The 56,095-nt window shown below is 62.4% G+C and carries 51 protein-coding genes (2 of these 51 running past the window's edge); 26 read left to right on the forward strand and 25 right to left on the reverse strand.

Annotated elements, in window-relative coordinates; translation table 11 throughout:
* Positions 1-217, reverse strand: partial view of an argininosuccinate lyase gene (gene argH, locus AC07RZ_RS06300; RefSeq protein WP_494667315.1) — the 5' portion only. Its footprint begins 1,178 nt before the window's first position; 217 of the gene's 1,395 nt are visible here — the first part of the coding sequence; it begins with the start codon at positions 215-217; its stop codon lies off the left edge, out of view.
* Positions 218-404: 187 nt separating this feature from the next.
* Between argH and AC07RZ_RS06305 the strand changes: the two genes are divergently transcribed.
* Positions 405-1,511 carry a sensor histidine kinase gene (locus AC07RZ_RS06305; protein ID WP_494667316.1) on the forward strand — a complete coding sequence of 369 codons (1,107 nt, stop codon included), beginning with the start codon at positions 405-407 and terminating at the stop codon, positions 1,509-1,511.
* 21 nt (positions 1,512-1,532) lie between these two features.
* Entirely contained in the window at positions 1,533-2,327 is a 795-nt protein-coding gene (locus AC07RZ_RS06310) for a LytR/AlgR family response regulator transcription factor (RefSeq protein ID WP_494667317.1), read from the forward strand.
* Between the two features lie 10 nt (positions 2,328-2,337).
* Here AC07RZ_RS06310 and AC07RZ_RS06315 read toward each other — a convergent pair whose 3' ends face one another.
* Positions 2,338-3,312: a response regulator gene (locus AC07RZ_RS06315; protein WP_494667318.1), complete on the reverse strand. Its 975-nt coding sequence runs from the start codon at positions 3,310-3,312 to the stop codon at positions 2,338-2,340.
* Between the two features lie 18 nt (positions 3,313-3,330).
* Complete coding sequence (locus AC07RZ_RS06320) at positions 3,331-6,753, reverse strand: ATP-binding protein (RefSeq protein ID WP_494667319.1); 3,423 nt, start codon at positions 6,751-6,753, stop codon at positions 3,331-3,333.
* Positions 6,754-7,181: 428 nt separating this feature from the next.
* On the opposite strand from AC07RZ_RS06320, the gene urtA reads away from it, so the two are divergent.
* From urtA to AC07RZ_RS06360, 8 genes are all read left to right on the forward strand, one after another.
* On the forward strand, positions 7,182-8,435 hold the full coding sequence (gene urtA / locus AC07RZ_RS06325) for an urea ABC transporter substrate-binding protein (RefSeq protein WP_092392827.1): 1,254 nt from the start codon (positions 7,182-7,184) through the stop codon (positions 8,433-8,435).
* Positions 8,436-8,515: 80 nt separating this feature from the next.
* Complete coding sequence (gene urtB, locus AC07RZ_RS06330; RefSeq protein WP_144738601.1) at positions 8,516-9,433, forward strand: urea ABC transporter permease subunit UrtB; 918 nt, start codon at positions 8,516-8,518, stop codon at positions 9,431-9,433.
* Between the two features lie 23 nt (positions 9,434-9,456).
* The gene (gene urtC / locus AC07RZ_RS06335; protein WP_494667320.1) at positions 9,457-10,662 is read left to right on the forward strand and encodes an urea ABC transporter permease subunit UrtC; all 1,206 of its coding nucleotides are present in this window, start codon (positions 9,457-9,459) and stop codon (positions 10,660-10,662) included.
* Positions 10,659-11,426 carry an urea ABC transporter ATP-binding protein UrtD gene (gene urtD, locus AC07RZ_RS06340; protein ID WP_061540912.1) on the forward strand — a complete coding sequence of 256 codons (768 nt, stop codon included), beginning with the start codon at positions 10,659-10,661 and terminating at the stop codon, positions 11,424-11,426. The genes urtC and urtD overlap by 4 nt, the downstream gene beginning before the upstream one ends.
* Before the next feature lie 16 nt (positions 11,427-11,442).
* On the forward strand, positions 11,443-12,132 hold the full coding sequence (gene urtE, locus AC07RZ_RS06345; RefSeq protein WP_144738599.1) for an urea ABC transporter ATP-binding subunit UrtE: 690 nt from the start codon (positions 11,443-11,445) through the stop codon (positions 12,130-12,132).
* A 41-nt stretch (positions 12,133-12,173) separates the two neighbouring features.
* The gene (locus AC07RZ_RS06350; RefSeq protein WP_144738598.1) at positions 12,174-13,196 is read left to right on the forward strand and encodes an aliphatic amidase; all 1,023 of its coding nucleotides are present in this window, start codon (positions 12,174-12,176) and stop codon (positions 13,194-13,196) included.
* 35 nt (positions 13,197-13,231) lie between these two features.
* Entirely contained in the window at positions 13,232-14,410 is a 1,179-nt protein-coding gene (fmdA, locus tag AC07RZ_RS06355; protein ID WP_342830339.1) for a formamidase, read from the forward strand.
* A gap of 64 nt (positions 14,411-14,474) precedes the next feature.
* The gene (locus tag AC07RZ_RS06360; RefSeq protein WP_144738597.1) at positions 14,475-14,771 is read left to right on the forward strand and encodes an FmdB family zinc ribbon protein; all 297 of its coding nucleotides are present in this window, start codon (positions 14,475-14,477) and stop codon (positions 14,769-14,771) included.
* A gap of 47 nt (positions 14,772-14,818) precedes the next feature.
* On the opposite strand, the gene AC07RZ_RS06365 is transcribed toward AC07RZ_RS06360, so the two are convergent.
* The 5 genes from AC07RZ_RS06365 to wrbA all read right to left on the reverse strand — a co-directional run bounded on the left by AC07RZ_RS06365 (position 14,819) and on the right by wrbA (position 20,452).
* Entirely contained in the window at positions 14,819-16,159 is a 1,341-nt protein-coding gene (locus AC07RZ_RS06365) for a DUF1501 domain-containing protein (RefSeq protein WP_494667321.1), read from the reverse strand.
* 17 nt (positions 16,160-16,176) lie between these two features.
* Positions 16,177-17,718: a DUF1800 domain-containing protein gene (locus AC07RZ_RS06370; RefSeq protein WP_494667322.1), complete on the reverse strand. Its 1,542-nt coding sequence runs from the start codon at positions 17,716-17,718 to the stop codon at positions 16,177-16,179.
* Between the two features lie 123 nt (positions 17,719-17,841).
* Positions 17,842-19,254, reverse strand: a complete 1,413-nt coding sequence (locus tag AC07RZ_RS06375) for an FAD-binding oxidoreductase (protein WP_494667323.1) — start codon at positions 19,252-19,254, stop codon at positions 17,842-17,844.
* A 119-nt stretch (positions 19,255-19,373) separates the two neighbouring features.
* Positions 19,374-19,817 carry a DUF2069 domain-containing protein gene (locus AC07RZ_RS06380; protein WP_254784880.1) on the reverse strand — a complete coding sequence of 148 codons (444 nt, stop codon included), beginning with the start codon at positions 19,815-19,817 and terminating at the stop codon, positions 19,374-19,376.
* Complete coding sequence (gene wrbA, locus AC07RZ_RS06385) at positions 19,814-20,452, reverse strand: NAD(P)H:quinone oxidoreductase (protein WP_144738594.1); 639 nt, start codon at positions 20,450-20,452, stop codon at positions 19,814-19,816. Before wrbA ends, AC07RZ_RS06380 begins: the two co-directional genes overlap by 4 nt.
* An 87-nt stretch (positions 20,453-20,539) precedes the next feature.
* Here wrbA and AC07RZ_RS06390 point away from each other — a divergent pair, with 87 nt between their 5' ends.
* Positions 20,540-21,844, forward strand: a complete 1,305-nt coding sequence (locus AC07RZ_RS06390) for a YihY family inner membrane protein (protein WP_494667324.1) — start codon at positions 20,540-20,542, stop codon at positions 21,842-21,844.
* On the opposite strand, the gene AC07RZ_RS06395 is transcribed toward AC07RZ_RS06390, so the two are convergent.
* The 4 genes from AC07RZ_RS06395 to AC07RZ_RS06410 all read right to left on the reverse strand — a co-directional run bounded on the left by AC07RZ_RS06395 (position 21,806) and on the right by AC07RZ_RS06410 (position 24,681).
* The gene (locus AC07RZ_RS06395) at positions 21,806-22,003 is read right to left on the reverse strand and encodes a hypothetical protein (RefSeq protein WP_494667325.1); all 198 of its coding nucleotides are present in this window, start codon (positions 22,001-22,003) and stop codon (positions 21,806-21,808) included. The two genes, AC07RZ_RS06390 and AC07RZ_RS06395, sit on opposite strands and share 39 nt — an antisense overlap.
* A gap of 138 nt (positions 22,004-22,141) precedes the next feature.
* Positions 22,142-22,459 (reverse strand): DUF962 domain-containing protein, encoded by a 318-nt coding sequence (locus AC07RZ_RS06400; RefSeq protein ID WP_144738592.1) that lies wholly within the window; start codon positions 22,457-22,459, stop codon positions 22,142-22,144.
* Positions 22,460-22,490: 31 nt separating this feature from the next.
* A complete protein-coding gene (locus tag AC07RZ_RS06405) occupies positions 22,491-23,357 on the reverse strand; it encodes an alpha/beta fold hydrolase (RefSeq protein ID WP_144738591.1) in 867 nt (288 codons plus the stop codon).
* Between the two features lies 1 nt (position 23,358).
* Entirely contained in the window at positions 23,359-24,681 is a 1,323-nt protein-coding gene (locus AC07RZ_RS06410; RefSeq protein ID WP_092392851.1) for an O-acetylhomoserine aminocarboxypropyltransferase, read from the reverse strand.
* A gap of 162 nt (positions 24,682-24,843) precedes the next feature.
* On the opposite strand from AC07RZ_RS06410, the gene AC07RZ_RS06415 reads away from it, so the two are divergent.
* The 8 genes from AC07RZ_RS06415 to AC07RZ_RS06450 all read left to right on the forward strand — a co-directional run bounded on the left by AC07RZ_RS06415 (position 24,844) and on the right by AC07RZ_RS06450 (position 34,921).
* Positions 24,844-25,290, forward strand: coding sequence for a CBS domain-containing protein (locus AC07RZ_RS06415; protein WP_144738590.1), 447 nt, complete (start codon positions 24,844-24,846; stop codon positions 25,288-25,290).
* A 133-nt stretch (positions 25,291-25,423) separates the two neighbouring features.
* On the forward strand, positions 25,424-27,310 hold the full coding sequence (locus tag AC07RZ_RS06420) for an MFS transporter (protein ID WP_494667326.1): 1,887 nt from the start codon (positions 25,424-25,426) through the stop codon (positions 27,308-27,310).
* Positions 27,311-27,366: 56 nt separating this feature from the next.
* On the forward strand, positions 27,367-28,437 hold the full coding sequence (locus tag AC07RZ_RS06425) for a nucleoside hydrolase (RefSeq protein ID WP_494667327.1): 1,071 nt from the start codon (positions 27,367-27,369) through the stop codon (positions 28,435-28,437).
* Between the two features lie 101 nt (positions 28,438-28,538).
* Positions 28,539-29,630, forward strand: coding sequence for a chorismate synthase (aroC, locus tag AC07RZ_RS06430; RefSeq protein WP_092392859.1), 1,092 nt, complete (start codon positions 28,539-28,541; stop codon positions 29,628-29,630).
* A 169-nt stretch (positions 29,631-29,799) separates the two neighbouring features.
* Positions 29,800-30,384, forward strand: coding sequence for a DUF4126 domain-containing protein (locus AC07RZ_RS06435; protein WP_144738587.1), 585 nt, complete (start codon positions 29,800-29,802; stop codon positions 30,382-30,384).
* Complete coding sequence (locus AC07RZ_RS06440; RefSeq protein ID WP_494667503.1) at positions 30,384-32,885, forward strand: ABC transporter permease; 2,502 nt, start codon at positions 30,384-30,386, stop codon at positions 32,883-32,885. The genes AC07RZ_RS06435 and AC07RZ_RS06440 overlap by 1 nt, the downstream gene beginning before the upstream one ends.
* 139 nt (positions 32,886-33,024) lie before the next feature.
* Positions 33,025-33,420, forward strand: a complete 396-nt coding sequence (locus AC07RZ_RS06445; protein WP_425458295.1) for a group II truncated hemoglobin — start codon at positions 33,025-33,027, stop codon at positions 33,418-33,420.
* Positions 33,421-33,457: 37 nt separating this feature from the next.
* On the forward strand, positions 33,458-34,921 hold the full coding sequence (locus AC07RZ_RS06450) for a DNA recombination protein RmuC (protein ID WP_186450512.1): 1,464 nt from the start codon (positions 33,458-33,460) through the stop codon (positions 34,919-34,921).
* 48 nt (positions 34,922-34,969) lie between these two features.
* On the opposite strand, the gene AC07RZ_RS06455 is transcribed toward AC07RZ_RS06450, so the two are convergent.
* The 5 genes from AC07RZ_RS06455 to AC07RZ_RS06475 form a co-directional block, all read right to left on the reverse strand.
* Positions 34,970-35,785 (reverse strand): heme ABC transporter ATP-binding protein, encoded by an 816-nt coding sequence (locus tag AC07RZ_RS06455; RefSeq protein ID WP_494667328.1) that lies wholly within the window; start codon positions 35,783-35,785, stop codon positions 34,970-34,972.
* Positions 35,786-35,810: 25 nt separating this feature from the next.
* A complete protein-coding gene (locus AC07RZ_RS06460) occupies positions 35,811-36,923 on the reverse strand; it encodes a FecCD family ABC transporter permease (protein ID WP_494667504.1) in 1,113 nt (370 codons plus the stop codon).
* Between the two features lie 18 nt (positions 36,924-36,941).
* The gene (locus AC07RZ_RS06465; protein WP_494667505.1) at positions 36,942-37,766 is read right to left on the reverse strand and encodes a heme/hemin ABC transporter substrate-binding protein; all 825 of its coding nucleotides are present in this window, start codon (positions 37,764-37,766) and stop codon (positions 36,942-36,944) included.
* Between the two features lie 68 nt (positions 37,767-37,834).
* On the reverse strand, positions 37,835-38,929 hold the full coding sequence (locus tag AC07RZ_RS06470; RefSeq protein WP_494667329.1) for a hemin-degrading factor: 1,095 nt from the start codon (positions 38,927-38,929) through the stop codon (positions 37,835-37,837).
* Positions 38,930-38,968: 39 nt separating this feature from the next.
* Positions 38,969-41,218 carry a TonB-dependent hemoglobin/transferrin/lactoferrin family receptor gene (locus AC07RZ_RS06475; protein WP_494667330.1) on the reverse strand — a complete coding sequence of 750 codons (2,250 nt, stop codon included), beginning with the start codon at positions 41,216-41,218 and terminating at the stop codon, positions 38,969-38,971.
* Between the two features lie 366 nt (positions 41,219-41,584).
* Between AC07RZ_RS06475 and AC07RZ_RS06480 the strand changes: the two genes are divergently transcribed.
* On the forward strand, positions 41,585-41,848 hold the full coding sequence (locus tag AC07RZ_RS06480) for a hypothetical protein (protein WP_144738583.1): 264 nt from the start codon (positions 41,585-41,587) through the stop codon (positions 41,846-41,848).
* Positions 41,849-41,947: 99 nt separating this feature from the next.
* Here AC07RZ_RS06480 and AC07RZ_RS06485 read toward each other — a convergent pair whose 3' ends face one another.
* On the reverse strand, positions 41,948-42,343 hold the full coding sequence (locus tag AC07RZ_RS06485; RefSeq protein WP_494667331.1) for a VOC family protein: 396 nt from the start codon (positions 42,341-42,343) through the stop codon (positions 41,948-41,950).
* A gap of 26 nt (positions 42,344-42,369) precedes the next feature.
* Between AC07RZ_RS06485 and AC07RZ_RS06490 the strand changes: the two genes are divergently transcribed.
* On the forward strand, positions 42,370-42,789 hold the full coding sequence (locus AC07RZ_RS06490; protein ID WP_494667332.1) for a DUF1810 domain-containing protein: 420 nt from the start codon (positions 42,370-42,372) through the stop codon (positions 42,787-42,789).
* A gap of 49 nt (positions 42,790-42,838) precedes the next feature.
* On the opposite strand, the gene AC07RZ_RS06495 is transcribed toward AC07RZ_RS06490, so the two are convergent.
* The 5 genes from AC07RZ_RS06495 to AC07RZ_RS06515 all read right to left on the reverse strand — a co-directional run bounded on the left by AC07RZ_RS06495 (position 42,839) and on the right by AC07RZ_RS06515 (position 49,729).
* Entirely contained in the window at positions 42,839-43,309 is a 471-nt protein-coding gene (locus tag AC07RZ_RS06495; RefSeq protein ID WP_494667333.1) for a GNAT family N-acetyltransferase, read from the reverse strand.
* 11 nt (positions 43,310-43,320) lie between these two features.
* Positions 43,321-44,628: a molybdopterin molybdotransferase MoeA gene (moeA, locus tag AC07RZ_RS06500; RefSeq protein WP_494667334.1), complete on the reverse strand. Its 1,308-nt coding sequence runs from the start codon at positions 44,626-44,628 to the stop codon at positions 43,321-43,323.
* 10 nt (positions 44,629-44,638) lie between these two features.
* Entirely contained in the window at positions 44,639-45,247 is a 609-nt protein-coding gene (gene mobA, locus AC07RZ_RS06505) for a molybdenum cofactor guanylyltransferase MobA (RefSeq protein ID WP_494667335.1), read from the reverse strand.
* Positions 45,248-45,259: 12 nt separating this feature from the next.
* A complete protein-coding gene (gene moaA / locus AC07RZ_RS06510; RefSeq protein ID WP_494667336.1) occupies positions 45,260-46,372 on the reverse strand; it encodes a GTP 3',8-cyclase MoaA in 1,113 nt (370 codons plus the stop codon).
* A 228-nt stretch (positions 46,373-46,600) separates the two neighbouring features.
* Positions 46,601-49,729: an Rne/Rng family ribonuclease gene (locus AC07RZ_RS06515; RefSeq protein WP_494667337.1), complete on the reverse strand. Its 3,129-nt coding sequence runs from the start codon at positions 49,727-49,729 to the stop codon at positions 46,601-46,603.
* A 713-nt stretch (positions 49,730-50,442) separates the two neighbouring features.
* Here AC07RZ_RS06515 and rluC point away from each other — a divergent pair.
* The 4 genes from rluC (at position 50,443) to AC07RZ_RS06535 (ending at position 53,728) form a co-directional block, all read left to right on the forward strand.
* Positions 50,443-51,546, forward strand: a complete 1,104-nt coding sequence (gene rluC / locus AC07RZ_RS06520) for a 23S rRNA pseudouridine(955/2504/2580) synthase RluC (protein ID WP_494667338.1) — start codon at positions 50,443-50,445, stop codon at positions 51,544-51,546.
* A 90-nt stretch (positions 51,547-51,636) separates the two neighbouring features.
* Entirely contained in the window at positions 51,637-52,296 is a 660-nt protein-coding gene (locus AC07RZ_RS06525; RefSeq protein WP_092392884.1) for an HAD-IIIA family hydrolase, read from the forward strand.
* 25 nt (positions 52,297-52,321) lie between these two features.
* Complete coding sequence (locus AC07RZ_RS06530) at positions 52,322-52,693, forward strand: Rieske 2Fe-2S domain-containing protein (RefSeq protein WP_144738573.1); 372 nt, start codon at positions 52,322-52,324, stop codon at positions 52,691-52,693.
* 51 nt (positions 52,694-52,744) lie between these two features.
* Positions 52,745-53,728 carry a S49 family peptidase gene (locus tag AC07RZ_RS06535; protein WP_144738572.1) on the forward strand — a complete coding sequence of 328 codons (984 nt, stop codon included), beginning with the start codon at positions 52,745-52,747 and terminating at the stop codon, positions 53,726-53,728.
* A 373-nt stretch (positions 53,729-54,101) separates the two neighbouring features.
* Here the strand turns inward: AC07RZ_RS06535 and AC07RZ_RS06540 are convergent, their stop codons facing one another.
* Both AC07RZ_RS06540 and AC07RZ_RS06545 read right to left on the reverse strand, forming a co-directional pair.
* Positions 54,102-54,857 carry an SAM-dependent methyltransferase gene (locus AC07RZ_RS06540; RefSeq protein WP_494667339.1) on the reverse strand — a complete coding sequence of 252 codons (756 nt, stop codon included), beginning with the start codon at positions 54,855-54,857 and terminating at the stop codon, positions 54,102-54,104.
* 6 nt (positions 54,858-54,863) lie between these two features.
* Entirely contained in the window at positions 54,864-55,514 is a 651-nt protein-coding gene (locus AC07RZ_RS06545; protein WP_494667506.1) for a Maf-like protein, read from the reverse strand.
* A gap of 136 nt (positions 55,515-55,650) precedes the next feature.
* Here AC07RZ_RS06545 and AC07RZ_RS06550 point away from each other — a divergent pair, with 136 nt between their 5' ends.
* Positions 55,651-56,095, forward strand: the 5' portion of a protein-coding gene (locus tag AC07RZ_RS06550; protein ID WP_494667340.1) for a YceD family protein. It continues 56 nt past the right edge of the window; only the first 445 of its 501 coding nucleotides appear in the window; its start codon is at positions 55,651-55,653; its stop codon lies off the right edge, out of view.

Consider the following 56,095-nt stretch of genomic DNA (forward strand, 5'->3'; position numbering starts at 1 on the left):
TCTGGGCCATGCCCTTCTGGATCGCGGCGTAGTCGTCGGCGCTGATGATTTTTTGATATGCCAGCATCTCGGCATGGGCCAGCGAACCCTGGATGTCGACTTGCGCCAGGCGCTTGTCGAAAAATACCGAGGCGGTGTAGCGTTTGACCAGGTCGGAGACCGGTTCGGAGAAACGAGCCGACCAGGCTTCGCCTTTTTTGGAGAGTTGTGCTGTCATAATTGTATATTGAACCGTGCGTAGGGAATGGCAATGAATTATGCGATTATAAATCACTGCCCCCGGAAACCGGCTTTATGCTTGCAGCGCGATGCGTACCGGCCATGCCGCGCCGGGCGCCGGCAGCATCTCCGGGCCGCCCGGCAACAACCATTAAATTGCTCTTCAATTAACTAACTTCACCTTCATGGCATCTGACCAGATCGCAGACAGCACCCTAGCGCAACAGCCGAATGCGGTGCTGATTCCCGACGGCTGCAACCTGGGCGTCGTGTTTCGCACCCTGATCGCGGTCAACCTGGCGGTGATGGCAGCGCTGCTGCTGCACAGCGATGGCCTGATGGCGGCACTCAACAGCTTTGTCGAGTCGGCGATGCTGATCGAGCCGGCCTGTTTCCTGTCATTGGTCATATTGTGCGGTTTGCACCGGGTCGCCCACCGCTTGCCTTCGTTGGCCCAGCGCCTGGCCTGCGTGCTGGTGCCGGTGCTGGTGACTGTGGGAGTGATCCGGCTGCTGTCCGGTTTCGACTGGTTCTTCAGCGGCTTTTCCCATCTCAGCGCCAGCGGCGGCATGCCGCTTGCGGCATTGGTGGCGGCGCTGTTCGGCGGCGCCCTGCAGCACTATTTCGAACTGCGCGCCCGCGCTTTTTCCCCGGTGCTGGTGGAAGCCCGGCTGCAAGCCTTGCAGGCGCGGATCCGGCCGCATTTCCTGTTCAACAGCCTGAACGCCGTGCTGTCGCTGATCCGCAACGAGCCGCGCCGCGCCGAAGCTGCGCTGGAAGACCTGGCCGACCTGATCCGGGTGCTGATGCGCGACGGCCGCGCCATGACCACGCTGGAAAAGGAAATCCGCCTGTGCCGGCAATACCTGTCGATAGAAAAAATCCGCCTGGGCGAACGCCTGAAAGTGCAATGGGAGCGGACCGGCATCAGCGACGAGGTGATTTTCCGGGCGCAGATCCCGACCTTGCTGCTGCAGCCCCTGATAGAAAACGCGGTCCACTACGGTGTCGAGCCGAGCACCGAGCCGGCCCTGATCCGGATCCAGCTGAGCCATACGCTGGAACGGATTGAAATCGTCATCACCAATCCTTACAATCCGTACAGCGGCAAGGGCGTGGCCGCGCTGCCGGAAGGTAACCAGATGGCGCTGGAGAATATCCGCGAACGGCTGGCGCTGCTGTACGATGTCGAAGGACAATTGACGACCGCCACCAGCCTCGGCCAGTTTGAAGTGCGCGCCAGTTTTCCGTATGTCAAGGCGGCCTTGGCCAAGCCGCAGGGAAGCAGATAAAAACCTACAACATCTTATTTCATGATCCCTCGTATCTATATCGTTGACGATGAAGCGCCGGCGCGCGCCAGGCTGAGCACGCTGCTGTCCGACATCGTGGCCGAATGCCCGCATTACCTGGTGGGCGAAGCCGGCCATGCGCAGGCGGCGCTGGAAGGCATCCGGGCCACGGCGCCGGACCTGGTCTTGCTGGATGTGCAGATGCCGGGCATGAGCGGCCTGCAGCTGGCCGAGCAGCTGTTGCACAACACCGGCGCGGCCGAACCGCCCTTGATCATTTTCGTGACTGCCTATGACGACTATGCGCTGAGCGCATTCGACGTCCAGGCTTTCGACTACCTGGTCAAGCCGGTGCGCGCCACGCGGCTGGCGCAAGCCATCGCCCGCGCCAGCCGCGTGCGGCAGCATGCACAAGCGGCTTCGGCGGCCGGGCCGGTTACTGCCACCGGCTTGCCGCGCCAGCATTTCGCGGTGCAGGAGCGCGGCCGCATGTCGCTGGTGCCGATGGCCGAGGTGCTGTACCTGAAGGCGGAACTGAAATACGTGACGTTGCGCACCAAAACCAAAGAATATTTGATCGAAGATTCGCTGGTCTCGATCGAGGAAGAACTGGCGCTCCACTTCGTGCGCGTGCACCGCAATGCGCTGGTGGCGCGCAACGCCATCAGCGGCGTCGAACGCGTCATGCAGGCAGCGGACGGCGACGGCGATGGCGACAAGCCGCAGGAAATCTGGCAAGTCATCCTGCGCGACATCGATCACCGCCTGCCGATTTCACGGCGCCAGCTGGCAGAGATCAAAGCGCTGGTGCGCTAAGCCGCCGGCTCTACTGCAAGGTATGGCCGGGATCGTATAACCGGCTGATCGCCAGCGCCGCCGCAGCGGCGCGCGTCTCCACTCCCAGCTTGATATAGATGTGCTCCAGGTGCTTGTTGACCGTGCGCGGACTCATGCCGAGGATATCGGCGATGTCGCGGTTGGTCTTGCCTTTCGAGACCCAGGCCAGGACGTCGGTTTCGCGCGGCGTCAGGCGATAGGCTTCGAGCTGGGCCGGATTCGGCAGCGACAGGGATTTTTCCTCCAGCAGCAAGGTCAGTTCGGCGCTCTGGGCGTTTTTGGAAAGATGGATGGTCAGCTCGCCGTCGTCGCCGTTCACCACCAGCGGCTGCAGCGGCTGCTGCGTCTGCCGCAGCAGCACCAGGTTTTCATTCAGCCAGAACTGCAGCTGCGGCGGCAGCTTGCGCTGTTCGCTGCGCGGGAAATATTTTTCCAGCCAGAACGAAGCCTTGCCGGTTTGCCACAAGGGCGCGCCGTCGGTGCCGAGCACGATCACCGCATGGGCGGCGGCGTCGATCACGTCCCTGGCTTGCGACATCATGCGCGCCGTCTTGATATGGGCGGCGACGCGGGCGACGATTTCCAGCGGCTGGATCGGCTTGGTGACGTAGTCTATGCCGCCCACCTGGAAGCCGCGCACCACATGTTCGGTTTCGGTGAGGCCGGTCATGAACACCACCGGCACATGGGCGGCGCTGGCCAGCAGCTTGATGCGGCGGCAGGTTTCAAAACCGTCCAGCCCCGGCATGACCGCATCCAGCAGGATCAGGTCGGGCGTGATGTAGCTCAGCCGCTGGATGGCGCTGGCGCCGTCGGTCGCCACCAGCACGATATGGCCGCTTTCGTCCAGCGCATCCGACAGCAGCGCCAGGTTGTCCGGCATGTCGTCGACGATCAGCACCACCGGGCGGCTGGCCAGCGGCCTTGGCGGCGGATCGGCTGAGAGGGTGAGGTGATCGTCCAAGGTATTCCTCGTTATTCGCTATGCGCTGTCGATGCGCTGCGCAGGCTGCTCGCCGGCGTGATGCAGCAGCGCCTGCAGGCGTGCGCTGTAGTCGTTCAGGCGAAAGCGCTTCACCAGTTCGCGCAGTTCGCCGGTAAACGGCAGGTAGAGCTGGTCCTGCTGTTCTATTTCATCGAGCTTGGCACCGATGCCCTTGATATAGCCGATAGCGCCCAGTTCCAGCAGCGCCTGCAGTTTTTCGCGGGACGGGATCACCATGACGGCGCTGCACGCCGCACTGTCGCTTGCCGCCTGCGGCGCCGGATCGGAAATCCAGTCGACTTTCAGGTGCAGCCGGATTTTCGACAGCAGGTCGTTGAAAGACACCGGCTTGACCACGAAATCGTTATAGCTGAGCGGATCGATCTGTTGCGGCGTGCTCTCGAAGGCATTGGCGGAGACGATGATGATCGGCAGGCTGGCATGGCCCTGGGCCCGTATCGCGCGGCACACGGCGCCGCCGTCCATGGCCGGCATGGCGATGTCGAGCAGCACCAGGTCCGGCATGGCGCGGGCGATTTCCGCCAGGCAGGCGGCGCCGCTGGCCACCTCGCTGATGTCGAATCCCAACGGCGCCAGCATGGCGCTCAGCACGGCGCGCTGCGAGGCCTGGTCGTCCACTACCAGTATCCGCTTCCTGGGCCCGAGATAACCCGACATCTGGTCTTCCAGCTTGATGCGGCGGCGCGGCGCGCGCACCTCCGACAGGTAGATCTTCAGCTGGAAAGTGCTGCCCATGCCGATATTGCTGCTGACCGACAGCGCGCCACCCATGATGTGGGTCAGCATGCTGCTGATGGCCAGGCCGAGCCCGGTGCCGATGTCTTCGCGCAGGTTGGCGGCGTTGCTGCGTTCGAATGGCAGGAACACGCGCGCGATGTCTTCCGCGGCGATGCCGATGCCGCTGTCCTCGACTTCGAAATAAGTGATCTCGCGCGCGTGCCGGACCCGCAGCGTGACATGGCCGGTATCGGTGAACTTGACTGCGTTGCCGAGCAGGTTGATGAGTATCTGGCGCAGCCGTTTCTGGTCGACCTGGACCACTTCGGGAATCCGGCCCAGCTTTTCAAAGCGGAACGCCAGGCCCTTTTGCTCGGCCTGCGGCGCGAACATCTGCACGATCTGGTCGAGGAACTCGTGCAGCGGCAGTTCGTCCGCCGCCAGACGCATCTTGCCGGCCTCGATCTTGGCGATATCCAGCAAGCCGTCGATCAGGCTCAGCAGGTGCTCGCCGCTGCGGCGGATGACGCCGATGGCGTCCCTGCGGCCTTGCGGTATGGCGTGGTCGACCTGCAGGATCTGGGCGTAGCCGAGGATGCTGTTGAGCGGCGTGCGCAATTCGTGGCTCATGCCGGTGACGAAGCGGCTCTTGGCCAGGTTGGCGGCCTCTGCCGCTTCCTTGGCGCGCTGCAAGGCGGCGTCGGTCTGGTTATGGGCGTCGATTTCCTGCAGCAGCAGGTTGGTCTGCCGCTCCGATTCTTCATGGGCGACGCTGCGGCTCTCGCTGGTCAGCACCAGCCACCAGGAGCCGACGCCGATGAACACCAGCAGCGACGCAAACAGCTTGATGAAAATGCCCGCCATCGAATCGGGGCCGCTGCCGGAAAGGCCGGACATGCCGGCCAGCTGCTGGTAATACAGCAGCCACAGCACCACCGCCAGGCCGCCCGAGACCAGGCCGAACACGATCAGGTAGTGGCCGATGCGGGTGTTGAGCTTGAGCGTGAAACGCTCCGGCAGGAAACCGCGCAGGGTGTTGAAGATCTGGTCCGGCATGCGCGAGGATTCCTTGCAGCGGTCGTTGCAGCGGGCATCCAGCGAACAGCACAAGGAACAGATGGCGCCTTGGTAAGCCGGGCAATGCGCCATGTCGGGCGTCTCGAAATGGTTGCCGCAGATGACGCATTCCAGCTGGCCGCGGTGGCTGTCGGCCAGCTGGTCGTGGCGGGCGATATAGTATTTTCCCTTGGTCGCATAGGCGATCACCGGCGCGGTCAGCAGCGCGCTGCCGAGGGCGATGAAGGGCGCCAGCGCGCGCGCCACGCTGCCGAACATGCCGGACAAGGCGAGCGCCGACAGCGCCGAGGCGATCAGCATGGCGCCGACCCCGACCGGATTGATGTCGTACAGGTGGGCGCGCTTGAATTCGATATGCGGCGGGCTCAGGCCGAGCGGCTTGTTGATGACCAGGTCCGAGACCACTGCGCCGATCCAGGAAATCGCCACCAGCGCGTACAGGGCCAGCACATGTTCGAGCGCGTTGAAGACGCCGATCTCCATCAGCAGCAAGGCGATCAGTACATTGAACACCAGCCACACCACGCGGCCCGGATGGCTGTGGGTCAGGCGCGCAAAGAAATTCGACCAGGCCAGCGAACCGGCATAGGCGTTGGTGACGTTGATCTTGATCTGCGACACCACCACCAGCAAGGTGACTGCCGCCAGCACCCAGGCCGGATCGGAAAACACATAACGGTAAGCGACCAGGTACATCTGGGTCGGCTCGACCGCCTTGCCGATCGGCACCTCGTGCTGGATCGCCAGGAACGCCAGCAGTGCGCCGCCCAGCATTTTTGCCGCGCCCAGCAAGATCCAGCCCGGCCCGGCCAGCAGCAGCGCGCTCCACCAGCGGTAGCGGTTGGCGGCGGTTTTTTCAGGCAGGAAGCGCAGGAAATCGACTTGCTCGCCGATCTGCGCAATCAATGAAAAGGCGACCGTGGCGGCCGAGCCGAACAGCACCAGGTCGAAGCTGTTGCCGTTTTCGGCGCGGCCGGCGAACGTCATCAGGCTGGCTAGCGCATCGGGTTCCTTGTGCAGCACGCAGACATACGGCAGCACCAGCAGCACCAGCCACAGCGGCTGGGTCCACATCTGCAGGCGGTTGATCAGCGTGATGCCGTAGGTCACCAGCGGGATGACCACCAGGGCGCAGATGATATAGCCGAGCGCCAGCGGCAAGCCGAAATAAAGCTCGATCGCTTGCGCCATGATCGACGCTTCTACCGCAAAAAAGATGAAGGTGAAGGTGGCGTAGATCAGCGAAGTGATGGTCGAGCCGATATAGCCGAAGCCGGCGCCGCGCGTCAGCAGGTCCATGTCGACGCCGTATTTGGCGGCATAGTAGCTGATCGGCAGGCCGGTCAGGAAGAACAGGATGCTGACGCAGACAATTGCCCAGAATGCATTGGTGAAGCCGTAGCTGAGCGTGATCGTGCCGCTGATGGCTTCCAGCGCCAGGAACGAGATGGCGCCGAGCGCGGTGTTGGCCAGGCGGAATTCCGACCATTTGCGGAACGAGCGCGGCGTAAAGCGCAGGGCGTAGTCTTCCAGCGTCTCGTTGCCGACCCAGGTGTTGTAGTCGCGGCGGACCTTGACGATGCGTTGGGTGGCGGTGATTTTCACGTTAGACGGGCGACCTTGGGCGTGGAGGATAAAACAGCGGGCAATTCAGCTTAAGCAATTTTCGAACCAATCCGGGCTGTGTTGGATACGTCATTTGACGTATATAAAAAATTCCAAAGGGCAACTTTGTGCCAAAGCAGGGCGCGCCAGGTTGCCGATCCGACATCGGCGCCGCGCCGCGCATGGCCGCTGCTCCGGCCGGCGCACCAAGCTGATGCGCCGGCGCTGCAAGGCCGTGCGCGCCGCCGCCCGGTCGCCTGCCGCAGGGCTTACGTCAAACGACGTATTGCTGCACCGCACCGCGAATCCTAATCTGCTTCCCGGAGCGCACAGATCCAGACGCCGGTTTTACCGGGCTGCGAGGTCCTGGACGTTGACCTTATCCCTCGTTTTCGTTCGTCACATAACCGCCCCGAAAGGAGTACTGCATGTCGCATCGTTCTGTATCCGATAAGCCATCGTTCCAGCGCCGCAAGGTGCTGCTGGGCCTGGCCGCCAGCGCCGCGCTGGCTTTGCCGGCCATGGGTTTCGCCCAGTCGCCGGCCACCGCGAAAATCAATACCACCAAGCTGGCCGTCACCGATACCGAAGTCACCGTCGGCCAGCTGCACTCGGCCACCGGCACCATGGCGATCAGCGAAACCGGTTCGATCCAGGCCGAGCGGCTGGCGATCGACCAGATCAATTCGATGGGCGGCATCCTCGGACGCAAGATCAAGATCATCCAGGAAGACGGCGCCAGCGATTGGCCGACGTTTGCCGAAAAAGCCAGGAAACTGCTGGAGAGCGATCACGTCGCCGCGGTGTTCGGCTGCTGGACCTCGGCTTCGCGCAAGGCGGTGCTGCCGGTGTTCGAGAAAGATAACGGCTTGCTGTATTACCCGACCTTCTATGAAGGCCTGGAGCAGTCCAAGAACGTTTTCTACACCGGCCAGGAAGCCACCCAGCAAGTGCTGGCCGGACTCAACTGGGTCGCCAAGGAAAAGAAAGCCAAGACCTTTTTCCTGGTCGGTTCCGATTACATCTGGCCGCGCACCTCCAACAAGATCGCCCGCAAGCACATCGAGAATGTCTTGAAAGGTTCGGTGGTCGGCGAAGAGTACTACCCGCTCGGCAATACCCAGTTCGGCTCCCTGATCAACAAGATCAAGCTGAAAAAGCCGGACGTGATTTTCGCCGATGTGGTGGGCGGCAGCAATGTCGCTTTCTATAAGCAGCTCAAGGCCGCCGGCGTCACCGCCAAGACCCAGAACCTGCTGACGATCTCGGTGACGGAAGATGAAATGCTGGGCATCGGCGGCGAGAACGTTGAAGGCTTCTATTCGTCGATGAAATATTTCCAGAGCCTGGACAATCCGAACAACAAGAAATTCGTGGCCGAATTCAAGGCCAAGTTCGGCCCCAATGCGGTCATCGGCGACGTTACCCAGGCAGCTTACCTGGGGCCATGGCTGTGGAAGGCCGCAGTCGAGAAGGCAGGCAGTTTCGATGTCGACAAGGTGGTAGCGGCATCGCCTGGGTTTGAATTGAAGAGCGCGCCGGAAGGTTACGTCAAGGTCCACGCCAATCATCACTTGTGGAGCAAGACCCGCATCGGCGAAGCGCAGAAAGACGGCCAGTTCAAGGTGATCTATGAATCCGACCTGATCGAACCGAATCCTTTCCCCAAGGGTTACCAGTAAGTTTTTCAGCCACGGTCCGGCAGCCCCTGTGCCGGACCGTTCAGCCCAGCAAACCAGCTGCAACATTGCAAGGAGCCACCGTGCCTTCACTCTCCGAATTCGGCGCCATTTTCGCCATGCAGGGCTTCAACGGCCTGTCGGTCTTCTGCGTCCTGCTGCTGATGGCGCTGGGCCTGGCCATCATCTTCGGCCAGATGGGCGTGATCAACATGGCGCATGGCGAGTTCCTCACCATCGGCGCCTACATTACCTACCTGCTGTCCAAGCTGACCACGCTGTATGCGCCCAGCCTGCAGCCTTATTATTTCTTTGCCGCGATCGCGCTGTCTTTCGTGACGGCCTACATCGTCGGCTATATCACCGAGTGGCTGATGATCAGCCGCCTCTACAAGCGGCCGCTGGATACCTTGCTGGCCACCTGGGGCCTGAGCCTGGCCATGCAGCAGACATTCCGCTCGATCTTCGGCGCCAAGGAAGTCAGCGCCACCTTGCCGGACTGGCTGATGGGTTCGTTCAAGCCTACCGACAGCATCGACATTCCCATCAACGGCCTGTTCATGATGGGGCTGACGGCGGTGCTGACCGGCGTCATTTTCCTGCTGCTGTTCCGCTCGCGCTGGGGCTTGCAGGTGCGCGCCACCATGCAGAACCGCCTGATGAGCGGTGCGGTCGGCATCAATACCCGCAAGGTCGACCGCAGCACCTTTGCACTCGGCTGCGGCGTTGCCGGCATCGCCGGGGCGGCGTTCACCACCATCGGCTCCACCGGACCGACCAGCGGCTCGCTGTATATCGTCGATACCTTCCTGGTGGTGGTGTTCGGCGGCGCGCAAAGCTTGCTGGGCACCATCGCCTCGGCGTTCTCCATCGCCCAGACCCAGTCCACGGCGGAATTCTTCCTGACCGGATCGATGGCCAAGGTGCTGACGCTGTCGGCGGTGATCCTGATTTTGCTGATGCGGCCGCAAGGCTTGTTTGCCGCAAAGATCCGTAAATAACCGCTGCCATCGAAAGGCGCTTCATGAATGCTGCATACGAAAAAATCCTGGGCGGAAAGTCTGGCCTGCTCGGCCTGCTGATCCTGGCCGGCCTGCTGCTGGTGGTGTTTCCGCTGGCTTTCGATATCTTCCGCCTGAACCTGGTCGGCAAATACCTGGCATACGCCTTTGTCGCCGTCGGCCTGGTGCTGTGCTGGGGTTACGGCGGCATCCTCAGCCTCGGGCAAGGCGTGTTCTTCGGCCTGGGCGGTTATTGCATGGCGATGTTCCTCAAGCTGGAGGCATCCGATCCGGTCAGCACCAAGATCCAGTCGACCCCCGGCATTCCCGATTTCATGGACTGGAACCAGATCACCGAATTGCCGCTGCTGTGGCAGCCGTTCCATTCTTTCGGATTTACCCTGCTGGCGGTGCTGCTGGTGCCGACCGTGCTGGCGCTGGTGATCGGCGCGGCGATGTTCAAGCGGCGCGTCGGCGACGTGTATTTTTCCATCGTCACCCAGGCGATTGCCGCCATCCTGTCGATCCTGATCATCGGCCAGCAAGGGCTGACCGGCGGCGTCAACGGCATCACCGACCTGAAAACCCTGATGGGCTGGGACATCCGCACCGATTCGGCCAAACTGGTCCTGTATTTCGTCAACGCCGGCCTGCTGATCGGCTGCATCCTGGCCGGGCGCTTCATCCTCGGCTCGAAACTGGGACGCTTGCTGGTGGCGATGCGCGACAAGGAGGAGCGGGTGCGTTTCTCCGGCTACGACGTCGCCAGCTTCAAGGTCTTCGTGTTCTGCGTCGCCGCCGTGTTTTCGGCGATCGGCGGCGCCATGTTCACCTTGCAGGTCGGCTTCATGTCGCCGTCGTTCGTCGGCATCGTGCCCTCCATCGAAATGGTGATCTATGCCGCGGTCGGCGGCCGCATGTCCCTGCTGGGCGCGGTGTACGGCACCTTGCTGGTGAATTTCGGCAAGACCTATTTTTCCGAATCGTTTCCTGAACTCTGGCTGTTCCTGATGGGCGGCCTGTTCATCGCGGTGGTCATGTATTTCCCGAACGGCCTGGCCGGCCTGTACCAGAGCCACGGCAAGCTGTTGCTGTCGAAACTGGCCGGGCGCAAGCGCGGCCCGGTGCGCAACGCTGCGCCGCCGGCCGGCGCCAAACCGCCTGCGACAGTGGCGGCGGCCGAGACGAATATCGAACTGCCGCACGGCAGCCTGGAGGCATCGAAATGAGCGGCAATCCTATCGGTTTCGAATCGAGCGACCGGCCAGTGCTGGCGATCGAAGACCTGACTGTGTCTTTCGATGGCTTCAAGGCGGTGGACGGCTTGAATTTCTACGTCGAACGCAATGAAGTGCGGGTGGTGATCGGCCCCAACGGCGCCGGCAAGACCACGGTGCTAGACCTGATTTGCGGCAAGACCCAGGCCACCGCCGGCAGCATCCAGTTCAAGAACCGCGAGCTGACCAAGATGCGCGAGCACGAAATTGTCCAGGCCGGGGTCGGCCGCAAGTTCCAGACGCCGTCCATCTACGAAAACCTGAGCGTGTTCGAGAACCTGGAAATGTCGTTTCCGCGCGGCCGCAAGGTGTTCGGCGCGCTGGTGTTCAAGCGCACGGCGGAAGTGGTGGAGCGGGTCGAAGCGGTGGCCAGGGAAATTTTCCTCGATGCGCAGCTGTACCAGCAAGCCGACCTGCTGTCGCACGGCCAGAAGCAGTGGCTGGAGATCGGCATGCTGCTGATGCAGGAGCCGGAGCTGCTGATGCTGGACGAGCCGGTGGCCGGCATGAGCGTTTCCGAACGCGAGAAAACCGCCGAGCTGCTGGGACGCATCAGCAAGGGCCGTTCGGTGCTGGTGATCGAGCATGACATGGAGTTTGTCAAAAGCATCGCCCACAAGGTCACCGTGCTGCACCAGGGAAAGATACTGGCCGAAGGCAGCATGGAATCGGTGCAAGCCAATCCCAAGGTGATCGAAGTCTACCTGGGTCATTAATCCATTCGGAGCGCTTATGTTCAATGTTTCGCATCTTGCCTCGGGCTATGGCCAGAGCCAGGTCATCCACGATGTCAGCCTGGCCGTCGGCAAACAGGAAATCGTCGCCGTCATGGGCCGCAACGGCATGGGCAAAACCACCTTGTTCAAGACCTTGATGGGAATACTGCCGCTGCGCGAGGGCAGCATCCAGATCGACGGCCAGGAGCTGGGCCATCTCGAAAGCTACCAGCGGGTCGCCAGCGGCGTTGCCTATGTGCCGCAGGGAAGGATGATCTTCCCCGGCATGACCGTGCTGGAAAACATCCAGACCGGCTTGCCAGCCGGCGCGCTCGGCAAGGTGCCGGACGAGCTGTACGCCTTGTTTCCGGTGCTGCACGAAATGCGCGGCCGCAAGGGCGGCAACCTGTCCGGCGGCCAGCAGCAGCAGCTGGCGATTGCGCGCGCGCTGGCCACCAACCCCAAGGTGCTGCTGCTGGACGAGCCGACCGAAGGCATCCAGCCGTCGATCATCAAGGACATCGCGCGCAGCCTGAAAGAGATCCGCAAGATCCGGCAGCTGACCATCATCGTCTCGGAACAGGTGCTCAGCTTTACGCTGGAAATCGCCGACCGTTTCCTGGTGATCGACAAGGGCCGTTTCGTCTACGAAGACACCAGCGACAAGGTCGACGCCGCAACCATCAGCCGTTACCTGTCCGTATAGCGGGCAGCTTATTCGATTCAGCCAGACTACAGGAGCGATACATGAGGCACGGAGATATTTCCAGCAGCAAGGATGCAGTCGGGGTTGCGGTCGTCAACTACAAGATGCCACGCCTGCACAACAAGGCGGAAGTGATGGCCAACGTCCGCAACATCGCGGCGATGGTGGTGGGGATGAAGCAGGGCTTGCCGGGACTGGACCTGGTGGTTTTCCCGGAGTATTCGACCCACGGCATCATGTACGACCGCGAAGAGATGTTCGATACCGCCGCCGCCATCCCCGGCGAAGAAACCGCGGTTTTCGCCGAGGCCTGCCGCCAGGCCAATGTCTGGGGCGTGTTCTCGCTGACCGGCGAGCGGCACGAAGAACATCCGCACAAGGTGCCTTACAACACGTTGATCCTGATGAACAACCAAGGCGAGATCGTCCAGAAATACCGCAAGATCATGCCGTGGACGCCGATCGAAGGCTGGTATCCGGGCGATGCTACCTATGTCTCGGACGGCCCGAAAGGCTTGAAGATCAGCCTGATCATCTGCGACGACGGCAACTACCCGGAAATCTGGCGCGACTGCGCGATGAAAGGCGCCGAGCTGATCGTGCGCTGCCAGGGCTACATGTACCCGGCCAAGGAGCAGCAGGTGCTGGTATCGAAGGCGATGGCGTGGATGAACAACGTCTATGTGGCGGTGGCCAACGCCAGCGGCTTCGACGGCGTGTATTCCTATTTCGGCCACTCGGCCATCGTCGGTTTCGACGGCCGCACCCTGGGCGAATGCGGAACCGAGGAAATGGGCATCCAGTATGCCGAGCTGTCGCTCGGCATGATCCGCGACGCGCGCCGCAACTGGCAATCGCAGAACCATCTCTACAAGCTGCTGCACCGCGGGTATACCGGCAAGATCAATTCCGGCGAAAGTGCCGCCGGCGTGGCCGACTGCCCCTTCGATTTTTACAAGACCTGGGTCAACGATCCGCAGCAGGCGCGGCGCCAGGTAGAAGCGCTGACGCGCAGCACGGCCGGCGCCCCGGAATGTCCGATGCCCGGCATTCCTTCTGAATGAACCACCCTGATTGAGCCACCCAAGAGGAGAGTCGCATGCAACATTTCAAGATCAAACCCGGTGTGCCGCTGGCGCAGCAAGCCGAGCTGGGACATAACCGCTGGCATCCGGACCTGCCGTTCCTGTCGTCGGTCAAGCCGGGCGAGGCGATCCTGATCGAATCGCTGGATTTCCTGGATGCGCAAATCCAGGACAACGATGACGTTTCCGATGTCAGGAACGTCGACCTGACCCGCGCCCATCCGCTGACCGGGCCGTTCCATGTGGAAGGCGCGGAACCGGGCGACCTGCTGGTGATCGACCTGCTCGACATCAAGCCGGTGACGCCGGTCGGTTTTTCCGGCGTGTTTTCGAAGGAGAACGGCGGCGGTTTCCTGGCCGATACGTTTCCCGATGCCGACAAGGCGATCTGGGACTTGAAAGGCTTGTACGCTACCTCGCGCCATATTCCCGGCGTGCGCATCGCCGGCCTGACCCATCCGGGCCTGATGGGTTGCCTGCCGTCGCACGACTTGCTGGCGGAGTGGAACCGGCGCGAGGCGCCGCTGGCGGCCAAAGGACTGGCCAAGCCGCCCGATCCGAGCACGGCGGTGCTGCGCGGCCTGAGCGGGGCCAAGTTCGACAGCATGGCGAAGGAAGCGGCGCGCACCGTGCCGCCGCGCGAACACGGCGGCAACACCGATATCAAGGACCTGTCCGCTGGCACCCGGATTTTTTTCCCGGTGTATGTGAAGGGCGCCGGCTTTTCCATGGGCGACCTGCATTTTTCCCAGGGCGACGGCGAAATCGGCTTTTGCGGCGCCATCGAAATGGACGGCGTCAGCCACGTCGGTTTCGACCTGATCAAGGGCGGCATGGCGAAATACAACATCAGTTCGCCGATCTTCATGCCCAGCATCGTCAAGCCGCATTACGAGCAATGGCTGACCTTTGAAGGCATCAGCGTCGAGAACGGCGTCAACTATTACCTGGACGCTACCGTGGCTTACCGCCAGGCCTGCCTGAAAGCCATCGATTACCTGACCCACTTCGGCTATACCGGCAGCCAGGCCTACATGCTGCTGACCGCGGCGCCGGTGGAAGGGCGCATCGGCGGCATTGTCGATATTCCGAACTGCGCGTGCACGGTGTCCTTGCCGACCTCGATTTTCGACCAGGACATCACGCCCAAGGGGATGCTGAACGATAACGCGCACTGGGGCAGGAAACCTTAGTTCCGGCGGCGGCAGGGCCTGGCCCTGCCTGGTGCCCCGTCCAATTCAAGCAAAGGATAAAACGATGCCGCTGTACGACATCCGCTGCAGCCATTGCGATGGCATTTTTGAAAAGCTGTTGCCGCTGCAAGCACTGGAAAAACCGTTGGCCTGTCCCTACTGCGCCGAGGCGACCCTTGCCGTTCCTTTATTTACCGGCGGCCACGTCAAGCTGCGCGTGGCGGAACGCTGGCAGGCGCGCAATGGCGCCGAACAGCTGGCCGGCCGCGGCGCCGCCGGTCCCGGCACGCAAGCGCGCGCCGGCAGGAGCAGCGTGCTGCACAATTGCAAAGGACATAGCTGCAGTATCTGCGATACCTGAGCTAGGGCCTGTTCGCACTCCCAAATCAAGTGTGAACAGGCCCTAGGTTACACCAGCAGGTTCAGGGCATGCGGATTGCCGGCGCCATATTGCGGAAACAGTTTCTGCATGGCCGGGTCGCCGATCCGCATGTGTTTTTCCGCCAGCGTCGCCAGCACCGAGCGGAAATCGGTGGTGATGGCCAGGTCGCGCCCTTCGTTGAGCGACTTGTCGTCGATGCCCGGCCATGCGCCGTGGATGGTGCGGCCGCGGACGTTGCCGCCCAGCAGCCACATGACGTTGCCGTGGCCGTGGTCGGTGCCGCCGTTGCCGTTTTCGCGGAAGGTGCGGCCGAATTCCGACATCACCACAATCACCGTATCGTTGAACGCCGGTCCCAGCTCGCGCGCCAGCGTGGTCAAGCCGTCGGCCAGCGGCCGCAGGCGGTTGGCCAGCTGGCCGTTGCCGTTGCCCTGGTTGGTATGGGTGTCCCAGCCGCCGACGGCGACGAAACCGAGCCGGATGTCGGGATTGCTGCGCATCAGCCGTCCCAGGCGAGCGGTGTCGATCGACAGGCCGTTCGGCAAGGGTGCGCCGTTGTTCGCCATCTTTTGTTCGGAGCTGCTGGCGTCGGCCATCAGTTCCTTGCGCGCCGAAATGCCGTCGCGGTAGCTTTTGCCAAGCACGGCGTCTTGCGCATAAAGCTCGGCGTACGCCTGGCTGACATCGGCGCGGTCGATCAGGGTCGGCCGGGTAGCGTCGCGCCCGGTCGGCATGTTGGCGACTACCGCGCGTCCGGTCAGGATGCGCGGCACCGATTCACCCAGCGTCAGGGCTTGCATAGGCGACGACGATGCGGGCATCACGCCCAGCATGCGGTTCATCCAGCCGTCGCGGGTGTTGTGCTGGCCCGGCGTGCCGGTCTCCATGTAATCCTGTGCTTCGAAATGCGAGCGCGACATGTCCGGCGAACCTGAGGCGTGCACGAACGCCAGCCGGCCATCGTCCCAGTACGGCTGCAGCGCTTGCAGCGCCGGGTGCAGGCCGAAGTAGCCGGTCAGGTCGATCGCGCCGTTCTGGGTACCGGGGCGCGATACCGCTATGCCTGGCCGCGCCTTGTAGTAATTGTGGTCGCCATGCGGCACCACGACATTCAAGCCGTCCACGGCGCCGCGCAGGAATACCACGATCATGCGCGGCGTGCCGTCGCCTGCGGCATGCGGACGCTGCAAGGGATTGCCGTACGACAGCGGGCTGTCCACCATGGCGACCGGGGCTGCCGGGACAGGTTTTGCCTTGGCCTGCGGCTTGCTGGCAGGCGCCACCACGCAGCCGGACAGGCCGACCGGGATCAGGATGGCGCCGCCGGCGGTCAAGCCCAGCTGGCGGATGAAATCACGACGCTTCATGGCATGGCTCCCGTGGATTATCTTTTCATGAAATCAGGACTGCCGAGTATCAGGCCGACCTGCAGGTTGGCAGGCGCGGCGCCGATGGTGCCGAGGCTGTGCGGCGTCAGCGCCGGCGCCAGGGTTTGCAGCAGTTGTTGCGGATCGATGGGGACGGCGGTATTCGGTGCAGCAGCCACCGGCGGCGATCCGGGCGTAGCGGGCGGCGGGTCGCTGCGGGCGATCGGCGATTTGCCGTTGCTGAGGCCGTTGACGAAATTGATGCGGCGGAGCAGGGCGTCAGGGTTGAGCCAGGCTTCTTCCGAAAACTTGTAGCCCTCCGGCGTCAGCCAGCCGTACAGCGGCTGGCCCAGCTGGTTGAGCACGCCGTCGATCGGCCTGACATTGAGCACCGGCGTCGCGGTTGCGCGCAGCGACGATACTACGTATTGATAGGGCGTCTTGAACTGGGCCTGGTAATTGCCGCGGTCCCAGAATTCGGGGCTCTCGAACAAGGCATGGAGCACCGCCTTGATGTCGCCGTTGCTGCTCAGGAAGCGGCGCGCCAGTTTTTCCGTCAGCGCCGGTTCGGGTTTGTCGGAAACGAAATACTGGACCAGCTTGGTCGCCACGAAGTGGGCCGTGGCCGGATGGCGCGCCAGGATATCGAGCGCCTGTTCGCCTTCCTGGTAGCCGCTGCCCTTGATGGTCTGGCCGAGGAAAACCTTGTCGCCGGCATCGTGGCGGCGCGGGTTGAAGCTGAAAGCCGGCTGGCCATCCTTCATGCCTTTTTCATCGATGGTCCAGCCGCTGAGGATGCGCGCCAGGGAAATCACGTCGGCCTGGGTATAGCCGCTGTCGACGCCCATGGTGTGCAGTTCCAGCAGCTCGCGGCCGTAATTTTCGTTGAGTCCTTTGAAGCGGCCTTTGGCTTCTGGCGTGTTGACGCCGCTGCTGAGCCAGTTGTCGAGGTAATACAGCATGGCCGGATGATGGGCCACCGCGCCCAGCAGCTGGCGGAAATTGCCGAGCGCGTTGGGCCGCAGCACGTCTTTTTCATATTCGCCGTTCCAGTAGCGCACCCATTCCTTGCCCTCGAAGACGTTGAAATGGTTGAACCAGAATTCGGTCATCACTTCCTGCAGCTGGCGCGGGCTCTCGGTGGCCAGCCACAGCCGGGAAAAATGGGTCTGCGGCGTGATGTCCTTGTTGGCGCGCTGGCGCGCCATGTTCTTTTCTTCGGGAGTGGCGGTATTGGGGGGGAAGGAGGGTGGACCGTACTGCTGGTAGAGCTGGGTTGCGCTTAGTTGATAAGTCGTCAAGGAGGACAGCTTGCCTGCCAGCTCGGGCGGCAGCGGCAGGCTGTCGGGATTGAGCTGCTGCTCGATGTAGCGCTTGACGCCGAGGCGCCTGACGGCGTCGACGTCGCCGGGACGCGGACCGTAGGCCAGCCGGTTCAGCACATGCAGCGCTTTTTCCGAATCGTTCAGGGGCGGCTGGGCGGTCTGGGCGCCGGCATTGAGCGCGGCCAGCGAACCCAGCAGCAATGCGGTCGACAGGTAACGAGGAAGGGTCGGCATGTTCCACCTTATGTAGTTTTTCGGCTTACACCCCCGATTAACGCGCCGCCGGCGGCATGCGCATACAAGACCGGTGTAACAGATTGTAAGGCGGCAACATTGGCCGGGAATCCGCTTCTTGCGCTAAACGACTTTGCCCGGATTCATCAGGCCCAGGGGATCCAGCGCCTGTTTGATGGTTTTCATCAGCGCAATTTCCACCGGAGATTTGTAGCGCAGGATTTCTTCGCGCTTGAGGGCGCCCAGGCCGTGCTCGGCCGAGATCGAGCCCTGCATGCGGTCGACGCTGTCGTGCACGACGCGGTTGATGTCGGCCTGCCGTTCTATGAACTGTTCGGCAGAGAAGCCGATCGGCGGCGAGACGTTGTAGTGCAGGTTGCCGTCGCCCAGGTGGCCGAAGGTGACATTGCGGCAACCGGGGAAATGCTGTTGCAGCAGGGCGTCGGTGACGCTGATGAATTCGGCGATGCGGGAAATCGGCAGCGAGATGTCGTGCTTGATGTTCTTGCCTTCCATGGCTTGCGCCGAGGAGATGCTTTCGCGCAGCTGCCACAGGGCGCGCGACTGGGTGCTCGAGCTGGCCAGCACCGCATCCTGGCAGGTGTCCTGTTCCAGCGCATCGCCGATGACGGCTTCCAGCAAAGCGCTGGCATGGTCCGCGGATTCGCTGTCGGACAGCTCCAGCAGCACATAATGCGGATGGCGCTGGCTGAAAGGGAACTGCAGTTGCGGGAAGTGCTTGGCCACCAGCTGCAGGCACAGGTCGGACATCAGTTCGAAGCCGGTCAGGGTGGCGCCGCAGCGGCCTTGCGCCAGGCTCAGCAGGCGCAGCGCGGCAGCCGGCGTCTGTACTGCCGCCAGCGCGGTGAGCTGGGCTTTGGGCTGCGGGAATAGCTTCAGCACGGCAGCTGTAATGATGCCCAGCGTACCTTCAGCGCCGATGAACAGGTCGCGCAAATCGTAGCCGGTATTGTCTTTGCGCAGGCCGCGCAGTCCGTGCAGGATGTCGCCCTGGGCGGTCACGACTTCCAGCCCGAGGCAGAGTTCGCGTGTGTTGCCGTAGCGGAGCACCGCGGTGCCGCCGGCGTTGGTCGACAGGTTGCCGCCGATGGTGCAGCTGCCTTCGGCCGCTAGCGACAGCGGAAACAGGCTTTGTCCGGCGGCGGCGGCTTCCTGGATGTGCTGCAGGATGCAGCCGGCTTCGACGGTGATGGTGTGGTTGACGGCATCGACCGCGCGGATGCGGTTCAGGCGCTTGAGCGACAGCACGATGGCCTGGCCGCTCTGGTCGGGCACGCTGCCCAGCACCAGGCCGGTGTTGCCGCCCTGGGGCACGATCGGAACCTGGAATTGCGCGCAGAGTTTCACGACGGCAGCCACTTCGTCGGTGTCAGCCGGTTTGACGACAGCCAACGCCGCGCCGGTAAAGCGCTGGCGCTGGTCAGTCAGGTAACCGGCTTTGTCGGCGTCATCGGTCAGCACATGGGCAACGCCGATAGCGCTGCGGCAAGCATCAAGGAATTCAGTATTTTTCATGTCCAGGTTTCGACAAAAATAGTTAAATGGGGTCAGAGTTTTTTTTCGCGCCCTTTGCGAAAATTACTCTGACCCCATTTAACGGCCCACGGAGTACATACCGTTGCATTGTTGCGATGCTACTGCGACGCCTTCTTGATAGCCTGCTTAGCTACTTCCTTGGCCGCCTTTTTATAAGGCCGCAGATAAAGGATAGTGCAAAAGAAAAAGATGACGCTGAGCGCAACTTCCACCCAGCCCAGCCTGCTGGACAGGAAACTGCTGTCGCTGGTGGCGCGCACGATGCCTTCCGTGAAATAGAGCAGGATCAGCATGGACGCCCACTGCATCGTATACACGTCGCGCTTGAGCACGCCGCGCAACGGGAACAGCAGCGGCAGCACCTTCAGCACCATCCAGGAGCCGCCCGGGCGCAGCGGCGCCAGCGCCAGTTCCCAGGCCAGGCCCAGCGCGATCAGGCCGAGCAGGCTGCCGACCGCGCCGAAATAGAAGAAGCGCGGCTGGCGCGCCGCATGCGGCAGCGGATGGGTCGATACGCCCGGTTTCAGTTTGGTGGTCATCATGTCCCCGCGATGTCGAGTCTTGTTTTCAACTTCAAGGCGGTTTCCGCCAGCCGCCGGCCTTGGGCGATCGCCAAGGTGCGGCTCTCGGCCGAAATCGGATGCGTGCCGTTCATGCCGGACCAGTGGCTGGCGCCATACGGCGTGCCGCCGCTGGCGGTTGTCATCAGTTCCGGCAACGTGTAGGGTAAGCCCATCACCAGCATGCCATGGTGCAATAAAGGCGTCATCATCGACATCAGGGTCGATTCCTGGCCGCCGTGCAGGCTGCCGGTAGAGGTGAATACGCAAGCCGGCTTGCCGGCCAGGGTGCCGGCCAGCCAGTCGGTGCTGGTGCCGTCCCAGAAATATTTCATGGCCGCTGCCATGTTGCCGAAGCGGGTCGGCGATCCCAGCGCCAGGCCGGAGCATTCCTGCAGGTCGGCCAGTTCGACGTAAGGCGCGCCTTCGGCCGGGATATCCGGCGCGCTGGCTTCGACCACGGTCGATACCGCCGGCACCGTGCGCAAGCGCGCTTCGCAGCCGGCGACGGAGTCGATGCCCTGGCCGATCAGTTCGGCCAGCTTGCGCGTCGACCCATGGCGCGAGTAGTACAGGACCAGGAGTGGTGTGTTAACAGTAATATTGGATGAGCTCATTTTGGTATTATAGGGCGCTTTAGCGCTGGTTCATGGTGCAAAACGCGCCTTTAATCACCCGCTCCGGAAGGCAAAATCAGGGAAAGCATGAAGTCATTGAAATTTTCCAGGCTGCGCGGCCTGTCCTGGCCGCAACTGCGCGATCTGTTTCGTTTTGCGGCGCGCCGCCTGGATGAAGAACGCTTGCCGCAAGTGGCCGGCAGCCTGACCTTCACCACCATCCTGGCGCTGGTGCCGATGCTGACTATCGCCTTGGCGATTTTCACCGTATTCCCGCTGTTCAGCACCTTCCGCGCTTCGCTGGAACACTACTTTGTGCAAAACCTGATGCCCAGGGGCGTCGCCAACGTCATCCTCGATTACCTCAACCAGTTCGCCACCAAGTCGGCGCGCCTGTCGGCAGTCGGCGGGGTGGCGCTGATCGTCACGTCCGTGCTGACGATGTCGACGGTGGACCATGTGTTCAACCGCATCTGGCGCGTCAAGAAGCAGCGGCCGTGGATCCACCGGGTGCTGGTGTACTGGGCCATCATTACGCTGGGACCTTTGCTGATCGGCATCTCGATCACCGTCACTTCCTATTTGTCGGATGCCGCCAACGGCCTGGTGGTGAGCTGGGCCGGCAGATGGTTCTATACGCTGCTGTCGGTTGCGCTGACTACCGGCGCCTTCACCCTGCTGTACGTGGCGGTGCCGAACCAGCGGGTGGATTGGCGCGACGCCGTCTGGGGCGGCCTGCTGGCGGGCATCGTGTTTGAAATCGCCAAACGCTTTTTTGCCGCCTACGTGATCAAGTTCCCGACCTACACCATGGTCTACGGTGCGCTGGCGGCCTTGCCGATTTTCCTGCTGTGGATCTACATGCTGTGGATGATCACGCTGGTCGGCGCCTTGCTGGTGGCCGCCTTGCCGGTGGTGAAATACGAACGCTGGTGGCATGTGCCGGCTCCGGGCAGCGCTTTTGTCGATGCGATGGCGGTGTTGGGTGTGCTGCACCAGGCCAGGACCGGGGCCAGTTCGGCCGCGGTGGATGCGGACCAGATACGGCGCGCAACCAGGCTCGGTTTTGACGAATCGGAAAGCTTGTTGCAACAAATGCAGGAGATCGGCTGGGTCGGTTCGGTGCAGGCCGACAAGCTGGTCAGGACACAGTGGGGGCGCAAAGCGCGCATCAGCGTCGACGGCTGGATTTTGCTGGCCAATCCGGAACGGCTGAAACTGAGCGACATCTATCGTCTGTTCGTGTGCAACCTGGTGGCGGGCAAGGTGGCTGACGAGGCGCTGGCGTGGCAGGTGGAAGCGGCTATCGAACGCGGCCTGGAACAGACGCTGGCAGCGTATTTTGCCGAAGGACTAGTACATCCGGAACTTGAGGCCGCCGCCGCGCAGTAATCCCGGGGTCCAGAAATAGCTGACCTGCACCGTGCCGTTATAGGTCGGCCTTGTATAGTTCATCAGGAACAATGGCCGTTTTGCCGTGGCGGCGGGCGTGTCCTGCCCCGCGGCCTGGCCCGGTTCCTTCTGCGTCAGCGCGGCATCCCTTGTGTGCATGAATTTCCCGTTTCCTAACTGGCGGCCAGCCGCACCGGGCTTCCGGTCGACGGTTGCCGCCATGTCTAAATGTAAAGTAGACGTTATTCTAAGGGACAAACGGTTCACATTGCCGTGAACCGTTTTTTACATAGTTAATTAAAAAGAAACCTGGCCGGTCAGCATCTGCCAGTACATGACCCAGTCGCCGAGCAGGGAATAAAGCGGCTGCCTGAAGGTGGCGGGGCGGTTTTTCTCGAACGCGAAATGGCCGATCCAGGCAAAACCGTAGCCGCACGCCAGCGCCACCGGCAGCCAGTACAGGGCGCCGGTCAGCACCAGCGCGACCAGCGCCAGCAAGGCCAGGGTCGAGCCGACGAAGTGCAGTTGGCGGCAGGTGCGGTTGCTGTGCTGGCTCAGGTAGCTCGGATAGAACTCGGCGAAGGTCTCGTATTTCTTTTCAAGCACGGTAGGCATGGCGTCTCCTTGCTGTTGCTGTCCTTTAAGCTTAATCCCCGGCGGCGGCAGGCGCAACCGCCCTGGAGCGCAGCGCTTCAGTTGCAAACTTGTACAGATGGTCCAGCACCGCATCCGGCTGCTCCGCCATCAAGGCGTGGCCGCTGGCTTCAACCTGCACCACCTTGGCGTGCTTGATCGCGGCAACCAGGCCGGCGGCGGCCTTGGGCGGCGTCATGACGTCGCGCTGGCCGAGCAGGAACAGGGTAGGGCAAGCCACCGCCTGCGCCGCCTGTTCGCCGTTTGCATAGCTGTTGCAGGCGGCGAAGTCGGTATAGAACACGGTCGGCTTGCTGTCCGACTGCCGCGCGATGCGCTGCATCAGGCGCTGGCTGGCGCCTTGCACGTAGAAGCCCGGGCCCGGCGCCGAAGGTTTGGGCGAGATGGTCGAATGCGACCAGATGTTCACCATGTCGATCGCGCTTTGCTGTGCATTGTTGGCGGCGTCGAGCAGCGCATCGGCGACTTTCATCGGATAGGCGGTGCCGACCAGCGCGATGCCGGCGATACGCGTCGAACCGGCGGCGCGGCCGGCGCTTTCCAGTGCGACCAGCGAACCCATGCTGTGGCCGATCAGGATGGCTTTGGCGACGCCGGCGGCATCCAGCAAGGCATCCAGCCAGTCCGACAATTCCTCGATGCTGGCCAGGGCCGGCCCCTGGCTGCGGCCGTGCCCCGGCAAGTCCGGCGCCAGCACGCCGAAACCGTGGTGGGCGAAGTAGCGGGTTTGCAGGATCCAGACCGAGTGATCGTTCTGGCCGCCGTGGATGAATACCGCGGTCGGCAGTTCCGGATTGAAGGTTTTGCCGCCGGTATAACAATAGCTGTCGCAATTTGCGCCCTGTGTTTTCAGCAGCATCTCATTTCCCCTTGCGCTCAGCGCGCTGCGACATCTTCAGGCCGTAAGCCAGGTCTTCGATCAGGTCTTCCACATTTTCCAGGCCAACCGACAGCCGCAGCGTGCCTTCGGTGATGCCAGAGGCTGCCAGCTGCTCGCTCGGCACCCGGAAATGGGTGGTCGAGGCCGGATGGATGACTAGCGACTTGGCGTCGCCGACATTGGCCAGGTGGGAAAATATCTTGAGCGATTCCACCATGCGCTGGCCGGCGGCGCGGTCGCCCTTGAGGTTGAACGAGAATACGGCGCCGCAGCCTTTGGGCAGCAGCGTCTTGCTCAATGCGTGGCCGGGATGCGAAGGCAGTTCAGGGTACGCCACCGATTCGACCGCGGCATGCGCCGCCAGGAATTCGACCACCTTGCGGGTGTTGGCGACATGTTTTTCCATGCGCAGCGCCAGCGTCTCTATCCCTTGCAGGATGGCGAAGGCATTGTGCGGACTCATCACCGCGCCGAAATCGCGCAATCCTTCGCGTCGCGCGCGCAAGGAAAACGGCGCCACCGTCGATTCTTCGGAAAACACCATGCCGTGGAAACCCTCGTACGGTTCGCACAATTCGCCGAAGCGGCCGGTTTTGTCATACGCCTGCTGCCAGTCGAAAGTGCCGCCGTCCACCAGCAGGCCGCCGACCGCGGTGCCGTGGCCGCACAGGAATTTGGTGGCGGAATGGAACACCAGGTCGGCGCCGTGCTCGAAAGGTTTCAGCAGGTACGGCGTGGTGAACGTGGCGTCGACCATCAGCGGCAGGTAGTGCTCGTGGGCCAGGGCCGAGATGCGCGGGATGTCCAGCACATCCAGCCCTGGATTGCCGAGGGTTTCGCCGAACAGGGCTTTGGTGTTGGGCCGGATTGCGGCGCGCCAGGCGTCGAGGTCGCTCGGGTCGACGAAGGTGGTTTCGATGCCGAAGCGCTTCATGGTGTACGACAGCAAGTTGTGCGAACCGCCGTACAGCGCGCGCGACGCCACGATATGCGAACCGGCGCCGGCGATGGTGGCCAGCCCCAGGTGCATGGCGGCCTGGCCGCTGGCGACGGCAATCCCGGCGACGCCGCCTTCCAGCGCGGCGATGCGTTCTTCCAGCACCGCGTTGGTAGGATTGGAAATGCGCGAATACACGTGGCCGGCGCGCTCCATGTTGAACAGCGAGGCGGCGTGGTCGGAATCCTTGAAGACAAACGCGGAGGTCAGGTAAATCGGCGTGGCGCGTGCGCCGGTGGCGGGGTCGGGTACGCTGCCGGCATGCAGCGACAAGGTGTCGAAGCCGGGATAATGGGGGATGCTCATGGTGCTGGCTGTCTCCTTTGATTCTTGAAATATGAGAACTCACTCTATTCATGCTGCGCTGCGCGGTAGATTTTTGGCTCCGCTTAAGCTACATTCTGGATACAAGCGATGCAAGAGATGAGATACGAGCAAGCATAACCCAAGCAAAGGCAGGATGGCCCCATGAAAGTTTCTGAAATCCTCAAAGTCAAAGGCAATATTCTTTACACCGTGACGCCGGAAACGCCGTTGATCGAGGCTGTCAACACGATGGCGGAAAAAGATATCGGTTCGCTGGTGGTGATGGAATTCGGGACGCTGGTGGGAATGCTGACCTTCCGCGAAGTGATGAATGCGATCCACCAGAACGGCGGCGCGGTCGGCAGCAACACGGTGCGCAAGCACATGGACGACAGCCCGATCACCGTCACGCCCGATACCGAAGTCAACGAGGTGCGCCGCATCATGCTGGAGCGCCACGCGCGTTACGTGCCGATCATGGATGCCCGCACCTTGCTGGGCGTGATGTCGTTCTACGACGTGGCGAAAGCAGTGCTGGACGCCCAGGGTTTTGAAAACAAGATGCTGAAAGCGTATATCCGCGACTGGCCGTCCAACGTCGACGAATAGGATTTAGTTATAGATTGCCAGGAACCGTTTGCGGCAGAATGATGCCGCAAGCGGTTTTTTTGTGTAAGCTGCCCGAAAAATATTAAAACAATAATCACTTGCCATAACACGGATCCATCTCGTTAGCTTACCTATGTCCAAATCCAGTCAATTTTCCCTGCTGCGCCAGCGCCGTTTCGCTCCTTTCTTCTGGACCCAGTTTTTCGGCGCCTTCAACGACAACGTGTTCAAGACCGCCTTGCTGACGATCCTGACCTACGAAGCGCTGAGCTGGACCAGCATGGACGTCAACCTGCTCAACAACCTGATCCCGGGCCTGTTCATCCTGCCGTTCGTGGTGTTTTCGGCGACCGCCGGCCAGCTCGCCGACAAGTTCGAGAAATCGCGCCTGGCGCGCTACGTCAAGGTGCTGGAAATCATCATCATGGCGGTCGCCGCCGCCGGCTGGATGACGCATACCTTGTGGCTGCTGGTCCTGGCGGTGGTCGGCATGGGCATCCATTCGACCATCTTCGGGCCGGTCAAGTACGCCTACCTGCCGCAGCAGCTGCGCCAGGATGAGCTGGTCGGCGGCAACGGCATCATCGAAATGGGAACCTTCGTCGGCATCCTGCTGGGCGAAGTGCTGGGCGCGGTGCTGGTGGTCCACAAGCCGTGGGGCATTGAGCTGGTGGCGGGCGGCACGGTGGCGATCGCGGTTATCGGCTGGCTGTTCAGCCGCGGCATCCCGCTGACGCCGGCCGCCGAACCCGAGCTGAAGATCAACTGGAATCCGATCACCGAAACCGTGCGCAACCTGGGCTTTTCCCGCAAGAACCGGCCGGTGTTCCTGGCCATGCTGGCCAATTCCTGGTTCTGGTTCTACGGCGCCATCATGCTGGCGCAGTTTCCCTTGTACGCGAAAAACTACCTGCACGGCGACCATAGCGTTTTTGTGCTGCTGCTGACGGTGTTCTCGCTCGGCGTCGGCGCCGGTTCGCTGCTGTGCGAACGCCTGTCGGGCCACAAGGTGGAAATCGGCCTGGTGCCGTTTGGCGCGATCGGCCTGTCGGTGTTCGGCCTCGACCTGTTCCTTGCCAGCGTCGGCTATGCCAACACGACGGCGGTCGACATGGCCGGTTTCGTGCAGCAGCACGGCAGCTGGCGCATCCTGTTCGACTGCGTGATGATCGGCCTGTTCGGCGGCCTGTACATCGTGCCGCTGTTCGCTGTGATCCAGACCCGCTGCGACCGCCGGCACCTGTCGCGCACCATTGCCGGCATGAATATCATGAACGCCTTGTTCATGGTGGTGGCGGCGCTGGTGGCGATGGTGCTGCTGCAATCCGGCTTCACCATCCCGCAGATTTTCCTGGTGACGGCGATCCTGAATGCACTGGTGGCGCTGTACATCTTCACCGTGGTGCCGGAATACCTGGTGCGTTTCGCGGCCTGGATACTGATCCATACCGTCCACCGCGTGCATACCGTCAACCGCGACCGCATCCCGGACGAGGGCGCCGCGGTGCTGGTCTGCAACCACGTCAGCTATGTCGATGCGATCGTGATCATGGCGGCCAGCCCGCGGCCTATCCGCTTCGTCATGGATCACCGGATTTTCAAGATCCCGGTGCTGGCCTGGCTGTTCAAGACCGCCAAGGCGATCCCGATTGCGCCGGCCAAGGAGAATCCGCAGCTGATGGAGCGCGCCTTCGACCAGATCGCCGCAGCGCTGGAAGACGGCGACCTGGTCTGCATTTTCCCCGAGGGCAAGCTGACCAGCACCGGCGAAATGAACGAATTCCGCGGCGGCATCAGTAAAATCGTCGCGCGCACGCCGGTGCCGGTGATCCCGATGGCCCTGAGCGGCTTGTGGGGCAGCATGTGGACCCGGAGTGCGGGCAATCCTTTCCAGCGCTCGTTCAAGCGCGGTCCGTTGTCGGCCTTGCAGCTGGCGGTCGGCGATGTGGTCGCGCCGGAGCAGGCCACCCCGGAATATCTGCAGCAGCAGGTCCAGACTCTGCGCGGCGCCTGGCTGTAAGTCCGGCAGCCGCGGCTGCGGACCCTGGTCACGGACGCTTGATGAAAGGACCGAGAATGACAAGACACTCACTGGAGGATGCCGCCATGGCTCGCCGTAATTTCCTGGCCCAGGGCAGCAGGCTGCTGACCGGCGGCCTGTTGCTAAGCGCCATGCCGATGGGTTCGGCGCTGGCGGCGACGGCTGGTCCCGTGCCGTTGATCATCGACACCGACCCCGGCGCCGACGACGTGATCGCCTTGCTGCTGGCCTTGTCGGCCCGCGACAAGCTGGACGTGCGGGCGCTGACCACGGTCGCCGGCAACGTGCAGCTGAACTACACCTCGCGCAATGCACGCATGGTGCGCGAATGGACCAACCGCCCGGATGTGCCGGTATATGCCGGCTGCGCCCGTCCGATGCTGAGGACGCCGATCTATGCCGCCGAAGTGCATGGCACGGAAGGCGTCACCGGCGTCAAGGTGTTCGAGCCGAAACAGCCGCTGGCCAAAGGCAATGCGGTGCAATACCTGGTCGATGCGCTGCTGGCCGCGCAACCGCAAAGCATGACGATCGTGACGCTCGGGCCGCAAACCAACCTGGCCATGGCGCTGATCGAAAACCCCGGGATCAGGCAGGGCGTCAAGGAAATCGTGATGATGGGCGGCGCCCATTTCAACGGCGGCAATATCACGCCGGCGGCGGAATTCAACGTGTTCGCCGATCCGCACGCCAGCGACGTGGTGTTCAAAAGCGGCTTGCCGATCACCGTGATCCCGCTGGACGTGACGCACAAGATGCTGACCAGCCCGGAGCGCATAGACCGCCTGCGCAAGATCGGCAACCAGGCCGGCAAGATCGCCGCCGACATCCTCGACGCCTATGTCGAGCACGACATCAAGCAGTACGGCTTGCCGGGCGGCCCGGTGCATGACGCCACCACCATCGGCTACCTGCTGCGGCCGGAGCTGTTCAAGGGCCGGATGGCCAATGTCGAGGTCGATACCCGGGAAGGGCTGACGTTCGGCGCCACCGTGGTCGACTATTACCGTTCGACCAAGCGTCCCGAGAATGCGCGCTGGATCACGGAAGGCGACGCCCAGGGCTTTTTCGACCTGCTGACGCTGCAGCTGGCGAAACTGCCCTGACCAGGTGATATTGAAAAGGCAATGATTTTGCCAGCCGGGTAGCCCCTGAGGGGCGGCGCTGGTAAAATCATGTCTTTCAGCCTCCTTTTATCTGGATCATCATGCCCGGCAATACCTTCGGCAGTCTGTTTAGCGTCACCAATTTCGGCGAATCCCACGGCCCGGCCATCGGCTGCGTGGTGGATGGCTGCCCGCCGGGCCTGGAGCTGTCCGAAGCCGATATCCAGCCTGACCTGGACCGCCGCAAGCCCGGCACTTCGCGCCACGTGACGCAGCGCCAGGAGCCGGATACGGTCGAGATCCTGTCCGGCGTCTACGAAGGCAAGACCACCGGCACCCCGATCATGCTGCTGATCCGCAACCAGGACCAGCGCAGCAAGGATTACGGCAATATCGTCGATACTTTCCGTCCCGGCCACGCCGACTTCACCTACTGGCAGAAATACGGCATCCGCGATCCGCGCGGCGGCGGCCGGTCGTCGGCGCGCCTGACGGCGCCCATGGTCGGCGCCGCGGCGATCGCCAAGAAGTGGCTGCTGCAGCAGTATGGGACCACCTTCAAGGGCTGCATGAGCCAGCTGGGTGAAATCCCGGTGGCTTTCGAGTCCTGGGACCATGTCCCCAACAACCCGTTTTTTGCCGCCAACGTCAGCCAGATCGCTGAACTTGAGGCGTATATGGACGCCTTGCGCAAGGATGGCGATTCCTGCGGCGCGCGCATCGATATCGTCGCTTCCAAGGTGCCGGTCGGCCTGGGCGAGCCTTTGTACGACAAGCTGGACGCCGAAATCGGCTACGCCATGATGGGCATCAACGCCGTCAAGGGCGTGGAAATCGGCGCCGGTTTTGCCTCGGTGGCGCAACGGGGATCGCAGCACGGCGATGAAATTACCCGCCACGGCTTCCTGACCAACAACGCCGGCGGCATCCTGGGCGGCATTTCCAGCGGCCAGGACATCACCGTGTCGATCGCCATCAAGCCGACTTCCAGCATCCGCACCCCGCGCCAGTCGATCGACAAGCAGGGCAACCCGGCCACGGTCGAAACCTTCGGCCGCCACGATCCTTGCGTCGGCATCCGCGCCACACCCATCGCCGAGGCGATGCTGGCCCTGGTGCTGATGGACCATGCCTTGCGCCACCGCGCCCAGTGCGGCGACGTGCAGGTCGCGCCGCTGGTCGATTCCAGGTAATCCGTCAGCGCGCCGCCGTGTTCCGGCGGCGGCTTTTCTTCCCTCTTTTCCTGTGATCCTGTGGCAGATTTTGCCGGCGGGATGGCTATTCTTGCGCGGCTGGCGTAGATTTAAGTTACGCTAGGCGCTAGCGTGCTAAAACGGAACCAGACCGCGGAGAGGGGACATCATGATCGACACACTATCTAGCGCTGCGCTTGCCGGCGGCTTGTCCTGGGCCAGCGGCCTCCGCCTGTACATGGCGCTGTTCATCGCCGGCTGGTTCGGCCGCATGGGCTGGATCGACCTGCCGCAGGCGCTGCAGGTGCTGGAATCGCCATGGGTGATCGGCGTGACCGGCCTGCTGGGCGCCATCGAATTCCTGGTCGACAAGATTCCCGGCCTCGATTCGGTCTGGGACGCGGTCCACACCTTCATCCGGATTCCGGCCGGCGCCATCCTGGCGGTGGCCGCCATGGGCCACATGGACCCGGCCTGGACCACGATCGCGGCGCTGGTAGGCGGCACGTTTGCGCTGGGCGCCCATGCCACCAAGGCCGGCAGCCGGGCCATGATCAACACCACGCCCGAACCGCTGAGCAACTGGACCGCCTCGTTTGCTGAAGACGCGACCGTGATGGGCGGCTTGTGGGCAGCGTTTTTCCATCCCTGGCTGCTGTTTGCCTTCCTGTTCCTGTTTTTCCTGTTTGCGATCTGGCTGCTGCCTAAATTGTGGCGCGGCTTACGCTGGGTATTCCAAAGGCTCGCCACATGATTTTTTTGCAGTCCCTACGCATGACCCGCCGCGACTGGCGCGCGGGCGAATTACGCTTCTTGCTGATAGCACTGATCGTGGCCGTTGCCTCTTTGTCGGCAGTCGGCTTTTTTGTAGACAGGATGCGCGCCGGCCTGAGCCGCGATGCGCACCAGCTGCTGGGCGCCGACCTGCTGATTTCCGGCGACCAGCGCATCAGCCCCGGCTGGCGCAGCGAGGCGCAACGGCGCCGGCTGACCTTGGCCGACACGGTGGTATTCCCCAGCATGGCCATCGCCGGCGAGGGCGACAGCGCCAGGTCGCAGCTGGCTTCGCTCAAAGCCGTCAGCGCCGGCTATCCGCTGCGCGGCAGCCTGGTGGTCGCCGACAAGCTGGGCGGGGCCGATACGGTCACCCGGCAGGTTCCCGCTGAAGGCACGGTATGGCTGGACGCTAACATGCTGAGCGCGCTCAACCTGGCGGTGGGCGATCCGCTCAAGCTGGGCGACCGTACTTTCAAGATAGCCAAAGTGCTGGTGGTCGAACCCGACCGCGGCAGCGGCTTCATCAATTTTGCGCCGCGCGTGATGCTGTCCATGGCCGACCTGGCTTCCACCAACCTGGTGCAGGACGGTTCGCGCGTGACCTACCGCCTGCTGCTGGCCGGCGCGCCGCAGCAGGTGCAGGATTTCCAGCAATGGGTGGAAAGCGACATCAGCCGCGAAAACCTCAAGGGCGTACGCATCGAGGGCCTGGAAAACGGCCGTCCTGAAATGCGCGCGACGCTTGATCGCGGCCAGCAGTTCCTGTCGCTGGTCGGTTTGCTGTCGGCCCTGCTGGCGGCGGTGGCGGTGGCGATGGCGGCGCGTCGTTTCATGCTGCGCCACCTGGACGCTTGCGCCATGCTGCGTTGCCTGGGGTTGACGCAGAACCAGGTGACGCAGCTGTATTTGCTGGAATTCCTGCTGGTCGGCCTGGCCGGCAGCCTGATCGGCGTCGTGCTGGGTTTCGGCGCGCATTTCATGCTGCTCGATTTGCTGGGCAAGTTTGTCGCCAGCGACTTGCCGCCCGCCAGCGTGTTGCCGGCGGTGCAGGGCCTGGTCACCGGCTTGCTGCTGCTGGTCGGATTTGCCTTGCCGCCTATCCTGCAACTGCGCAACGTGCCGCACAACCGCGTGATCCGGCGCGAGCAGGATGCGCCGCAAGCGCTGGTGCTGGCGACTTACCTGCTCGGCACGCTGACATTTGTCGGCTTGCTGCTGTGGCAGGCAGGCGATATCAAACTGGGCCTGTTGACGGCGCTCGGATTCTTGGGCGGTTTCGGCTTGTTCGCCTTGCTCGGCTGGCTGGCGTTGAAAGGTTCGCGCCATGTGCGTAGCCTGTCGCGCCATCCGAGCTGGCGCTTTGCGCTGACCGCGCTGCAGCGGCGGCCGGTGGCCACCGTGGTCCAGATCGTCGCCTTGTCGCTGGGGCTGATGGCCTTGCTGCTGCTGACGGTGATCCGCGGCGACCTGGTCGGCGCATGGCGCCAGGCTACGCCGGCAGACGCGCCCAACCGCTTTGTGATCAATATCCAGGACGACCAGCGCGCCGATATCACGCAACGCCTGCAAGCGGCCGGCATCGCCCAGCCGCAGCTGTTCCCGATGATCCGCGGCCGCCTGACCCAGGTCAACGATAAGCCGATCACCGCCGACACCTATCCCGACGACCGCGCCAAGCGGCTGGTCGACCGCGAGTTCAACCTGTCCACCATGAACCAGGTGCCGGCGCAGAACACGGTGACCGCCGGCCGCTGGTTCGACGATAGCCGGCCCGAGGCATCGGTGGAAGAGGGCCTGGCCAAGACCTTGAACCTGAAGCTGGGCGACAAGCTGCAGTTCGACATCGCCGGCCAGCTGGTGACCGCGCCGGTTACCAGCCTGCGCAAGCTGGAATGGGGCTCGATGCGCGTGAACTTCTTTGTCATCCTCAATCCCAAGCTGATGACCGAGATGCCGCAAACCTGGATCACCGCTTTCAATCTGCCGGATGCCCGCATCAATTTCGGCAACCAGCTGACGCGCGATTTTCCCAACCTGACGGTGGTCGATATCGGCAGCGTGATCAAGCAGATCCAGGGCGTGATCGACCAGGTGGTGGCGGCGGTGGAATTCCTTTTCCTGTTTACCCTGCTGTCCGGCGCGCTGGTGCTGTACGCGGCCCTGGTCGGCTCGCAAGACGAGCGCACCCGCGAAGCCGGCCTGCTGCGCGCGCTGGGCGCTACCCGCAAGCAGCTGTCGCAATCGCAATGGATCGAGTTCGCCCTGATCGGCAGCCTGGCGGGCTTCCTGGCGGCCAGCGGCGCAGCGGCAACCGGCTGGGCGCTGGCGCACTACGTATTCAGCTTTACCTGGACCTTCAGTCCGCTGGTGTGGCTGGCGGGGATGGCGATCGGCACCGCCTGCACGTTTGCCGGCGGCTGGGTCGGCCTGCGCCATGTATTGAACCAGCCGCCCCTGCAAACCCTGCGTGAAGCCTGATGCCCCGCGCGGCGGGGGCGCTGAATTACGTCAATTAGAGGATAATGCCGGCTTACGCTAACACTATCTCCCCATGACTACAGAACCCAATACTCCCGCCAGCGAGCCGGCGGACCAGGAACAAGCCAGCCTCTACGACATGATAGGCGGCGCCGGCAAGCTGCGCGAGCTGGTCGACCGCTTCTACGACCTGATGGACCTGGAGCCGCAGTTCGCCGTGATCCGGGCCCTGCATCCGACCACGCTCGACGGCTCGCGCGACAAGTTCTACTGGTTCCTGAGCGGCTGGAGCGGCGGCCCCGACCTGTACATAGAACGCTTCGGCCATCCGCGCCTGCGCGCCCGCCACCTGCCATATGCGATCGCGACGCCGGAACGCGACCAGTGGCTGCGCTGCATGGCGCTGGCGATGCAGGATGTCGGCATGGAGGAAAGGCTGCAGGAACATTTGCTGACCTCCTTCTTCCAGACTGCCGACTGGATGCGCAACAAGGCAGATAATCAGGCCCAGAGTCAAGCCGAGAGTCAGCCGTGATTTCACCGCAATCCATTTTTAGCTTATCGAAGAATACATGACATCAACCGAACTGTTCATCCTGCTCGCCGCCGCGGTCATCATCGTGCTGCAGATCGTCGCCATCCTGCGCAGCTCGCGCGGCGCCGATCCCGCGCAACAGCTGGCGCAGCTGCAAAACGACCTGCAGCGCCACCAACAAGATATCGGCGAACGCCAGCAGCGCGAACTGCGCAGCGAGGTGCAGACCAGCGCCCAGGGCATGCGGCAGGAGCTGGGCAGCAATTTCGGCCAGCTGCAGCAGACGCTGGCGGCGCAGATGACCAGCGTCGCCACCTTGCAAAACAACCAGATCGATACCTTCGCCCAGCAGCTGGTCAAGCTCAACGAAACCAACGCCCAGCAGCTCGACAGCATGCGGCTGGCGATGAACCAGCAGGCGCAGACCAATCGCGAAGAACAGGCGCAGTCGCTGAAACGCTTTGGCGATACGCTGAACCAGACGCTGGCGGCGCTGACCGAATCGAATGCGCAGCGCATGGCGGAAGTGCGCGCCACGCTGGAAGCCAAGATCAAGGACCTGCAAAACGACAATGGCTTGCGGCTGGAAGAAATGCGCAAGACCGTGGATGAGAAACTGCACGCGACGCTGGAGCAGCGCCTGGGAGAATCGTTCAAGATCGTCTCCGACCGCCTGGAAAAAGTCCATCAGGGCCTGGGCGAGATGCAGCAGCTGGCGATCGGCGTCGGCGATCTCAAGCGGGTGCTGACCAACGTCAAGACGCGCGGCACCTGGGGCGAAGTGCAGCTGGAAATGCTGCTGGAGCAGGTGCTGACGCCGGAGCAATATGCGAAGAACGTGGAAACCGTTCCCGGCAGCGGCGAACGGGTCGAGTTCGCCATCAAGCTGCCCGGCAACGACGACGGCGGCACGCCGGTGTGGATGCCGATCGACGCCAAGTTCCCGAAGGAACAATACGAGCGCCTGGCCGACGCTGCCGACCGCGCCGATGCCGAAGGCGTGGCGCAAGCCTCGCGCGAGCTGGAGCGGGCGGTGCGCGGCGAAGCCAAGACCATCGCCGAGAAATACCTGTCGCCGCCGCTGACCACCGATTTCGCCATCCTGTTCCTGCCGACCGAAGGCTTGTACGCAGAGGTCATGCGCCGCCCCGGCCTGGCCGACGAATTGCAGCGCGTGCACCGGATCAGCATCGCCGGCCCGTCAACCTTGTCGGCCTTGCTGAACAGCCTGCAGATGGGATTCAGGACGCTGGCGCTGGAGAAACGTTCGTCGGAAGTATGGCAGGTGCTGGGTGCGGTCAAGACCGAGTTCGGCAAGTTCGGCGACGTCCTGGCGGCCACCAAGCTGACCCTGGAACGCGCCGCCAAGAACATCGACCAGGCCGAAGTGCGCAGCCGCCAGATGGCGCGCAAGCTGAAATCGGTGGAAGCCTTGCCGAGCGACGCCGCGCAGCTGTTGCTGGGCAAGGACCCGGAACTGGCGCCGGACGACGAAAGCTGAAACAACATCGCCGGCGCAATTCTGTCGCCGGCTCGATTGTGAGTGACGTCAGGCCGGCATCGCAAACGGCGGTTTGCCGCTTTGCCGGATCACCTCGACATCAATTCCCAGGCAAGCCTTGACCACATGCGGCGTCATGGTCAGCGCAGGCGTGTCCTGCACCAGCAAGGCGCCGTCCGCCAGCCAGGCCAGCTGGTCGGCATAACGCGCCGCCAGGTTGGGATCATGCATGATCGCCAGCACGCCGATATGCCATTCTTTCGCCAATTGCCGCAGGGTGCCTAGCAAATGGTGCTGGTGCGCCAGGTCCAGCGCTGCGGTCGGTTCGTCCAGCAACAGGTAGCGCGGGCTGGGCGGCATGCCTTCGTCGCCATGGGGCGGCCGCAACTGCGCCAGCACCCGGGCGAACTGCACCCGCGCCAGTTCACCGCCGGAGAGCGTGGTGACGTCGCGCTCCGCCAGCGCCGCGGCGCCGGCCAAAGCCAGTACTTCCATCGCGATCAGGCGATCGCCGCGGCTGCGGCCGCCGCCGTGCGGATAGCGGCCCAGCAGGGCGATTTCCATCGCCGTGAACGGAAACGAAAACTGCACGCTTTGCGGCAGCACTGCGCGGGCGGTCGCCAGCTGCTGCGGCGTCATGTGCTCCAGCGGCGTGCCGTTGAGCGAGATATCGCCGGCCAGCAGGGCGTCGCTGTTTTGCAGCTTGCCGTGGAATTCGCCCGACATGGCTTTCAGCAAAGTGCTTTTGCCGGCGCCGTTACGGCCCAGCAGGGCGACGATTTCGCCCGGCCGGACATGCAGGCTGAGGTTGCGCAGGATGGTTTTGCTGCCGCGCCGCAGGGACAGGTCGCTGGCGATTAACATGATCGGATTCCAAGCAGGGAGGTTGTCATAAGCCGAGTTGTCCGCGCCGGCGCCATAGCAGCACCATGAAGAACGGTCCGCCCAGCAACGCGGTGAGGATTCCCAGCGGCATTTCGGCCGGCGCCGCCACGGTGCGTGCGATCAGGTCGGCAGCCAGGGTCAGGATGGCGCCGAACAGCAAGGCGCCGGGCAGCACTACGCGCTGGTCGGGGCCGCAAACCAGGCGGATGCAGTGCGGCGCCACCAGGCCGATGAAGCCGATGGCGCCGGTGCAGGCCACCAGCGCGCCGACGCACAAGGCGCTGGCGATCAGCACCTGGCGCTTGATGGCTTGCACCGGCACGCCGAGGTGCATGGCTTCCGCTTCCCCCAGCAGCATGGCGTTGAGCGCCGCCGAATGGCGCGCCAGGGCGGCGATGCTGAACACGACTAGCGGCGTCGCCACCGCCAGCAAGGACCACTGCGCGCCGGCCAGGCTGCCCAGGTTCCAGAAGGTGAGCGTGCGCAGCTGGTCGTCGCTGGCGACATAGATCAGCAAGCCGATGGCGGCGCCGACGATGGCGTTGATGGCGATCCCTGCCAGCAGCAGCAAGGGCAGCGCCAGGCGGCCGCGGGCAGCGGCGATGCGGTACACCAGCATGGCCACCGCCAGGGCGCCGATGAAGGCCGCCAGCATGGGGGCATAGATGCCGACCATGCGCAATGCGTCGGGCCACAGCGTGGCGCCCAATACGATGGTCAGCGCAGCGCCGAGCGCGGCGCCGCTGGAAACGCCGATCAGGCCGGGATCTGCCAGCGGATTGCGGAACAAGGCTTGCATGGCGCTGCCGGCGGCGCCGAAGCCGCAGCCGACCAGGATCGCCAGCAGCACCCGCGGCAGGCGGATATCGAGCAGCACCGCGCGCGTTTGCGCATCGGCCATGCTCAGCTCTCCCGGTTGGGCGCCCTGCCACAGCAGTAGCGGGATGCGCCATGGATCGATCTGGTAAGCGCCGAGCGCCGCGCACAGCAGCGTAGTCACGGCCAGCAGCAGCGACAGGCCGGCCAGCACCATGCGCTGCCGGCCTTTGCGCGGCAAGTCAGGCACACGGACAACCGGCGCGCAGCCCGGCAGGGCAGGGGAAAAGGAAGTCGGCATCGCGGCAGTGATCAAGGTTCAGGTATGCAGCTGGGTCGACAGCCGGGTCAGCGCTTGCGGCAGGCGCGGGCCGAAGCCGAGCAGCAACAGCGAATCCATGTCGGCCACCACGCGCCGGTTTTTTGCGGCCGGCGTCAGCGACAGGCCCGGGCTGGCGAGCAGGCGCTCGATGCCGCCTATCGCCGCCAGGCTTTCGCTGGCAATCATCAGGATGTCGGGAGCGCTGTTGACCGCGCTTTCCGCGGTCAACGGCTTGTAGCCTTTGAAGCCGTTGCCATCCGAAGTGGCGTTGATTGCGCCGGCATAGCGGATCATGGCGTCGGCGGCGGTATCCCGGCCGGCCACCATGGCTTGCGTACCGCTATTGCTGAGGATGAACAGCACACGCGGCGCCTTGGCCTGTTTCTGGACCGTCGCCAGCGCGGCCTCCCATTCGCCGTCGAAACGCTGCAGCAGTGCCTTGCCGCGCGCAGGCAGGTCCAGCGCGGACGCCACTCCTGTGATTTTTTCGCGCACGGTGTTCACGTCATGCCGTTCGCCCAGTCGTATCACGCGCACGCCGGCAGCGGCGATCTGCTGCAGCGTCGCCGGCGGACCGGCGTCGGCCGAGGCCAGCAGCAGGTCGGGATGCAGCGACAGCACGCCTTCGGCCGACAGCGCACGCTGGTAACCCATCTTGGGCAGCGCCTGCGCCGCGGCGGGATAGGTGCTGGTGGTGTCGGCGCCGATCAGCACTGCACCGGCATCCAGCGCATACACCACTTCGGTCAGCGCGCCGCCGGCCACCGCCACCCGGCGCGGCTGTCTGCCGGATTCCGCCGGGGATGCCGCCAGGCCGGGCATGGCGCTCAGCAGCAAGCCGGCTGCGCCGCTGCCCAGCAGCAGACGCCGTTGCGTATCGATAAGCGATTTCACGCGTGAACCTCCGCCATGCTTGCCGCCAGCGGCAGGGCCAGGGCTGCGCTGCGCCAGGCCGCCAGTTCGGGCTGGCCCGGCTTGCGTACGCCGAACAGCATGGCGATGGTATTGCCTTCATGGTCGAACAGTTCGAGCGAGGTGACGTCGCCGTCGCTGGTCGGTTTGCTGACCACCCAGCTGGACGCAATCAGGTCTTCCCGCAAATGCAGGTTGAAGCCGGGATCGAGAATGTTCAGCCAGGGACCCATGGCCTTGACATTGCTGATAGCACCGGAATGGATCTGGATCATGCCGCGGTTGCCGACAAAAACCATGATGGGCAAGGCGCTGGCGGCTGCCTGTTCCAGGATGGCGCGGGTGGCGCTGTTGTCGACCTGGCGCACGAACTGCGGCGGCGCCAGCCGCAAAGCCTGGGTCCGGCTGAGGCCGAAATCGCGCAGCAGGCCGAAGAACTGGTGGGTGTCGGTCATTCCTTTCCAGGCCGCGCGGAAGCCGTCGCCGTCGATCTCGGCGTCGGCTTTGTCTATGGCGGCCGGCGGCATCGGTTCAACTGCCATGCCAGGCAGCTGTCCGGGATCGGACCAGCGCGCCACCAGGGCGTCGAAGGCATCGTGATTGCTGTGCTCGCGCAAGAACACCTTGTGCACCGCTTCGCCATGCAGATCGTAGAACTGCAGGCTTTTTTGCCAGGTCTTTTCGGCGCCGCGCGTCACTTCTTCAATCACCGCGCAGGCGAAGCGCCACTGTTTGTAGAAAATCCGCAAGTCGATGGCGTCGCCCAGCGCCAGGCCGACTTGTCCGTTATGGCTCATCTTTTCGTAGACGCCGTCTTTTTCATGCACAGCGCAGTCGTTGCGGGTCAGCGCCATGACCGGCCCCAGCAGCGGCACTTCTTCAAGCAGTTCGACAAACCGCGGCAGCAGCCGGATGGCTTCGGCGCCGACGCAGGCGGCGATGGCTTCGCCTTCGGAGACGCCGATCGCTGCGGCTGCATCGCGATTACGCAGTTTTTTTTCGCGTTTGGCGTTCAAGAAATCCGCGCGCAGTTGCTGCGGGTTGCGTTGGTGGTTGTGGCTGGTGGCAGACATGGTTTTCTCCTGGTCCGGGAAATGGAATGGATGGTGCAATCAATACTGGAATTTGAGGCCGACATTGAAGTTGCGGCCGGGTGCGGTATAGGCGTCGGCGACAGTCGTGTTGCCCGCCAGCCCGCGCACGTCCGACCAGTTCCAGTACTGGCGGTTGAACAGGTTGTGGATGCCGGCGAACAGCGAGACGTTCTTGCTGATGTTGTAGCCGCCGCGCAGGTCGACCACGAAAGCGGCCGGCGGCGCAAAATCGCTTTGCTTGCTCATGTCGCTGCGGCGTTTGGCGCTTTGATAGATGACGTCGGCCTGGCCGTACCAGAGTTCGCTGGGTTCGTAGCGCAAGCCGAATACCGCCATGAAAGGATTGACGGTGTCGAGCGGCGTGCTGCCGCCGTCGGCGCCTTCGGTATGGCCTTTGGTGTACGCCATGCCGGCCTTGATTCCCAGGCCGTTGGCCAGCTGCCAGTCGATCCTTGCTTCGGCGCCGCTGATGCGGGCGCGGGCGCGGTTGACGTACTGGTAGATGAAAGGATCGACGAACGGCCGGCCGCTGCCCTTCACGATTTCCTGCGAGATGAAGTTGCTGTAGCGGCCGGTGAACGCGGCTACGCTGTAGCGCAAGGTGTCATTGCTGCCGCCCAGCTTGCCGCGCAAGCCGATTTCAAAGGTGTTGCTGGTCTCTGGTTTCAGGTCCGGGTTGCCGATGGTGGCGTAGCCGTAGATCGGGTTGCCGAAGCTGTTGTTGACCTGGTCCGGGGTCGGCGTGCGGAAGCCGCGCGCGTACTGGATATAGGGCAGCAGCGCCGGGCTGATCTCAACCATCAGCGCCAGCCGCGGCGAGACCGCATTGCCGCTCGACTTGGTGGCCTGGCCGGTGTAGGACGGATCGTTCTCGTCCGGCGTCAGGCGATAGCCGTCGAAACGCAGCCCGGGCATGATGCTGAACGGACTGGTTTGCGACAGGCGGATTTCATCCTGGATGAAAGCGCCGAACAGCGAGTAATCGGTATTCGGGAATGCCTTGTTGGGAAACGGCGATTCGCCGACGCCGGGAATGGCGCCGTCGCGCAGTCCGCTGATGCGCGCGGTGCTGAGGTCGAAGCCGTAAACCAGCTTGTGCTGCAGGTTGCCCGTGGCGAAGCCGCTTTCTGCCTGGGCCGAACCGCCGTAGGTGCTTTCCCGGTAAGTGTTGTCGCGGGTGCGGTCGACCGCCGGAAACCGGTCTTCATAGGAAAACTGGCGGTTCTTCGCATCCTGGTGGTAGATCTGCGCGTGGGCGTTCTGGAAATAAGGATTGCCGGCGTCCCTGAAGTCATAGGCCAGGCTGTAGCGGTTGCGCTCCAGCTTGTCGTTGGCGCGCAGCGCCAGGGTGCTGGCGGTGACCGCCGACAGCACGTTGGAGTCGGTTTTCTGTTCCTGGTGATTGATGGCTGCAGTGAAAGTGTCCTGGGCGCTGGCCTTGAACACCAGCTTTCCAAGCAGTGCATTGCCGTTGACGTTTTGCGGATTGGCGGTGTCGCGGCCGGGGCCGTTGATATCGCGCGTGCCTTTGGTGTCGACCTCATGGCTGGTACGCTTGTTGGCGATCAGCAAACCTTCGAAGCGTTCGCCGCCGAAAGCCGCGACGGCGGTGGTTGAGGTGCTGCCGTCGATGGAATCGTAAACCGGCTTGATCGAGAAATAGGTCGGCTTGTTGAAAATCTTCAGGAAATCGGAGGGATCCTTGGTGATGAAGTTGACCGCGCCGGTCAGGCCGTCGCTGCCGTACATGGCCGATGCCGGGCCGCGCAGGATTTCCACACGTTTATACATGTCCATCTGCATGTAGTCGCCGCGCCCCGCCTCCAGCGGTCCGAACGAAAACGAGCTGGGCAGGCGGATGCCGTCTTCCATCAGCAGTATGCGGTTGCCTTCCAGGCCGCGGATATTGATGCCCTCGTTGCCGCCGCGGCCGCCGGCGGTAGCCGCTGACGACGGCCGGTAAGGACCGCGCCTGACGGAGACGCCGGGCTCGTAGCGCAGCAGGTCCTTGACGTCCCTTGGTTGCTGTTCTTCGATGGTTTCGGCGTTGATCACCGAGATGCTGCTGGGCGTGCGCGCCACGGCGGTTTCGGTGCGGGTAGCGGTGACCGATATTTCATCGAGCGTGCGGCCGGCGGCATAGCTGCCGGCCAGCAGCTGCGGCGCGCTCTGCGCAAAAACCGGCAGCGCAACTGCGATCGTGGCGAACACGGCAAAATTGGCGGCCGCAGGCAATCCCGGCAAGCGGGTTGGGTATAAAGTGGGCAAAGCGTCGTACTCCAAAACAATCAAACTTGTTGAGTGGCTGGCGACGCTGGTGATGCGGCTGGCTGAAACAGGGAGGTGGCGGTGGACAAGCGATAAAGCTTGTTTGCGGGCTTAATTATAAATGAGAATTATTATTATTTGTGAAATTCGCTAAACAAGCTGCTGATTTTTATCGCCGGAGACCAGCATAGTTACATCTGGTAGCAACTATGCATGATTGGAAATAGTGGGGCAATAAGCGCTGGCCTATACTGTGGGCATAACAGGTGCCGGGTGATGGAATACCCCACATTTCCCCGCAATAAATAGAAAAAACCGGAGTTCACCGCAGTTTACTGAACAGAACCGACAGAAAAGGAGTTCACCATGCGTACGTTCATAATTTTGGCCGCAGTCGCCATGCTGGCCGGTTGCGCCACGGATGCCGAACGCGCCGCCCAGGCGCAGCGCGATGTCGACCAGATGATGCGCGTTTATGGCCCGGCTTGCGAACGGCTTGGATATAAAGGCAATACCAACGAATGGCGCAGTTGCGTGCTGCGGCTGGACACAAAAGACAATACCGAACGCTATCCGGCGACTACAACCTGTTTTGGCCATCCTGGTTTATTCCAGTGCAATACGTTCTGACGGCAGCAGTTTGATGTAAGTCAAGGCAGTGTTTTCAGCAGGCCGTCAATACGCCAATTGACGGCCTGCTTTGACGTGGAGGCCATGCAATCCCGGCCCTTAAGCCACGGCGTCGTGGCAGCACGCGCAAAGCTTGTTGCCGTCGGCATCGCGGAAGTAGGCGCCGTAATAGTCGGGATGGTATTCCAGGCGCAGACCGGGCGCACCTTCGCACGATCCGCCGTTTCCCAGGGCCGCGGCATAAGCGCTGTCTACCGCGGCCCGGGTCGGCGCCAGCAGGGCGATCATCTGGCCGTTGCCGACAGTGGCAATGTTGCCGTCGTAAGGCGCGCCAATGATGAACAGGGGCCGGGCCTTGCCGCTAGCCATCCAGGCCGCCCACGGCCTGCCGGCATCGCAGAATTTGAGCTCCAGGTCCAGTTTTCCCATGACAGCAGAATAGAAACCGTATGCGCGCTGGAAATCGGTGACGCCGATAAAAACATGAGAGATCATGGGCTTTCCTTTTGGTAGAAAATGACGTGAACGATCAATACAACCTGCAGCGTTTCGTGGCCGCCCAGCAGCCGGTCTTCGATATCGTACGCGAAGAGCTGGGCCGGGGCAGCAAACGAAGCCATTGGATGTGGTTCATTTTTCCCCAAATTGAAGGACTGGGGCGCAGCCCCACGGCGCTCAGGTATGCGATCTCGTCGCTGGAGGAAGCCAGGGCCTACCTGGACCACCCGCTGCTGGGACCGCGCCTGCGCGAATGCTGCCGGCTGGTTGCGATTGTGGACGGGCGCTCGATAGAAGATATTTTCGGTTTTCCCGACTACATGAAATTTCAATCTTCAATGACCTTGTTCGCACAAGCGACATCCGACAATCAGGTGTTCAATGAGTGTTTGCAAAAATATTTTGGAGGAGAGCGTGATCAGGCCACGCTCTCCCGATTGTGAACATCCGCGGCGACACGCAGCAGGGTTTTGAGATCGTCGGAGTATTTCGTTATTCGCCGCTTTGACTGAGAGACAAACGCATCGGCACGAAGCATATGCCATGCATTTCAACTTGCGGGCCGGTTTTGACGAAGCCGAAGCGCTCGTAGACAGGCTGTGCGAAAGGCGAGGAATTGACTGTAAAGGCGTTGATGGTTTCGAGCGCAGCGGTTGCTGTTTTCGCTGTTTGCCAAAGCTGCGTAGCTAAGCCGCGACGCTGGAATTCTTGGGCGACAAACAGATGGAACACATGGCTGCGATCGCGGACGGCTATAAAGCCGGCGAGCACGCCATCTTCAAAAGCGAGGCGGTATTGGTAGCGCGGATTGGCAATATATTCGCTCTCGGCGGCGACTGAGACAGATTCGAAAAAACGTTCAGCACCCTTGCCGTCAGGCGTGGCCAGGAATTCATGTGTAAAGCAGCGAATCAACGCACTTATGGCGTCGGCATCTTCAGTACCGGCAGCGCGGAAGTCCATATTCGCGGCTCCTAGATCAAACCATCGAACAGAATGACCTCGACCGCATCGCCGCCGGCGACGTCGCCCTGTTCATGCGCCAGCACGATCATGCAATTGGCCTCTGCCATCGAACGCAAGATGCCGGAACCCTGGGCGGCGGTAGGACGCACGCTCCACTGGCCGTCGCTCAAGCCGAGGATGCCGCGCTGGTATTCGGTGCGTCCCGGGCGCTTGCGGATGGCGACGGCCGCGGTGGCGCGCATCAGCGGCAACGGCGTCACTTGCGCACCCATCATCTGCAGCAAGGCTTCGCGCGCAAAAAAATAAAACGACACCATGACCGCCACCGGATTGCCCGGCAGGCCGAAGAACAAGGCTTGCCTGCCGCCCGACGTGATGCTGCCGAAGGCCAGCGGACGGCCTGGACGCATGCCGATTTTCCAGAAGGCGACGTCGCCCAGCTGCGCCATCATCTGCTTGGTGTGGTCGGCGTCGCCGACCGAGACGCCGCCCGAGGTGATGATCGCGTCGGCGTTCTCGCAGGCGCTGCGGAAAGCGCTTTCCAGCGCCTGCGGATCGTCGCCGACCACGCCCATGTCGATGATGTCGCAGCCCAGGCGCCGCAGCATGCCGTACAGGGTGTAGCGGTTGGAATCGTAGACGCAGCCGGGATCCAGCACTTCGCCCACCGAGCGCAATTCATCGCCGGTCGAGAAGAACGCCACGCGCAGGCGGCGCCTTACCGGTATTTCGGCGATCCCCAGCGAAGCCAGCAAGCCGAGGTCGGCGGGGCGCAGGATGCGGCCCTGGACGATGGCGGCGCTGCCGGCTTTCAGGTCTTCGCCGGCCAGGCGGCGATTGGCGCCTGGCTTGACGGCGCCTGCCGGGACGGTGACTGAGCCAGCCGCACTGCCGGGGCCGACGAATTCTTGCGGGATGACCGTGTCGAGTCCATCCGGCATCAGGGCGCCGGTCATGATCCTTACCGCTTGGCCGCCGGCCAGCGCTCCCTGGTAGGCGCGGCCGGCGTGGGCGGTGCCGGCTATCGCCAGCACGGTATCGGCGTCGGCGCGCAGGTCGGCCGAATTGAAGGCGTAGCCGTCCATGGCCGAGTTGTCATGCGCCGGGACGTCGATCGGCGAAATGATGTCGCTTGCCAGCACACGGTCGAGGGCGCTGCGCAGCGCTACCTTTTCAATCGCGGTGACCGGCGTGATGCAATCGCGGATGATGGCCTGCGCCTGCCTGACCGGCATGGCGTGCGGATCGTAGTCCGACATGCAGCTGGTCAGCTCGGACAAGGATGGCTTGGCAGGACGGGTATTCAGGTTCTTCATTGCGTTTGCATTATCGCTGTAGTAACTGTTCTCGGGTATTGATGTTACGGAAAGCGTCGGCATCGGTAAACAGCGTTTCGCAATAGTTGAGGCGGCGGTACCATGTTTCCATCTTACGTCCGCCACCCTGCAGGTAGTCATTGAGGTCGGTCAATAAACCGGTTTTCAGCAGCATGAATACCGGCTGCGGCCAGATGGCCTGGTCACTGGCGTCCCGTGTGCAGGCTACCGCCAGGTCGGCGTCGGCGCCGGCCAGGGTTTGCGCCAGGCGTTGCACCAGGTCATGCGGCAAGTAGGGCGAGTCGCAGGGAGCGGTCGCCAGGTAGGGCGTGCCGCAGCGGCGCAGGCCAGCCTGCAGGCCTGCTAGCGGGCCTGCAAAGCCGGACTGTTCATCGGGCCAGACCGGCGCTCCGAACGCCGCGTAGCTGTCCTGGTTGCGGTTGGCGTTGATGATCAGGCTGCCGACCTGGGGGGCCAGGCGCGCGACAACGTGCTCTACCATCGGTTTGCCGTCGAGCAGGGCCAGGCCTTTGTCGATGCCGCCCATGCGGGCGCCGCGGCCGCCTGCCAGTATCAGGCCGGTGATGTCGGGTGCAGAGGGCGGAGGACAGGTTTCCATGGCGGGGCCGGGTCAGCCGCCTATGTATGACATTTCCACTTTCTTCGGGGCCGGCGCCAAGCCCTCGGTGCGTTGCGTGCGCAATTCAGAATAACGGTCATCGCGGGCGCGCCACAGCTGGCCGATCACGCTGGAGATTTCTTGGTCGCTGCATTCGTTGCGCAGCAAGGCGCGCAGGTCGTGGCCGGCGCTGGCAAACAGGCAGGTGTACAGCTTGCCTTCGGTCGACAGGCGGGCGCGCGAACAGTCGTGGCAGAACGCCTGGGTGACGCTGGAAATCAGGCCGACTTCGCCGACGCCGTCGTCGTAGCGCCAGCGCTGCGCGGTTTCGCCGACGTAGTTGGCCGCCAGCGGCTGCATCGGCAGTTCGCCCTGGATCAGCCGGGCGACTTCGGCCGACGGCACTACTTCATCCATCTTCCAGCCGTTGGAGGCGCCCACATCCATGTATTCGATGAAGCGCAGGATGTAAGGCGTGTTCTTGAAGTGGCGCGCCATCGGCAGGATTTCCTGGTCGTTGACGCCGCGCTTGACCACCATGTTGACCTTGATCGGGCCCAGCCCGACCTGGTGCGCCACGTCCAGGCCGTGCAATACGTCGGCCACCGGGAAGTCGGCGTCGTTCATGCGCTGGAAGATGTTTTCATCGAGCGCGTCGAGCGATACGGTGACGCGGTTCAGGCCGGCGTCTTTCAGCGCCTGGGCTTTTTTCGCCAGCAGCGAACCGTTGGTGGTCAGGGTCAGGTCGAGCGGCGCGCCATCCGGCGTCTTCAGGGCGCTCAGCATGCCGATCAGTTTTTCGATGTGCTTGCGCAGCAAGGGTTCGCCGCCGGTCAGCCGGATCTTGTGCACGCCGTGGGCGACGAACAGGCTTGCCAGGCGGGTGATTTCTTCAAACGACAGCAAGGCGGTGTGCGGCAGGAATGCATAGTCCTTGTCGAACACCGCGCGCGGCATGCAGTAGACACAGCGGAAATTGCAGCGGTCGGTGACCGAGATGCGCAAGTCATGCAGCGGCCGCCCCAATTCATCCGCGATCAGGCCGGTCGGCGTTTCAAGGATGGAGGGAAGGGAAGGCGGCAAGAAACTGCGGCTATCGATCAGCGGGATGACTTTTCTAGTCATGGTGTCGTGTGTCTGGAAAAATGTGCAATGGCTTGCATCTATATATGGGGTGGCAACTTCTACAAGATACCATGGACGTCGTTTTTTAGCTTCAGCGCTTGCCAAATAGCGGCAGGCGCGGCAATTCTCGCAATTTCAAACATATCGCCTGCGCCAGACGTGACAAAGGGAGTCTGGGACTCCCTTTGTTGTCTTACTGTCTAGCTTGCCGCCTGGTGGCGGAGCAGCTTACTGCGGGCGCTGGGTTTCGACCTGCACCAGCGGTTCGCTGGATTGCGCCGGCAACGGCTTGCGTTCGCGCGGCACGCGTGGCGCCGCGACGATGTTTGCCGTGGCTTCCTGTGCTGCACGCAGCTTGTCTGGATCGGTCGCTGCCAGGGTCAGGCCGGCTGCAGCCAGTACGCTCTGCAAGTCTTCCACCTTAGGCGATCCGCTCGAAACGGCCGTCTTGACGACCGCCGGCGCTTCTGCTGCCGGCGCCGCGGTTTCGGCAACCGCAGGAGCAGCTACCGGCACCGCTGGCGCTAGCGGTGCAGGGGTTTCGATCAGCGGTTCTGCTGCTGGCTGGCTGGCGACGATTGCTGGAGCTGCTTCAGGTACCACAGGCTCCGGCACGATCGCTGCCGGGATGGCGACGGGCTCGGGTGCGGCCGGCGTAGGTGCGGCCGGCGTAGGCTCGGCAACCGCCGGTGCTGCGACGACTGGCGCGGCAACTACCGGCTCCGGTACCGGTTCTGCTACTGGCGCGGCTTCAGCGACGGTTTCCTCTTGCCGGGCGATTTCCTGTGGCACCAGCGGCGCTGCGATTGCGTTCGACAGTACGGTCGGCGCTGGCGCCGCCTCAACTGCCGGGGCTTCCGTTTCGTGCGCCGTCGGTTGCGTCATCGGCACTGCGGACGCCATCATCGGTACGCTGTCGCTGGCCGGGGTGGCTGCTTCAGCTTGCACTGGAACAATCGCCGCTGCAGGAGCAACTGCATCGTTGCCGGTTTCGGCCACGTCAGGTGATGCCGTGGTTTCGCCGGTTTCGATGTCGTCGCCGCTGCCTTCGGTCGTGCCTTCGGCGCCGTCGCGGTCGCGACGATTGCGGTTACGGCCACCGCGGCGGCGGCGGCGGCGTGGTTCTTCGTCTTCACCGGCCTTGGCTTCAACGCGTCCGCTATCGGTTTGCGCCGGTTCCGCAGTTTCGGTAATGCTGCTGACGGCTACGCCGGCAGCGGCGACTACGCCACCCTTGAGCAAGGTTTCATCAACCTTGATTTCGCTCAGGTTTTCCTTGCGTTCTTCACGTGGCGCACGCGGTGGGCGTTCGCTGCGTTCGCGCCGGCCTTCGTTGCGCGTTTCCGCTTTGCTTTCGCTGGTTTCACGCGGTTCTCTTTGCTCTTTAGGCTCGCGCGGAGGGCGCGGCGGACGTGTCTGCTGGGTCTTGGCTTCCAGCGCTTCCACCAGCGGCTTCTTGGCGTTGTCGTCGCGTGTTTCCTGCACGCTGCCGTCGCGGTGGCTGCCATCGCGGTTGCGGCCGCCACGGTTACGGCCGCGCTGGCCGCGGTTGTTGCGGTCGCCGGCGCGGTCGCCGCGTTGTTGCTGGTCCTTGGCTTCCGCAGTAGCGGCAGGAGTTGCTACCGGCGCTGCCGGCTTGCTGAAGAAGAAGCCGAAGATCTTGCCGAGGAAACCTGTTTCCGCCGGGCTGGCAGCCGCGGCAACTGCCGTCGGACGCGCTTCGACCGGCTTGCGCTCGACGATAGGCGCCGGCTGGTCTGGCGTAATGCCCTTGACCACGGCTTCCTGGCGCGGTTTGCCTTCCTCTTTCTGGGTCTTGCTGTAGCCGATGTCGGTATCCGCCTGCTCTGCCATGGCATAGCTGGCCTGGGTTTCTTCCAGGCGCGGATCGTCGTGCTTCAGGCGTTCCAGCTTGTAATGCGGGGTTTCCAGGTGCTTGTTCGGAATCAGGATGATGCCGACCCGGTGACGGGTTTCGATCTTCAGGATCTCGCCGCGCTTTTCGTTCAGCAGGAAAGCCGCGACGTCGACCGGGGCCTGGACGTGGATCGCGGCCGAGTTTTCTTTCATCGCCTCTTCCTGGATGATGCGCAGGACTTGCAGGGCGGACGATTCGGTATCGCGGATATGGCCGGTGCCGTTGCAGCGCGGGCAAGTCACATGGCTGCCTTCCGACAGCGAAGGACGCAGGCGCTGGCGCGACAGCTCCATCAGGCCGAAGCGCGAGATCTTGCCCATCTGGACGCGGGCGCGGTCGTAGCGCAGGGCGTCTTTCAGGCGGGTTTCGACTTCGCGCTGGTTCTTGGAGTTCTCCATGTCGATGAAGTCGATCACGATCAAACCGCCGAGGTCGCGCAAACGCAATTGGCGCGCAACTTCTTCCGCTGCTTCGCAATTGGTGTTGAATGCGGTGGTTTCGATGTCGCCGCCGCGGGTGGCGCGGGCAGAGTTGACGTCGACCGAAACCAGGGCTTCGGTATGGTCGATCACGATGGCGCCGCCGGATGGCAGCGGCACGGTGCGCGAGTACGCGGTTTCGATCTGGTGTTCGATCTGGAAGCGGGAGAACAGCGGCACGTCGTCGCGGTAGCGTTTAACGCGGTGCACCATGTCGGGCATGACGTGGGCCATGAACTGCTGGGCCTGGTCGTGGATTTCGTCGGTGTCGATCAGGATTTCGCCGATGTCGGGCTGGAAATAATCGCGGATCGCACGGATCACCAGCGACGATTCCTGGTAAATCAGGAAGGCGCCCTTGCCGGTCTGGCCGGCGCCTTCGATGGCGCGCCAGAGTTGCATCAGGTAATTCAAGTCCCATTGCAATTCGTCAACATTGCGGCCGATGCCGGCTGTGCGGGCAATCACCGACATGCCGCTTGGCAGGTCCAGCTGGTCCATGGTTTCGCGCAGTTCCTGGCGATCTTCGCCTTCGACCCGGCGCGAGACACCACCGCCGCGCGGGTTGTTCGGCATCAGGACCAGGTAGCGGCCAGCCAGTGACACGAAGGAGGTCAGGGCGGCGCCTTTATTGCCGCGCTCTTCCTTTTCGACCTGCACCATGATTTCCTGGCCTTCGCGCAGGGCATCCTTGATCGATGCGGTGCGGACGTCTACACCTTCCTTGAAGTAAGTGCGGGCAACTTCCTTGAACGGCAAAAAGCCATGACGCTCTTCACCGTAGTTGACGAAACAGGCTTCCAGCGACGGCTCGATACGGGTAATCACACCTTTGTAGATATTGGACTTGCGTTGTTCGCGTCCGGTGGTTTCGATATCGATGTCGATGAGCTTTTGCCCGTCAACAATAGCCACGCGCAGTTCTTCTTGCTGCGTGGCATTAAACAACATGCGTTTCATTTTTCGCTCCGTGACCCTTGGGTCAATGCAATGGCGCTTAAAGATTGCTGTTCTTCAGCATTTCTGTCAGCGACAAAAAGTACAAGGATGTACGCGAGAACGGAGTGTCAGGGGGGAGAGAATTGCCTTGGTGTGTATGCGCTATATGAGCGCAGTGCACAGGCGCGGATATAGTGCTGCCGGCAGAGGCATCTGCAAACCTGCTGCGCGTCTCGATCTCTGGTCTGCGATGCTCGCTGTACTTTCGTACAGCTGCGCTTCTCTACCAGGCATCGAACCGCTCGCGACGGTTTTCAGGCGCCTCTTACTGAAAAACTACCAGCGCGGCCGGTACGGCATCTTGCGGTTCGCGGAACGCGAGCACGACGCTTGGCGGTGAGCAGCTTGATAGAGCCAAATAGAGCATTGGTTTCAGCAAGTATGCGACAAATTTAAAACACTACATCAACCGGCGAGCTCGTCGCGATCGTTTGGATCGCATCGGGCTCGCCGGACTTTATCCTAATCATCCAGACATTCTTGTTCAGCATCCGTGCGCGTTATCCGATGACAACAACGGTGCGACCTTGACTCGCGCAGGGGTGATGCGTACACATTTCCCATCAAATTTGCAAATTGGCGAGGCTGATGGGGACGCCCCTGTGTAGAATGGTCTTTTTATTCTTACACCAGCAACTGTTTTCTAACAATTGCGGAACAATTATATATTCAAAATGAAGGACTTAGCGAGATTTTCTGGAGGACGAGCTGAGACTCGTCCCAAGGCGCGGGCACAAGCCGCGCCCAAGCATAAGGCCGACCGCAATGTAGCCGTGGAGCAAGAGGTGCAGCCGTCGCCTGCGCCGCCGCCCCTCGCCGTGCAACTGCTGACTATTGCGGAAGATGACGCAGGCCAGCGCATCGACAATTTTTTATTGCGTATTTGTAAAGGAGTTCCCAAGAGCCATATCTACCGCGTGCTGCGCTCCGGCGAGGTCAGGGTCAACAAAGGCCGCATCGACCAGACCTACCGCCTGGTCGAGGGCGACGTGATCCGGGTGCCGCCGATCCGGATTGCTGAAAAGCAAACGCAGGCAGTGGCGCCGGGGGCGGAATTCAAGATCTTGCTGGAAGACAACCATTTGCTGGTGATCGACAAACCGGCGGGGGTGGCCGTGCATGGCGGCTCCGGCGTCAGCTACGGTGTCATCGAACAGTTGCGCGCCGCCCGGCCGCAAGCCAAGTTCCTGGAGCTGGTGCATCGGCTGGATCGCGATACTTCCGGCATCTTGTTGCTGGCAAAGAAACGTTCTGCGCTGACCAACCTGCACGAACAGATGCGCGACGGCGATACCGACAAGCGCTACCTGGTGCTGGTGCATGGCGACTGGCAAAACGAGCGGCAACATGTCAAGCTGCCGTTGCACAAGTACACGGCGGCCGACGGCGAGCGCCGGGTGCGGGTGCAGGCCGACGGCCAGGCATCGCACACGATTTTCAACCTGATCCGGCGTTACGGGGATTATGCGTTGCTGGAGGCGGAGCTGAAGACCGGCCGCACCCATCAGATCCGGGTCCACCTGTCGTCCAGCGGCTTCGCCATCGCCGGCGACGACAAATACGGCGATTTTGCGCTGAACCGGACTTTGCAGAAAGCCGATGGCCAGCGCGTCGCGCTGAAACGGATGTTCTTGCACGCCTATCAGATTACCTTCGCCCATCCGGAAACGGGCAAGCCGGTCACCCTCAAGGCGCCGCTGCCGCCGGAATGCGAAAAATTCCTGAAAAGCCTGCCGAAAGATATTCCTGCCGCAATGCCGGCAGCAGAGCACGATTAGAATATCGGTTAGTATTTTTGTCGGTTTGCCGATTTTTCCCGACCGGCAGGCCAAACCTAACAACAGGAGCTGGCAAGGTTGCCAGGCAATATGGCGCGAAAGAAATTTGATTTAATAGTATTCGATTGGGATGGCACCTTGATGGACAGTACCGCCATCATCGTGAAATGCATCCAGGCTGCAGCCAGGGACCTGGGCCTGGCGGTTCCGGACAACAAGGCCGCCGCACACGTGATCGGGCTGGGCCTGGCGGAAGCCATGCAGGTAGCGATGCCGGGCCTCGAGCCAAGCCAGTATCCGCGGGTAGTGGAGCGCTATCGTTATCACTACCTGGCGCAAGACCAGGACTTGACCTTGTTCGACGGCGTGCGCGAAATGCTGGCGGACCTGTCGCAGCAGGGATATTTCCTGGCGATCGCCACCGGCAAGAGCCGGGTCGGGCTGAACCGCGCCTTGCATGAAACCAAACTGCTGTCGGCGTTTGATGCAACCCGGTGCGCCGACGAGACCTTCTCCAAGCCGCATCCGGCCATGCTGCAGGAACTGACGCGCGAGCTGGGCCAGGATTTGAAGCGCACGGTGATGATCGGCGACACCACCCATGACCTGCAGATGGCGATCAATGCCGGCGCCGCGGGGATTGCGGTCCAGTATGGCGCGCATCCGGCGCATGAGCTGGATGTGCTGAAGCCTTTGTTCAACGCGACCTCGACGGTGCAGCTGCACGCCTGGCTTAAAGACAACGCCTGACCCTGAATCCGACGAGACACATGCCGTGAATGTTATCCGTATCCCCCTGTGTGCTTCTTCTGCGCTGGCCGAGCGCGGCAAGGGCGTGCGCTTTGCGGTTACCGCCTGGGGCGAGGATGCGGTTGCGTTTGCCATACGCCACCACAATATCGTCCACGCCTACCTGAACCGGTGCGCGCACATTTCGCTGGAACTGGACTGGAACGAGGGGGAATTTTTTGAATCCAGCGGTTTGTACCTGATGTGCGCCACGCATGGCGCGGTGTATGAGCCGGAAACCGGCAACTGCGCCGGCGGCCCGTGCCGCGGCGGACGCTTGCACAAGATTCTGGTTGAAGAAAGCAATGATCAGGTGTTCTGGATCCCTGATGAATATGTGCGGCCTGTGATTGCCTGACAGGCCGGCCTGTTCAATAACGATTTCGGATAAACGAAGCGAGTGAACACCATGAGCACTAACGAATTTGACAATGTGAGAACTGCCATGCCGGAAAAAAAAGAAGGTTGGGAGCGCGATGTGCTGGAGAAGCTGGCGTTCGCGTCGTTGCGCGAACAGCGCGCGCGCCGCCGCTGGGGGATCTTTTTCAAGCTGGCCGTGATCGGCCTGATCATCTCCGCGGTTTGGCTCGGCATGAATTACGAAGGTTCTGACACCCAGACCGTCGGCGCGCACACCGCGCTGGTCAAGATCAACGGCGCGATCGAATCGGAAGGCAACGGCTCGGCCGGTGTGGTGGTGCCGGCGCTTGACAACGCTTTCGCCGCGGACGATTCGGTCGGCGTGATCTTGCGCATCAACAGCCCTGGCGGCAGCCCGGTGCAAGCCGGCATCATCAACGATGAAATCACGCGCCTGCGCAAGGAATATCCGAACAAGCCGCTGTATGTGGTGGTTGACGAGATGTGTGCTTCGGGCGGTTATTACATTGCCGCCGCAGCCGATAAGATTTATGTCAACAAGGCCAGCATCGTCGGCTCCATCGGCGTGCTGATGGACGGCTTCGGTTTCACCGGCCTGATGGACAAGGTCGGTGTTGAACGGCGCTTGCTGACCGCCGGCGAGAACAAAGGTTTCCTCGATCCGTTCAGCCCGATGAGCGCGACCCAGAAGGGTTATGCGCAAACCATGCTGGCGGAAATCCACCAGCAGTTCATCGACGTGGTGCGCAAAGGCCGCGGCGCGCGCCTGAAGGAAACGCCGGAAACTTTTTCAGGCCTGTTCTGGAGCGGCTCCAAGGCGGTCGAGATGGGCCTGGCCGACGGTTATGGAACGGTGGACAGCGTAGCGCGCGATGTCTTGAAGCAGGAGGATATTGTCGATTACACCAAGAGCGAAGGTTTGCCTGAGCGCGTGCTGAAAAAATTCGGCGTGGCGATGGGGGCGGGCGTGGTGCAATCGCTGATGGATAACGTCAAGCCAAGCTTGCGTTGAATTTCATGCAAGGCCTGCTGGCAAGCGGGTCTTGCGGCAATGTCAAAGTAGAAACCGGCATATGGTAATACCTTAATTCGCCTTGTATCTTCGCGATCCTGTCGTATATTAAAGGTACTCGGGAATAGCGAACGGAGGGGGCCATTATAGGAATACCACGATCCATTACCATACAGATTGTTCCGGTAGCAAAAAGTCACTCCATCGCAATACAACCCCTTGTTTTGGAGTAGTGCGGTGACTACCGGATAAACCATCGCATCACGGATGCGACACCGAGAAGTTTTCGACTTCTCAACATAAATGTCTTTCGAGACAGGCAAGTACGGCGACGGCGCAATACCGTCGCCGTTTTGCGTTATGCGCGACGAAGTTATTGCGCGAGGAACAGGAATACAGTTGGCTTTTTATGAAAGTCGGGATGTTTGCCCGCAGCCAAGGCAGCTTTCCATTTCGCGGCGGTCTGGGTCCTGATGGTTTCCGAAGGCAGCGTCAGGTCGGTGGCTACGCAAATCAGCGTGCCGGGCTGGCAGGCGCTGGCTAACGCTTCCAGGAAGGCGCTGTTGCGATACGGCGTTTCTATGAATAATTGCGTTTGCTGTTCCTGGCGCGAACGCAATTCCAGTGCCTTGATGCGTTTGCCGCGCTGCTCGGCGTCGGTCGGCAGGTAGCCGTTGAATGCGAAGCTCTGGCCGTTCAAGCCGCTGCTCATGACAGCCAGCAGCAATGACGACGGGCCTACCAGTGGCCGCACTTGAATGCCGTGCGCATGGGCAAGCCGCACCAGGTTGGCGCCGGGATCGGCGACCGCCGGCACGCCGGCGTCGGAGATCAGGCCGGCGTCCTGCCCGGCAAGGATCGGCGCCAGCAAGGCCGGCAATGCGGCGCTGGCTGTATTGACGTTCAGCTCGGCGATCTGGATTTCCTGCAGCGGCTTGGCCAGCGGCTGGACCGCATCTGTCAGCTTCAGGAATGCGCGCGTGGTCTTTGCATTTTCTGCAATGAAGTAATCCAGCCTGGCGGTGAGCGCCTGTACTTCCTGCGGGATGACGGATGCGAGCGCCGCAGCCGGCGACACAGCGTCGCTTTGGCCTAATGTGTTGGGGATTAAATACAGGGTGCCTGGCATGTCGGTCTATTTAATGAAAATGGGAAGGCGGAAAAATGGGAAGGCGGCGCGGCGCAGCATACCGGTCAGCGCGATTAATGGCAAACCGGTCAGGGCGGTCGGATCGGTGCTTTCGATTTTTTCCAGGATGGCGATGCCCAATCCTTCATTTTTTGCGCTGCCGGCGCAATCGTAGGGTTGTTCGATGCGCAAGTAGGCATCCAGCTCGGCATCGGGCAGGTCGCGGAAAGTAACGAAGGTCTGGATGTTTTCGATCTGGGCTGCGTGTTCGGCTTGGCTCTGCCTGCCGTCCCACAGGCAGAGCGCCGTGTGGAAAATGACGCGGCGGCCGCGCATTTTCTGCAATTGAGCCAAGGCATTTTCGTGATTGCCGGGTTTGCCGATCTGCTCGCCGTCGAGCGTGGCCACCTGGTCGGAACCGATTACCAGTGCATTTGGCGCCGCCAGCGCCACCGCGCGCGCTTTTTCCAGTGCCAGGCGCAAGGCTGTGGCTTGCGGGCTCTCGCCGGGGCGGGGCGTTTCGTCGACGTCGGGTACGATCACCTCAAACGGAATTTGCAGCCGGGAAAGCAGTTCCTTGCGATATATTGAGCTTGAACCGAGGATCAGGCGCGGCAGAGGGCTTGTGGAAGAGATGGTTTGTTGTAAGGAAGCCATGGTTTTTGTTGTTTGAGCGATTGCGGAAGCGGCAAATGACGGGCAAAGTGCGGAAAACACGCTAACACTTTGACGAATAAGGGAAAAGGCTGTTATTATCGCAGGTTTTCCGGGTTCGGCTGGGTTAGGCTTTATTATGAGTGCTTTTGTCATTGACGCCTTTGAGTATGCCCGCCATAAAGAGCGCCGTGAAGGCGATGCGCTGGTGGCCGATCTGGGCCGCCTATCGGCTGAGACTGCGGATCGCTCCGGCAGCTTGCATTGGGTCCTGGTTGGCGGCGCCGATCAGTTGGGGCATCCGCAACTGACGCTGACGGTCAGCGGTTCGACCAAGATCATGTGCCAGCGCTGCCTGACGCCGTTCGATTTCGATATCGATTCGGAATCCGTGCTGGTGTTGGCAAAAGACGAAGAAAGCGCCGACGCGATCGATGCGCTGCTTGATAATGACGAGATTGATGTCATCGTCGGCACTAAAACACTGAATATCATTGAGCTGGTTGAAGATGAGGCTCTGCTGGCCTTGCCCTTGTCGCCGAAACATCCGGTTTGCCCGGACCAGTCTGCGCTTGAAGGCTTGA

The sequence above is a fragment of the Collimonas sp. GW821-FHT07E08 genome (genome assembly GCF_059418905.1).

What these genes read in the sequence shown, in the direction of transcription:
- AC07RZ_RS06305 (WP_494667316.1), top strand. Translation starts at nt 405, where the DNA reads ATGGCATCTGACCAGATCGCAGACAGCACCCTAGCGCAACAGCCGAAT.
- AC07RZ_RS06310 (WP_494667317.1), top strand. Translation starts at nt 1,533, where the DNA reads ATGATCCCTCGTATCTATATCGTTGACGATGAAGCGCCGGCGCGCGCC.
- urtA (WP_092392827.1), top strand. Translation starts at nt 7,182, where the DNA reads ATGTCGCATCGTTCTGTATCCGATAAGCCATCGTTCCAGCGCCGCAAG.
- urtC (WP_494667320.1), top strand. Translation starts at nt 9,457, where the DNA reads ATGAATGCTGCATACGAAAAAATCCTGGGCGGAAAGTCTGGCCTGCTC.
- urtD (WP_061540912.1), top strand. Translation starts at nt 10,659, where the DNA reads ATGAGCGGCAATCCTATCGGTTTCGAATCGAGCGACCGGCCAGTGCTG.
- urtE (WP_144738599.1), top strand. Translation starts at nt 11,443, where the DNA reads ATGTTCAATGTTTCGCATCTTGCCTCGGGCTATGGCCAGAGCCAGGTC.
- AC07RZ_RS06350 (WP_144738598.1), top strand. Translation starts at nt 12,174, where the DNA reads ATGAGGCACGGAGATATTTCCAGCAGCAAGGATGCAGTCGGGGTTGCG.
- fmdA (WP_342830339.1), top strand. Translation starts at nt 13,232, where the DNA reads ATGCAACATTTCAAGATCAAACCCGGTGTGCCGCTGGCGCAGCAAGCC.
- AC07RZ_RS06360 (WP_144738597.1), top strand. Translation starts at nt 14,475, where the DNA reads ATGCCGCTGTACGACATCCGCTGCAGCCATTGCGATGGCATTTTTGAA.
- AC07RZ_RS06365 (WP_494667321.1), bottom strand. Translation starts at nt 16,159, where the DNA reads ATGAAGCGTCGTGATTTCATCCGCCAGCTGGGCTTGACCGCCGGCGGC.
- AC07RZ_RS06370 (WP_494667322.1), bottom strand. Translation starts at nt 17,718, where the DNA reads ATGCCGACCCTTCCTCGTTACCTGTCGACCGCATTGCTGCTGGGTTCG.
- AC07RZ_RS06375 (WP_494667323.1), bottom strand. Translation starts at nt 19,254, where the DNA reads ATGAAAAATACTGAATTCCTTGATGCTTGCCGCAGCGCTATCGGCGTT.
- AC07RZ_RS06380 (WP_254784880.1), bottom strand. Translation starts at nt 19,817, where the DNA reads ATGATGACCACCAAACTGAAACCGGGCGTATCGACCCATCCGCTGCCG.
- wrbA (WP_144738594.1), bottom strand. Translation starts at nt 20,452, where the DNA reads ATGAGCTCATCCAATATTACTGTTAACACACCACTCCTGGTCCTGTAC.
- AC07RZ_RS06390 (WP_494667324.1), top strand. Translation starts at nt 20,540, where the DNA reads ATGAAGTCATTGAAATTTTCCAGGCTGCGCGGCCTGTCCTGGCCGCAA.
- AC07RZ_RS06395 (WP_494667325.1), bottom strand. Translation starts at nt 22,003, where the DNA reads ATGCACACAAGGGATGCCGCGCTGACGCAGAAGGAACCGGGCCAGGCC.
- AC07RZ_RS06400 (WP_144738592.1), bottom strand. Translation starts at nt 22,459, where the DNA reads ATGCCTACCGTGCTTGAAAAGAAATACGAGACCTTCGCCGAGTTCTAT.
- AC07RZ_RS06405 (WP_144738591.1), bottom strand. Translation starts at nt 23,357, where the DNA reads ATGCTGCTGAAAACACAGGGCGCAAATTGCGACAGCTATTGTTATACC.
- AC07RZ_RS06410 (WP_092392851.1), bottom strand. Translation starts at nt 24,681, where the DNA reads ATGAGCATCCCCCATTATCCCGGCTTCGACACCTTGTCGCTGCATGCC.
- AC07RZ_RS06415 (WP_144738590.1), top strand. Translation starts at nt 24,844, where the DNA reads ATGAAAGTTTCTGAAATCCTCAAAGTCAAAGGCAATATTCTTTACACC.
- AC07RZ_RS06420 (WP_494667326.1), top strand. Translation starts at nt 25,424, where the DNA reads ATGTCCAAATCCAGTCAATTTTCCCTGCTGCGCCAGCGCCGTTTCGCT.
- AC07RZ_RS06425 (WP_494667327.1), top strand. Translation starts at nt 27,367, where the DNA reads ATGACAAGACACTCACTGGAGGATGCCGCCATGGCTCGCCGTAATTTC.
- aroC (WP_092392859.1), top strand. Translation starts at nt 28,539, where the DNA reads ATGCCCGGCAATACCTTCGGCAGTCTGTTTAGCGTCACCAATTTCGGC.
- AC07RZ_RS06435 (WP_144738587.1), top strand. Translation starts at nt 29,800, where the DNA reads ATGATCGACACACTATCTAGCGCTGCGCTTGCCGGCGGCTTGTCCTGG.
- AC07RZ_RS06445 (WP_425458295.1), top strand. Translation starts at nt 33,025, where the DNA reads ATGATAGGCGGCGCCGGCAAGCTGCGCGAGCTGGTCGACCGCTTCTAC.
- AC07RZ_RS06450 (WP_186450512.1), top strand. Translation starts at nt 33,458, where the DNA reads ATGACATCAACCGAACTGTTCATCCTGCTCGCCGCCGCGGTCATCATC.
- AC07RZ_RS06455 (WP_494667328.1), bottom strand. Translation starts at nt 35,785, where the DNA reads ATGTTAATCGCCAGCGACCTGTCCCTGCGGCGCGGCAGCAAAACCATC.
- AC07RZ_RS06460 (WP_494667504.1), bottom strand. Translation starts at nt 36,923, where the DNA reads ATGCCGACTTCCTTTTCCCCTGCCCTGCCGGGCTGCGCGCCGGTTGTC.
- AC07RZ_RS06465 (WP_494667505.1), bottom strand. Translation starts at nt 37,766, where the DNA reads ATGCCCGGCCTGGCGGCATCCCCGGCGGAATCCGGCAGACAGCCGCGC.
- AC07RZ_RS06470 (WP_494667329.1), bottom strand. Translation starts at nt 38,929, where the DNA reads ATGTCTGCCACCAGCCACAACCACCAACGCAACCCGCAGCAACTGCGC.
- AC07RZ_RS06480 (WP_144738583.1), top strand. Translation starts at nt 41,585, where the DNA reads ATGCGTACGTTCATAATTTTGGCCGCAGTCGCCATGCTGGCCGGTTGC.
- AC07RZ_RS06485 (WP_494667331.1), bottom strand. Translation starts at nt 42,343, where the DNA reads ATGATCTCTCATGTTTTTATCGGCGTCACCGATTTCCAGCGCGCATAC.
- AC07RZ_RS06495 (WP_494667333.1), bottom strand. Translation starts at nt 43,309, where the DNA reads ATGGACTTCCGCGCTGCCGGTACTGAAGATGCCGACGCCATAAGTGCG.
- moeA (WP_494667334.1), bottom strand. Translation starts at nt 44,628, where the DNA reads ATGAAGAACCTGAATACCCGTCCTGCCAAGCCATCCTTGTCCGAGCTG.
- mobA (WP_494667335.1), bottom strand. Translation starts at nt 45,247, where the DNA reads ATGGAAACCTGTCCTCCGCCCTCTGCACCCGACATCACCGGCCTGATA.
- moaA (WP_494667336.1), bottom strand. Translation starts at nt 46,372, where the DNA reads ATGACTAGAAAAGTCATCCCGCTGATCGATAGCCGCAGTTTCTTGCCG.
- AC07RZ_RS06515 (WP_494667337.1), bottom strand. Translation starts at nt 49,729, where the DNA reads ATGAAACGCATGTTGTTTAATGCCACGCAGCAAGAAGAACTGCGCGTG.
- rluC (WP_494667338.1), top strand. Translation starts at nt 50,443, where the DNA reads ATGAAGGACTTAGCGAGATTTTCTGGAGGACGAGCTGAGACTCGTCCC.
- AC07RZ_RS06525 (WP_092392884.1), top strand. Translation starts at nt 51,637, where the DNA reads ATGGCGCGAAAGAAATTTGATTTAATAGTATTCGATTGGGATGGCACC.
- AC07RZ_RS06535 (WP_144738572.1), top strand. Translation starts at nt 52,745, where the DNA reads ATGAGCACTAACGAATTTGACAATGTGAGAACTGCCATGCCGGAAAAA.
- AC07RZ_RS06540 (WP_494667339.1), bottom strand. Translation starts at nt 54,857, where the DNA reads ATGCCAGGCACCCTGTATTTAATCCCCAACACATTAGGCCAAAGCGAC.
- AC07RZ_RS06545 (WP_494667506.1), bottom strand. Translation starts at nt 55,514, where the DNA reads ATGGCTTCCTTACAACAAACCATCTCTTCCACAAGCCCTCTGCCGCGC.